The 57355-nt window shown below is 62.8% G+C and carries 50 protein-coding genes, 1 tRNA gene and 2 pseudogenes (1 of these 53 cut by a window edge); 29 read left to right on the forward strand and 24 right to left on the reverse strand.

The window, feature by feature from the left end:
- Nucleotides 1–131 precede the first annotated feature (131 nt).
- The 4 genes from KBX19_RS00005 to KBX19_RS00020 all read right to left on the reverse strand — a co-directional run bounded on the left by KBX19_RS00005 (nt 132) and on the right by KBX19_RS00020 (nt 2914).
- Nucleotides 132–794 carry a DUF4145 domain-containing protein gene (locus KBX19_RS00005; protein ID WP_255996980.1) on the reverse strand — a complete coding sequence of 221 codons (663 nt, stop codon included), beginning with the start codon at nt 792–794 and terminating at the stop codon, nt 132–134.
- Between the two features lie 235 nt (nt 795–1029).
- Nucleotides 1030–1740 (reverse strand): IS6 family transposase, encoded by a 711-nt coding sequence (locus tag KBX19_RS00010; protein ID WP_255996981.1) that lies wholly within the window; start codon nt 1738–1740, stop codon nt 1030–1032.
- Nucleotides 1741–1767: 27 nt separating this feature from the next.
- The gene (locus KBX19_RS00015; RefSeq protein ID WP_255996982.1) at nt 1768–2097 is read right to left on the reverse strand and encodes a hypothetical protein; all 330 of its coding nucleotides are present in this window, start codon (nt 2095–2097) and stop codon (nt 1768–1770) included.
- Nucleotides 2098–2314: 217 nt separating this feature from the next.
- On the reverse strand, nt 2315–2914 hold the full coding sequence (locus tag KBX19_RS00020) for a TetR/AcrR family transcriptional regulator (RefSeq protein ID WP_095659492.1): 600 nt from the start codon (nt 2912–2914) through the stop codon (nt 2315–2317).
- 64 nt (nt 2915–2978) lie between these two features.
- Between KBX19_RS00020 and KBX19_RS00025 the strand changes: the two genes are divergently transcribed.
- The 4 genes and pseudogenes from KBX19_RS00025 to KBX19_RS00040 form a co-directional block, all read left to right on the forward strand.
- Nucleotides 2979–3194, forward strand: coding sequence for an SDR family oxidoreductase (locus KBX19_RS00025; protein ID WP_255996983.1), 216 nt, complete (start codon nt 2979–2981; stop codon nt 3192–3194).
- A gap of 17 nt (nt 3195–3211) precedes the next feature.
- Complete coding sequence (locus KBX19_RS00030; RefSeq protein ID WP_255996984.1) at nt 3212–4435, forward strand: MFS transporter; 1224 nt, start codon at nt 3212–3214, stop codon at nt 4433–4435.
- Entirely contained in the window at nt 4432–5334 is a 903-nt protein-coding gene (locus KBX19_RS00035) for an NADP-dependent oxidoreductase (protein ID WP_255996985.1), read from the forward strand. Before KBX19_RS00030 ends, KBX19_RS00035 begins: the two co-directional genes overlap by 4 nt.
- A gap of 607 nt (nt 5335–5941) precedes the next feature.
- Nucleotides 5942–6082: pseudogene (locus KBX19_RS00040) on the forward strand (IS6 family transposase); the annotation flags it as partial.
- Between the two features lie 71 nt (nt 6083–6153).
- On the opposite strand, the pseudogene KBX19_RS00045 reads toward KBX19_RS00040, so the two are convergent.
- Nucleotides 6154–6795, reverse strand: a pseudogene (locus KBX19_RS00045) (IS6-like element ISCef5 family transposase); the annotation flags it as partial.
- Here KBX19_RS00045 and KBX19_RS00050 point away from each other — a divergent pair.
- On the forward strand, nt 6733–7119 hold the full coding sequence (locus KBX19_RS00050; RefSeq protein ID WP_255997158.1) for a winged helix-turn-helix domain-containing protein: 387 nt from the start codon (nt 6733–6735) through the stop codon (nt 7117–7119). The pseudogene KBX19_RS00045 and the gene KBX19_RS00050 overlap by 63 nt on opposite strands.
- A 405-nt stretch (nt 7120–7524) precedes the next feature.
- Here KBX19_RS00050 and KBX19_RS00055 read toward each other — a convergent pair whose 3' ends face one another.
- A complete protein-coding gene (locus KBX19_RS00055) occupies nt 7525–7866 on the reverse strand; it encodes a helix-turn-helix transcriptional regulator (protein WP_255996986.1) in 342 nt (113 codons plus the stop codon).
- A 146-nt stretch (nt 7867–8012) separates the two neighbouring features.
- Between KBX19_RS00055 and KBX19_RS00060 the strand changes: the two genes are divergently transcribed.
- The 3 genes from KBX19_RS00060 to KBX19_RS00070 all read left to right on the forward strand — a co-directional run bounded on the left by KBX19_RS00060 (nt 8013) and on the right by KBX19_RS00070 (nt 12436).
- Entirely contained in the window at nt 8013–9290 is a 1278-nt protein-coding gene (locus KBX19_RS00060; RefSeq protein WP_255996987.1) for a hypothetical protein, read from the forward strand.
- Between the two features lie 194 nt (nt 9291–9484).
- Nucleotides 9485–10477, forward strand: a complete 993-nt coding sequence (locus tag KBX19_RS00065) for a site-specific integrase (RefSeq protein ID WP_255996988.1) — start codon at nt 9485–9487, stop codon at nt 10475–10477.
- 102 nt (nt 10478–10579) lie between these two features.
- Nucleotides 10580–12436: a hypothetical protein gene (locus tag KBX19_RS00070; protein ID WP_255996989.1), complete on the forward strand. Its 1857-nt coding sequence runs from the start codon at nt 10580–10582 to the stop codon at nt 12434–12436.
- 249 nt (nt 12437–12685) lie between these two features.
- On the opposite strand, the gene KBX19_RS00075 is transcribed toward KBX19_RS00070, so the two are convergent.
- Nucleotides 12686–12762: transfer RNA gene (locus KBX19_RS00075), tRNA-Arg, on the reverse strand.
- A gap of 281 nt (nt 12763–13043) precedes the next feature.
- Between KBX19_RS00075 and KBX19_RS00080 the strand changes: the two genes are divergently transcribed.
- Together KBX19_RS00080 and KBX19_RS00085 are read left to right on the forward strand one after the other, a co-directional pair.
- Nucleotides 13044–13358 carry a hypothetical protein gene (locus KBX19_RS00080; protein ID WP_156774839.1) on the forward strand — a complete coding sequence of 105 codons (315 nt, stop codon included), beginning with the start codon at nt 13044–13046 and terminating at the stop codon, nt 13356–13358.
- Nucleotides 13359–13366: 8 nt separating this feature from the next.
- Nucleotides 13367–14365 (forward strand): endonuclease/exonuclease/phosphatase family protein, encoded by a 999-nt coding sequence (locus KBX19_RS00085; RefSeq protein ID WP_255996990.1) that lies wholly within the window; start codon nt 13367–13369, stop codon nt 14363–14365.
- Here the strand turns inward: KBX19_RS00085 and KBX19_RS00090 are convergent.
- From KBX19_RS00090 to KBX19_RS00115, 6 genes are all read right to left on the reverse strand, one after another.
- Nucleotides 14346–14567 (reverse strand): PspC domain-containing protein, encoded by a 222-nt coding sequence (locus KBX19_RS00090; RefSeq protein ID WP_005290651.1) that lies wholly within the window; start codon nt 14565–14567, stop codon nt 14346–14348. The genes KBX19_RS00085 and KBX19_RS00090 overlap by 20 nt on opposite strands.
- A gap of 126 nt (nt 14568–14693) precedes the next feature.
- Nucleotides 14694–15200 carry a MarR family winged helix-turn-helix transcriptional regulator gene (locus tag KBX19_RS00095; RefSeq protein WP_255996215.1) on the reverse strand — a complete coding sequence of 169 codons (507 nt, stop codon included), beginning with the start codon at nt 15198–15200 and terminating at the stop codon, nt 14694–14696.
- Nucleotides 15201–15239: 39 nt separating this feature from the next.
- Nucleotides 15240–17885 carry an AAA family ATPase gene (locus tag KBX19_RS00100; protein ID WP_255996216.1) on the reverse strand — a complete coding sequence of 882 codons (2646 nt, stop codon included), beginning with the start codon at nt 17883–17885 and terminating at the stop codon, nt 15240–15242.
- Complete coding sequence (locus KBX19_RS00105; RefSeq protein WP_255996991.1) at nt 17885–19066, reverse strand: exonuclease SbcCD subunit D; 1182 nt, start codon at nt 19064–19066, stop codon at nt 17885–17887. The genes KBX19_RS00100 and KBX19_RS00105 overlap by 1 nt, the downstream gene beginning before the upstream one ends.
- Nucleotides 19067–19147: 81 nt before the next feature.
- A complete protein-coding gene (locus KBX19_RS00110; protein ID WP_255996992.1) occupies nt 19148–19996 on the reverse strand; it encodes a hypothetical protein in 849 nt (282 codons plus the stop codon).
- A gap of 3 nt (nt 19997–19999) precedes the next feature.
- A complete protein-coding gene (locus KBX19_RS00115) occupies nt 20000–23020 on the reverse strand; it encodes a DEAD/DEAH box helicase (protein ID WP_255996993.1) in 3021 nt (1006 codons plus the stop codon).
- A gap of 121 nt (nt 23021–23141) precedes the next feature.
- Here KBX19_RS00115 and putP point away from each other — a divergent pair, with 121 nt between their 5' ends.
- The 3 genes from putP to KBX19_RS00130 all read left to right on the forward strand — a co-directional run bounded on the left by putP (nt 23142) and on the right by KBX19_RS00130 (nt 26061).
- Nucleotides 23142–24740, forward strand: coding sequence for a sodium/proline symporter PutP (gene putP, locus KBX19_RS00120; RefSeq protein WP_255996994.1), 1599 nt, complete (start codon nt 23142–23144; stop codon nt 24738–24740).
- Between the two features lie 190 nt (nt 24741–24930).
- Nucleotides 24931–25572: a DUF1524 domain-containing protein gene (locus KBX19_RS00125; RefSeq protein ID WP_255996995.1), complete on the forward strand. Its 642-nt coding sequence runs from the start codon at nt 24931–24933 to the stop codon at nt 25570–25572.
- Between the two features lie 6 nt (nt 25573–25578).
- A complete protein-coding gene (locus KBX19_RS00130; protein WP_255996996.1) occupies nt 25579–26061 on the forward strand; it encodes a DUF2269 domain-containing protein in 483 nt (160 codons plus the stop codon).
- 117 nt (nt 26062–26178) lie between these two features.
- On the opposite strand, the gene KBX19_RS00135 is transcribed toward KBX19_RS00130, so the two are convergent.
- Nucleotides 26179–28224, reverse strand: a complete 2046-nt coding sequence (locus tag KBX19_RS00135) for a DEAD/DEAH box helicase (RefSeq protein WP_255997145.1) — start codon at nt 28222–28224, stop codon at nt 26179–26181.
- Nucleotides 28225–28347: 123 nt separating this feature from the next.
- On the opposite strand from KBX19_RS00135, the gene KBX19_RS00140 reads away from it, so the two are divergent.
- The 6 genes from KBX19_RS00140 to KBX19_RS00165 all read left to right on the forward strand — a co-directional run bounded on the left by KBX19_RS00140 (nt 28348) and on the right by KBX19_RS00165 (nt 34679).
- Nucleotides 28348–28824: a carboxymuconolactone decarboxylase family protein gene (locus tag KBX19_RS00140; RefSeq protein ID WP_255996997.1), complete on the forward strand. Its 477-nt coding sequence runs from the start codon at nt 28348–28350 to the stop codon at nt 28822–28824.
- A gap of 79 nt (nt 28825–28903) precedes the next feature.
- Complete coding sequence (locus KBX19_RS00145) at nt 28904–29389, forward strand: hypothetical protein (RefSeq protein ID WP_255996998.1); 486 nt, start codon at nt 28904–28906, stop codon at nt 29387–29389.
- A 4-nt stretch (nt 29390–29393) separates the two neighbouring features.
- Nucleotides 29394–29963: a hypothetical protein gene (locus KBX19_RS00150; RefSeq protein WP_255996999.1), complete on the forward strand. Its 570-nt coding sequence runs from the start codon at nt 29394–29396 to the stop codon at nt 29961–29963.
- 250 nt (nt 29964–30213) lie between these two features.
- Complete coding sequence (locus tag KBX19_RS00155; protein WP_255997000.1) at nt 30214–30627, forward strand: (deoxy)nucleoside triphosphate pyrophosphohydrolase; 414 nt, start codon at nt 30214–30216, stop codon at nt 30625–30627.
- Nucleotides 30624–33536 carry a DEAD/DEAH box helicase gene (locus tag KBX19_RS00160; RefSeq protein ID WP_255997001.1) on the forward strand — a complete coding sequence of 971 codons (2913 nt, stop codon included), beginning with the start codon at nt 30624–30626 and terminating at the stop codon, nt 33534–33536. Before KBX19_RS00155 ends, KBX19_RS00160 begins: the two co-directional genes overlap by 4 nt.
- 87 nt (nt 33537–33623) lie before the next feature.
- Nucleotides 33624–34679 carry a ParA family protein gene (locus KBX19_RS00165; RefSeq protein ID WP_370686984.1) on the forward strand — a complete coding sequence of 352 codons (1056 nt, stop codon included), beginning with the start codon at nt 33624–33626 and terminating at the stop codon, nt 34677–34679.
- Here KBX19_RS00165 and KBX19_RS00170 read toward each other — a convergent pair.
- Both KBX19_RS00170 and KBX19_RS00175 read right to left on the reverse strand, forming a co-directional pair.
- A complete protein-coding gene (locus KBX19_RS00170) occupies nt 34676–35671 on the reverse strand; it encodes a nucleoside hydrolase (protein ID WP_255997003.1) in 996 nt (331 codons plus the stop codon). The genes KBX19_RS00165 and KBX19_RS00170 overlap by 4 nt on opposite strands.
- Nucleotides 35668–36912, reverse strand: a complete 1245-nt coding sequence (locus tag KBX19_RS00175; RefSeq protein WP_255997004.1) for an MFS transporter — start codon at nt 36910–36912, stop codon at nt 35668–35670. Before KBX19_RS00175 ends, KBX19_RS00170 begins: the two co-directional genes overlap by 4 nt.
- Nucleotides 36913–37067: 155 nt before the next feature.
- Between KBX19_RS00175 and KBX19_RS00180 the strand changes: the two genes are divergently transcribed.
- Nucleotides 37068–37547 (forward strand): hypothetical protein, encoded by a 480-nt coding sequence (locus KBX19_RS00180; protein WP_255997005.1) that lies wholly within the window; start codon nt 37068–37070, stop codon nt 37545–37547.
- Between the two features lie 10 nt (nt 37548–37557).
- On the opposite strand, the gene KBX19_RS00185 is transcribed toward KBX19_RS00180, so the two are convergent.
- Nucleotides 37558–38379 (reverse strand): hypothetical protein, encoded by an 822-nt coding sequence (locus KBX19_RS00185; protein ID WP_255997006.1) that lies wholly within the window; start codon nt 38377–38379, stop codon nt 37558–37560.
- Between the two features lie 93 nt (nt 38380–38472).
- On the reverse strand, nt 38473–40038 hold the full coding sequence (locus KBX19_RS00190; protein WP_255997007.1) for a carboxylesterase/lipase family protein: 1566 nt from the start codon (nt 40036–40038) through the stop codon (nt 38473–38475).
- A gap of 103 nt (nt 40039–40141) precedes the next feature.
- Here KBX19_RS00190 and KBX19_RS00195 point away from each other — a divergent pair, with 103 nt between their 5' ends.
- From KBX19_RS00195 to KBX19_RS00205, 3 genes are all read left to right on the forward strand, one after another.
- Nucleotides 40142–41128 (forward strand): hypothetical protein, encoded by a 987-nt coding sequence (locus KBX19_RS00195; protein ID WP_255997008.1) that lies wholly within the window; start codon nt 40142–40144, stop codon nt 41126–41128.
- Nucleotides 41125–44814 (forward strand): ABC transporter ATP-binding protein, encoded by a 3690-nt coding sequence (locus KBX19_RS00200; protein ID WP_370686985.1) that lies wholly within the window; start codon nt 41125–41127, stop codon nt 44812–44814. Before KBX19_RS00195 ends, KBX19_RS00200 begins: the two co-directional genes overlap by 4 nt.
- 67 nt (nt 44815–44881) lie before the next feature.
- Nucleotides 44882–48649: a multifunctional oxoglutarate decarboxylase/oxoglutarate dehydrogenase thiamine pyrophosphate-binding subunit/dihydrolipoyllysine-residue succinyltransferase subunit gene (locus tag KBX19_RS00205; RefSeq protein WP_255997009.1), complete on the forward strand. Its 3768-nt coding sequence runs from the start codon at nt 44882–44884 to the stop codon at nt 48647–48649.
- A gap of 83 nt (nt 48650–48732) precedes the next feature.
- On the opposite strand, the gene KBX19_RS00210 is transcribed toward KBX19_RS00205, so the two are convergent.
- The gene (locus KBX19_RS00210) at nt 48733–49593 is read right to left on the reverse strand and encodes a hypothetical protein (protein ID WP_255997010.1); all 861 of its coding nucleotides are present in this window, start codon (nt 49591–49593) and stop codon (nt 48733–48735) included.
- Entirely contained in the window at nt 49594–50343 is a 750-nt protein-coding gene (locus KBX19_RS00215; RefSeq protein ID WP_255997011.1) for a general stress protein, read from the reverse strand.
- A 98-nt stretch (nt 50344–50441) separates the two neighbouring features.
- Between KBX19_RS00215 and KBX19_RS00220 the strand changes: the two genes are divergently transcribed.
- The 3 genes from KBX19_RS00220 to KBX19_RS00230 all read left to right on the forward strand — a co-directional run bounded on the left by KBX19_RS00220 (nt 50442) and on the right by KBX19_RS00230 (nt 52375).
- A complete protein-coding gene (locus KBX19_RS00220; RefSeq protein ID WP_005290749.1) occupies nt 50442–51584 on the forward strand; it encodes an Mrp/NBP35 family ATP-binding protein in 1143 nt (380 codons plus the stop codon).
- Between the two features lie 107 nt (nt 51585–51691).
- Complete coding sequence (locus KBX19_RS00225; protein ID WP_040423784.1) at nt 51692–51880, forward strand: hypothetical protein; 189 nt, start codon at nt 51692–51694, stop codon at nt 51878–51880.
- 6 nt (nt 51881–51886) lie between these two features.
- On the forward strand, nt 51887–52375 hold the full coding sequence (locus KBX19_RS00230) for a hypothetical protein (protein ID WP_005290755.1): 489 nt from the start codon (nt 51887–51889) through the stop codon (nt 52373–52375).
- A gap of 177 nt (nt 52376–52552) precedes the next feature.
- On the opposite strand, the gene tatB is transcribed toward KBX19_RS00230, so the two are convergent.
- From tatB to sigE, 3 genes are read right to left on the reverse strand one after another with little or no spacing between them, the layout of a single operon-like run.
- Nucleotides 52553–53035, reverse strand: coding sequence for a Sec-independent protein translocase protein TatB (gene tatB, locus KBX19_RS00235; RefSeq protein WP_005290758.1), 483 nt, complete (start codon nt 53033–53035; stop codon nt 52553–52555).
- 4 nt (nt 53036–53039) lie between these two features.
- Complete coding sequence (locus KBX19_RS00240) at nt 53040–53339, reverse strand: zf-HC2 domain-containing protein (protein ID WP_005290762.1); 300 nt, start codon at nt 53337–53339, stop codon at nt 53040–53042.
- A gap of 10 nt (nt 53340–53349) precedes the next feature.
- Complete coding sequence (gene sigE, locus KBX19_RS00245; protein ID WP_370686971.1) at nt 53350–53949, reverse strand: RNA polymerase sigma factor SigE; 600 nt, start codon at nt 53947–53949, stop codon at nt 53350–53352.
- An 86-nt stretch (nt 53950–54035) separates the two neighbouring features.
- Between sigE and KBX19_RS00250 the strand changes: the two genes are divergently transcribed.
- Entirely contained in the window at nt 54036–54695 is a 660-nt protein-coding gene (locus KBX19_RS00250) for an O-methyltransferase (RefSeq protein WP_255995274.1), read from the forward strand.
- Here the strand turns inward: KBX19_RS00250 and glgC are convergent.
- Nucleotides 54692–55918, reverse strand: a complete 1227-nt coding sequence (gene glgC, locus KBX19_RS00255; protein WP_005290771.1) for a glucose-1-phosphate adenylyltransferase — start codon at nt 55916–55918, stop codon at nt 54692–54694. The genes KBX19_RS00250 and glgC overlap by 4 nt on opposite strands.
- A gap of 65 nt (nt 55919–55983) precedes the next feature.
- On the opposite strand from glgC, the gene glgA reads away from it, so the two are divergent.
- Together glgA and KBX19_RS00265 are read left to right on the forward strand one after the other, a co-directional pair.
- A complete protein-coding gene (gene glgA, locus KBX19_RS00260; RefSeq protein ID WP_255997012.1) occupies nt 55984–57156 on the forward strand; it encodes a glycogen synthase in 1173 nt (390 codons plus the stop codon).
- Between the two features lie 13 nt (nt 57157–57169).
- Nucleotides 57170–57355, forward strand: partial view of a GH32 C-terminal domain-containing protein gene (locus tag KBX19_RS00265; protein ID WP_255997013.1) — the beginning only. 1203 nt of this gene lie beyond the right edge of the window; only the first 186 of its 1389 coding nucleotides appear in the window; the start codon lies at nt 57170–57172; its stop codon lies beyond the right edge, outside the window.

The following is a 57355-nucleotide window of genomic DNA, read 5'->3' on the forward strand; positions in this document are numbered from 1 at the left end:
GGAAGACGCCTACTATCAACAATCACACGCCCACCCGTTGGGCGTTCAATAAGCGGAACGAAAACCAGGACGCTTCAGAACGGGTTGCGCAGCGGTTAGCGGGGCGGGTGTCGTTTCGGGGGGACCACCCCTCAAGACTCGTTTTCGGCGTTTGCGTTTCCCTCAAACTCAAAGGCCATGCGAAGAATCATCTGGGTAAACTCGATGGCTTTCAACGCGGTAGATTGCCTCACCGATTTCAGCTCGTGAGTGGCTGCATTGCCCCAGAGTCGAATGCTGTCAGCCCAACTGTCCTTGATGCGCTTAGTGAGAATTCCCTCATTCACCAAAAAATTCACGCACTCTTCGAACTTTGGTGCCCAGCCCCTGTCGTTTTTCTCTGGTAGACCGCAACGAACAGCAGCAGCGAAGACTATCTTGCGGCACATAAGCACCGCGCTGGTGTAGGCGCCAACAGAGTATGTGAGGTTCGCTTCCTCCCACATCTCTGCAACGTCGCCAGGTAGGTTGTCGATAGGTTGCTGTTGTGTCCGCGGCGGGTAGATCTCCTCGCCACCACCCTCCCGAAAAATGCTGATTGAAGCTCCGCAGCAATCTTGGCAGACCATCCAGCGGTACCCGGTTTCAACGAAGTCGCGCCTGTCGGTGGCCCAGGCGATGTTGACCGTTTTTCCTGCTCCGCACACCGGGCAGGTGATAGCACCCGACTGTGCGCTATCGTCAGCAAACTCAAATCGTTGGTGTCCTTGGTTAACGTCCAGTTCAAGCAGGGCAAAATTTCTGTAGCCGAGCATCATCCTCCTTCGAAACGGGAATCGACACGTTAAGCGTAGCGAGCACCCCGACGCGCCTCGTTTTCTTTCGAACACCCCGTCGACTCTGCCAGGCTAAAAAGCGACACTCGACTCGTTTTCCGAGACGGTTCGATACGCTTATTCCAGCAAAAGAGAGGGTGCTGTTGCAAAGTTGGGCGGAGAGCCGAGACGACCCAGTTTCTCATTTCCTGATGGCCGCTGCGTGTGGGCGTTCTCAGGCCGTCTCGAAGACCCGGTTGACGATCACCGCGTCCGGATTGGGGTGCCCATAAGCAAACATCGTGCCCTGGCCTTTCCGTAATGAATGCATCGCTTCCATCCCTTTCAACGTCCGGTAGGCAGACGTCCGATTTTTGAACGTCCCCTTCGGTCCCAGGATTCGTTTCAACCGGCCATGATCTCCCTCGAGAACGTTGTTCAGGTATTTCACCTGCCGGTGCTCCACCGTCTGAGGGCAGATTCCCTCCGCCTTCAGCTCGAATATTGCCTTGGCCAGAGCTGGTGCCTTGTCGGTGTTGATGACCCGCGGGGACCCGGCTGTCGTATTCGATCGCAGGGTCTTGGCCAGGAAACGCTTGGCCGCCGCGACATTGCGCTTCGGAGAGAGATAAAAGTCCAGGGTCTGCCCACCGACGGTAATAGCCCGGTAGAGATAGCACCACGTGCCGCCGACCCGAATATAGGTCTCATCCACCCGCCAGGACCGGGCCTGCCAGTCGGGTACCTGCCGGTACCACCGAGTGTGCTTATCCAGCTCAGGGGCGTATTTCTGCACCCAGCGGTAGATCGTGGTGTGATCGACTGGCACACCCCGCTCGGTCATCATCTCTTCGAGATCGCGGTAGCTCACGCCGTAGCGGCAGTACCACCGCACCGCCCACAGGATGATGTCACGGGGGAAATGCCGACCGGAGAAGATGCCCATGGCCGTGATTATTTCACGTCAATCTTCCTACTGCCCCAACTTTGCAACAGCACCCTCTTGGGGGGCGTTGATCGTCATCTCCGCGAACAACGGCGACCCGTTCGTCCCCTCAGCGGCCGCACGTGGGGTACCCATCGACTCGCCCGTGATCGGGTTGATCCAGTCCACCCAGCCCTCGTACTCATCCGCTGTCAGGGAACGGGCGGCGGTGACCTCGCCGCTGGCATCGAGCACCGTGTATTCGGCCACGGCGTCGTCCGCGCCGAGGTAGTACTTATCGGCGCGGGAGCGGTCGGCCTCGACATAGCGGCGCGCGGCAGCACCAGAGCCGCGGAACAAGATCACCCCGCCCTTCATTCTGGCCTCCTCATGAGTCGTCTCATGAGGGAGGTGCGCACCACGGCCCCGCCGTGGCATACGTGCATCCAGTAGTTAGGCGTCAGCAGGTGGAAAGGGCGAGACGCAGCAGGTCGGAGACTCGTAAGGCGAGTCTGCGACGCGGGTACTTGCAGTGGGGCGCGCGGCTGTCAGACGGACGGAGTGGAGAAACGCGGCTCGTGGTGGTGCCTGGGCGCTAAGGCTTTGACGTTCCCTTGGATGTGGCGAGCAGCGTCCGTGCAACGGTGACGAGGTGTGCCAGGTCTTCGTATGCGGCCCCGTCTCTGGCCTGGACGGACATGCCCTGAATCAGGGCTCCGATAGTGCGAGCGAGTCCTGTGACATCGGTCGTCTCAGGGAGTTCACCGTCAGCGATGGCGTCGGTCATGCGCTGGCGGAGGCCGGTGAGGGCTTGGTCTCGTTCTGCTCGGCAGATTGCTGCGGCGGCCTCGGCGTCCTGCCCCGTGGCGAGCAGCCCGGTTGACACCAGGCATCCAAGGCCGGGCTCGGTCGTGAACTCGCGGGCGGCTCGGTCGAGGTACTCGATGACAGCGTCGGCGAGGGGGATGTCCGGTCGGATGCCGAAGCCGTACTCCTCCTGGTAGAGCCGCACCGCACGTTTGAAGAGGCGTTCCTTGGAGTCGAACGCCCGGTAGAGCTGCGGTGCTGTCAGCCCGGTCGCCTCCTGTAACGCGGTCATGCTCGCACCCTCGTAGCCCCGTTCCCAGAACACCATGAGGGCACGGTGGAGTGCCTGCTCTGGGTCGAACGTCCGTGGGCGTCCTGCCTTGCGCATGGTTTCCATAGTGACTGCTATGATACCCTAAGCCCGATTACGTAACAATCACTACGGAGGAATCATGACCCGATCCACAGCTCTCATCACCGGCGCATACCGAGGCATCGGCGCTGCCACCGCAGCAGCGCTCGCCCGCGACGGCGCCGCGCAGGTCTCCGCGTTCGGCAGGATCGGCACCCCCAAGGACGTCGCCGACATCATCAGTTTCCTCGCCAGCGATCGCGGGCGCTGGGTCACCGGGCAGACGATCGACGCCACCGGCGGCTCCAGCCTCTGAGCCCGCACGAAATGAACATGACCAGAACCGAAACCTCTGTCCACTCCCATCCTGTACGTCCTGGCCTCGCGCTGGCGGGGTTTGTGCTGCTGGTGTTCTGCACCGCCAGCGCCGAATACCTCGTCGCGGGAGTCCTCCCGCAGCTCGCGGCCGATGTCTCGGTCTCCATCGCAGCAGCGGGCCAGACCGTGACCGCCTACGCGCTCGGTGTTGCCATCGGCGGGCCGATCGTGACCGTGCTGACCGCGAAGCTGCCGCGCAAGGGGCTCGCCATCGGGCTCGGGGTGCTGTTCATCGCGGGCACGGTGCTGACCGTTCTCGCGCCATCGTTAGCGTGGATCATCGTCGGCCGCGTGGTCTCCGCGTGCAGCCAGGCCACGCTATTCGCCATCAGTCTCACGACTGCGACCGCCCTGCTCGGAGCGGAGAAACAGGGCCGGGCGATCGCGATCGTCACCTCCGGGCTCACGGTCGCTACCGTGCTGGGCGTGCCCCTCGGGGCATTCCTGGGTGGCGGCACGAACTGGAGGCTCCCGTTCGCGGTGATCGCCGCCGCCGCGATCCTCGGCACCCTGCTGCTCGTATGGACGATGCCTCGCACTCCCGCGCCGACCACCGGCGTGCGCGATGAGATCCGCGCCCTGCTGCGCGGCCCGGTACTCCTGGCCGTGGCGACCACGGTGATCGGTTTCGCCGGAGTCAGCGTGGTCTTCACCTACCTCGTGCCGCTGCTGACCGACGTGACCGGCATCGCAGCAGGAGTGATCCCCGCACTGCTGCTCGCATACGGCATCGGCGGCTTCATCGGGAACCTCATCGCCGGTCGCCTCGCCGACCTCTCGCTCGGCAAGACACTCGTCGGGGTGTTCCTCGCCCTCGTCGTCACACTGGCCGCGTTCCCACTGCTCGCGGGATACCGGGTGCCGATGATCGGACTCGTGCTGATCCTGGGCTTGCTCTCCACCGCGACAATCGCCCCCTTGCAGTCGCTCGTCCTCCGCCACGCGGGAGCCGCGCCAACCCTGTCGCTGGCGGTCAACGTCGGCGCGTACAACCTCGCCATCGCGATCGGCTCCGCCCTCGGCGGCGTCGGTGTCGCCGCAGGGCTCTTGCAATGGGGCGGCTTCGGCGGGGCCGGTTTCGCCATCCTCGGCCTGATCCTCGCGACCGTTGCACTCCGCGCTAAGCCACGACCTGACACGACCCCCACTGATTCCGCGACCGAGGAGACACACGCATGAAGATCGCACCCATCACCAGCTACGGCGGCCCCGAAGTCCTGACCGTCCAGGACGCGCCGATCCCGGAACCCGGCACGGGCGAAGCTCTGGTCGCAGTGATCGCCTCCACGATCAACCCGGTTGACGTGAAGACCCGCACGCCTGGCACACCGCAACAGGCTGGCCGCTTCCCGGCGGTGCTCGGCTGGGAATTGGCGGGCATCGTCATTACCGCGCCCATCGAGTCGGGCTGGTCGCCGGGCGATCGGGTCATTGCCATGCACCCACCCCGGCCGGACGGGTCGGGAAGCTGGCAGCAGTACGTCACGATCCCCGCCCAGTTCCTCGCGCCTGCGCCGGAGTCCGTCGATCTGCCAACGGCGGCGACCTTACCGCTTGCTGCGTTGACCGCCGACCAAGCGCTGCAACGGCTCGACCTCAAAGACGGTGAGCGGCTGCTTATCACAGGTGCCGCAGGCGGTGTCGGTGGCATGGCGGTGCAGCTCGCCGCACGCGCAGGGTTCACGATTGCGGGGCTGGTCTCACGTCCGGAACACGAGGCGGCAGTCCTCGAACTCGGGGCCGCATCCGCGCACTCGAACCCGACGAGCATGAGTGCGTTCGATGCAATCTTCGATACCGCAGGCATCTTCGACCACCCTCACCTGCTGCGCGAGGGAGGCAGGCTCGTCACCATCAGCGACGACACCATCCCCGAAACTCTTGAACAACGTGCAGTGATCGCGGTGCATAACTACGTCCAGCACGACTCGCAACGGCTCCGACAACTCTCTGACCTTGTGGACTCGGGCAAGCTCACACTGCGCGTCGCCGAACAGTACCCGCTTGCTCTGATCGAGCAGGCACATAGAAGCGCCGAGGTAGGCGGTCTACTCGGCAAAGTCGTCCTCACGACGTAGGGCAATACGCATGTGTCGAGCTATTCCAGCTGGTGCGGGTCGAGGTGCTCACAGAGCGTCTACTCCATCCAGGTTGTGCGCAGTGGAGTCAACGGAGCAGCCAGGACTTCCCTACCGCCAGCAACTCGAAGTGTGACTGAGCGCCGGGTGCCCTCGTCCATTTGACGCCCAAGTGCTCGGCCAGCCGTACCGGGGTGTAATCCCCGGCGCACATCAGTCGCCCGTATCGACGCACAACGCGTATCCGCATCAACAGCTCTATGCGCGGCGCAGGGTGAGCGGCGCGTCTGCTGACGGGTCGCCTTTGTAGGGATGCGATGGTGCGCGTTCTGGCGTGGGTTCCGGTGGCGCACCTCCTTCACGGGAGGTGCCACCGTGACCGAACACACCCCACCCACGACAGGCGACGATGCCCCAGCCCCGGATGGCTCGCCGCGCCACGGGTTCGAGACGCCAGAGGGCTTGCGTGCCCTGCTGATCCGGTTGCACGAGGCCAGGCCTGGGGCCTGGCGTGGTGACCGTGAAGCAGCGGAACTGATGCGGTACACGGCAGGGTGCTGTTGCAAAGTTGGGGCAGTAGGAAGATTGACGTGAAATAATCACGGCCATTGGCATCTTCTCCGGTCGGCATTTCCCCCGTGACATCATCCTGTGGGCGGTGCGGTGGTACTGCCGCTACGGCGTGAGCTACCGCGATCTCGAAGAGATGATGACCGAGCGGGGTGTGCCAGTCGATCACACGGTGCTGTTGCAAACTTCAGGTGGAGAGCCGTGACGTCCCAGTCTTCATCCTCTGATGCTCGCTGCGGGTCGGCGTTCTCAGGCAGCCTCGAACACCCGGCTGACGATCACCGCATCCGGGTTCGGTTGCCCGTAGGCAAACATCGCGCCCTGGCCTTTCCGTAATGAGTGCATCGCTTCCATCCCTTTCAACGTCCGGTAGGCGGAAATTCGGTTTTTGAACGCTCCCTTCGGTCCGAGGATCCGTTTCAGTCGCCCATGATCTCCTTCAATGACGTTATTGAGGTATTTCACCTGCCGGTGTTCCACGGTCTGCGGGCAGATTCCCTCTGACTTCAACTCGGCGATTGCCCTGGCCAGGGAGGGTGCTTTATCGGTGTTGATCACCCGCGGGAACCCGGTTATCGTGTTCGACCTCAGGGTCTTGGCCAGGAAACGCTTCGCTGCGGCGACGTTACGCTTTGGGGACAGGTAAAAATCCAGGGTATGCCCGCCCGCGGTGATGGCCCGATAGAGGTAGCACCACTTTCCCCCGACCCGGATATAGGTCTCGTCCACCCGCCAGGACCGGGCCTGCCAATCCGGGACTTGTCGGTACCACCGGGTCTGCTTGTCCAGCTCAGGAGCATATTTCTGGACCCAGCGGTAGATGGTGCTGTGATCGACCGGTACGCCGCGTTCGGTCATCATTTCTTCCAGATCGCGGTAGCTGAGCCCGTAGCTGGGAGGGCCACAACGTCCGAACGTAAGGCATTGGCCACGATGGGCCGTAGAGGCGGGCAGAAGGCCGCACAGCGATGGGAGACCGACCCCGAGGGCGACTACGCCCAACGACAGCGCGCCACGATGAAGAAAACACACCGGCGCAAGAAGATGCAGGGGCAGACCACGCGCGCACGGGTGCAACTGTTCATCGGCGAGGCCTTCGCCGACACCGGGAAGATACCCAAGCGCCGGGAGATTATGCGCGAGACGGGCCTCTCGGAGGCCACGATGAAGCGCCACGTTCGCTCACTCCGGGAGGACGGCCTCATGCCGGACTAGGGGGTCACGCCGTAAGCAATATACAGTTCCCCTGGAATTGCAAGAAACCCGTGCGGTATCGGCCCAAAACTCACTCTACCAAACGCCTTGCGTACCCCATGTTCGATTGAAGCCGTCTCCGAGACGTTCAGTGCGCCGAAGCCGCTATTTTTGTTGAGTTCCCCGGAGTCGGCCAAAATCGCCAGTTACCCCCGGAATAGGTCAATCAAATACCCCCGGACGGGGTCATCCGAGCGTGCAAACATGCACACACGTCCGCCACTCCTGTCGACGTCGTTCCGGCCACCCGCGTCGACACATCGAATCGGAACGACTTGCGCCTGCCAGGGGGTGTACTTTTGCGAGTGTGCGAGCGTTTTAGCTATGCGAAACAACGAAACTTTCACCAGCACACACCCGCACGGCTTACGGGTAGTCGTACCCGCCCTTGGACTTCAGGCCTCGCCTCGACGGAGCCTTCTGGTACGGCCACATTGGCATGTGGACCGCGGCCTCGACGGCGGCGACAGTGTCGGCAGACGGCCACACGTCACCTGTGACCCAGCGCGAGAGCACCGAGGGGTGCAACCCGCACCTGCGGGCGAAGTCCGACCGGTTTTTCGCCCAGCCTTCGGCAACGTAGTACTCGACCGTTTTCACGAGGTTGTCCCGCAATGCCCAGGCTTTGCGGTAGACCTCTGGCACCGTCTCGACGTCCACGTCGGGCCACGTCTCGTATGCGCGCCTGGGTGGTGGGAACTGGGCCATACCTGCCACGCTACCGCGTGGGTAGTGCGAACCGAAGCGCAAACAAGCAATGGGGGTACTGGCTTCGGTGTCACGCCCATTTCCGCCGCGCACCCCGTCTCGTTCACCCGTTACGAGTTCCGCTTCGTGACCCGAGGCGGTGCAGCATGACGCTCACCAACCAGCAGCGCGAAGAAGTTGTGCGCCGTATTGAAAACTACGCCCCTCAAGGCACCGACGACGGCGCTTGGGAACACATTGCTCATTTCGTCCGTGAGACTGCGAAGAAGGCTACTGTCGAGTCGGCAACCGGGTCAAAGGCATTCGTTGCGGACGCGAAGTCGAGCGTTGACGTGCGTGGTGTACTGCGTGTGCTGACCCGAGCCTCCGCGAGGGCGTTCAACTCCGGGCGTGTGCTCGCCGTTGACACGGTGCTTAGTGAAGCGAACGTGAACGCAGTGCTTGCGGGTTTGGAGTCGAGGAACTCGGTCACTCGCGACGGCTACCTCTACCGGCTCCTGCGCGAGGCAATCAACGGCCAGGAGTTGTCGTTGTACCACCGACGGGACATCGAAAAGCCGCCGGCACAGCCGTACGAGCCGAACGACTGGCAGCGCCTGCACCACTGGGTCGTTTCACAGTCCACCACGCTTCGTCGCGAGCGTGCGGCGGTCATTGTCGGTCTTGGCCTGGGTGCCGGCATTGGCCCAGAAGTCGCTCTCGTGAAAGCTCGTGACGTGACGCTCGACGCGAACGGCGTGGTGTGGGTTGCTGTGCCGCATCGTGTCGCTGAGGGCGCGGCGCCCGCCATTCCTGTGGCGGCGGCACTGGCTCGAAGTGTGTGGGAAGTGGTGCAAGAGCGTGAGCCCGACGAGTTGCTGCTCGGTGGCGCAGAGAGCGACGTTCGAGAAATTACGAAACGGTTGAACCTAAACCGTTCGTTCAGGGTCGAACTCGACAGGTTGCGTGCGACGTGGGTGCGCTCGGTGGTGCGCCACTTACCGCGCGAGACTGCGGCGGCCGCGGTGGGCACTGACCTCATCAACTTTCGTCGCCTTGAGAAAACCGCGCGTCTTGACCCGGCCACACCCGACACGCTTGCCGACAGGCTCGACGTGTTGGCAGACCCGCTTCGTGACTGGCCGGCGCTGCGGTTGTCTGAGGCCGCACCTGTGGCTGACGTGGAGGAAGGCACCGGTTCCGCCCCGGTCTCCGACGCAGTGGTCGTGACGCTTCCCGGCACGGCCAGCAACAACACGGACGAGGCCGAACCGGAGCGTGAAACCGAGACACCAGAGCCACAGACCGCCGTCGCCGACCTCGACGCGCACCGCCCAAAGCAGGCACCCCGCTCAATTTCGAGCAAACTGCCTGCCCCCGAAGAGGGTCGTCTTACTGACTTTGCCCGCGGACCGAACCCCGGTACGGAACGTCGTGGATGGTAGACATGTTGACCTGCGAAATTGCGGTGTTTGTCCAGGCAGAACATTCGGGAACACGCCGTATTCGTGTGCATGTTTGCACGCTGTGGACCTTGACGTCGTGTGCAAATTTGCACACACTGGGGCTAACTCTTTCCACCATAGGAGTAGCCCACGCCACCACCACCTTGTGTGTGGGCGGACAAGGACAAACGAATATGACCACCACAACCACCCGCAAGGACGTCCACCAGGTCATTGCGGCCTACACCCCGAAAGTTGTCGAACCCCACGAATGGGACGTTGTCGCACCGTTTGTGCGCGAGCACGTCGCTGCTGTCGCCAGTGCTGACTGGTCGGCTGACCAGTGCCGAAACGCCCTTCGACTCGTGACCCGTCTCGCAGTGCATGTGTTCAACGCTGGGCGAGACGTCAGCGTTGCAGCCGTGTTCAGCGAGGGTGCTATCAATGCATTTTGCCACCAGGAGCTCGACACCGCGGCAACGCACGTCCGTGGCACGTCACGGGCGACGCTGCGCCGCATTGCCAAGCAGGTCAACCCGAACTTCGACGGACCGCGTCAGCGTCCCGAGTACGGCAACGAGTCGAAGGCCGCACCGTACACCGAAGCAGAAGTGCTTGGCGTAAAGACCTGGGCTGACGCTGAGCACACCGAGTCTCGCCGCCAGCAGGCGAACCTGCTGCTCGCACTCACACTTGGCGCAGGGCTTCGCTCCGGCGAGGTCGCAAACCTCACGGCCGGCGACGTGGAGACCGACGCAGAAGGCACCGTCGTCTACCCGTGGGGCTACCGAGGGGCGGACAAACGGTTCGTGCCTGTCGAGCGCGAGTGGACAGGTGTTGTCGCCCAGGCCGTCGAGAATGCAGCAAGCACGACGGAGTGGCTGTTTCGACCACTTCGGACGACCGCCGACTCGGGCACCGTTGCGACGTTTACGAAACGCTCTCCGCACCGGGGCACGGTGCTCGACATGGCACGGGCACGGACAACCTGGCTTGTCAACCAGATCAAAAAGGGCGTGCCGGAGACCGCCGTCATCGAGGCCGCGGGGCTTTCCGACTTGCAGCACTACCGGCAGTTCTTGGTCGAACCGACACACGTTTCGGCGCGCGAGGCGAGAAGCCTGCTGTCCGGGACGTTGCACGAGACGCCGAAGCGAGGGCTGACGCTTATTCACGGCAGCGCGTAGGCGCTTTCCACACAAACTTTTAACCCCATAAAACACCTGGTCGTGACCCAGGGTGAGTTTTCTATTGCCAAAAACAGACCACTTGAAAAGGAGGTGGCAACAATGTCGAAGGGACTTCGCACACGCAAATACGCACCCGCGAAGAAAGGCCACCGCCACAACATTCGCCTGGTGGAGGAGCGCCGCGTGTCCTACGCCAATTTGCAGTTGGCCCAGCGCATTGTTGACACCTCCGGCGCGGTTGGTCTCGTGGACTCCTGGCGCGTCGCTGACGGGCTGAAAACCGACAAGGGCGGCCGCCCGCCTGAGGTGGACACCCGCGCGGCGCTGACGCTGTGGACCTACCAGGCAGTCACGCAGTCGCCACAGCTCATTGCCCACATGGCAAAGGCCGTCGCCTTCGGCTTAGAGGGCAAGGGCTGGGAACTTCTGGGGCTCACCCCATTCGACTGGGACGAAGCCGACCCGAAGGCGCATTTCGACACCTACATGACCTGGTACAAGCGCATTGCTGCCTGCCTCGACCGCGTTCGCGCGACCATTGAGCCCTTCCCGGAAGTGAGCAAGAAGAAGCGCTACACCGTCGAGGAGTGGGTGCCCTTCATTGCGTACTACGACGAAGAGAAGGGCAAGAAGGAAGTCCTCGCCCGCGTCGAGGAGCGAAAGGCCCGTGGCGTCGAGCTCACCAACCGCCTTGTGTGGGCGACTGTGGAACTCATGGACCCCGAGGCCTTCGCCAAGTGGAACGGCGACATTGCCGTTGACGGCACCATTATTCCGGTGTCGAAAAACGGCAACCCAAGCAAGAAGGATATGCTCGCCGGTAAGGCGAATAAGCACCGTCTTGTCGCTTCGACTCCGACGCTCGGCTGGCACGCCAAGGAAGGCGACCACGACGGCGAGAACACGAAGAAGACCGCGACGCACACTTGGGGTCTTGAGGCCACCGTCGTCGCCATGTGCGGTGAGGGTTTTGCCGAACCGGGTGGCGCGCCTGGACTCATTCTTGGCGTGACTGGCGGGGTGCCGGCTGTAGCGCCCTCGCAGCGCGTCTTCGAGTCGCTGAAGAACTTGACCGACCGCCCGGAACTCCCGCGCCGACACTTCATTGCTGACCGTCTCTACTCTCCGGGCCAGAACCCGGTGAAGTTTCAAATGCCTATGCGCAAACTGGGCTACGGGTTCGTCGCTGACATGCGCCGTGACACCCGTGGTGTGCAGACTATTACGACGTCTGGTGCGCCCATTGTGGACGGTACTGCGTACTGTCCTGCAATTCTCAACATGCCGCGCCTGCTCGACCCGTATACCGCTTGGGAAAAGGGCCAACTGACCGACCAGCAGTTCTCAAACCTGCTTCAGGCTCGCAAGCGTCTCGCGCTCGCCCGTTATGGCGCGAAGCCGAACAAGAAGGGCGACGTGCGCCTGGGCTGTCCTGCCCGCGCAGAGGGCGCGGAAATTACCTGTCCGCTGGTCCCGCCTGCCGAGGAAGGCAAGAAGAAGGCCGGCTTCCAAAAAGACGAGCTGACCGACTCCGAGGTGCCCTCGAAGGCCGCATGCCCCAAGGTGTGTCAACAGCGCACCGTGACGCTGAAGAACACCGCCGAGGACGGTGCGAAGTTCCTTCAACACGGTCCGGCTTTTATGACCGCCGAGTGGCGTAAAGAGTACGGCCGCCGCAACACCATTGAGTCGCGCAACGCCATGCTCAAGAACGGCTCCTACCAGGGCGCCGGCGACGTGACGACCCGTCTTATGCGTGGCTGGGCAGCGCAAATGCTGTGCATGGCCATGGCCGCGGTAGGCGTAAACCTCGCCATGCTCGACGCTGCTGCCTGGTCGCGTCCACACACGGGCCAGAAGCCGACTCCGCCACCGCCGCGGGGCGGCCGCCAGCCTGACGCTAACGACATTGAGCAGTGGAAGTTGGGCGACAACGCGCCACCGAAGGCGGCATAAGCCAAAAGGCCACCGGCTAAGACCTTGAATTTCAAGGCCTTCACGCTGAGTGGCCTACAGGTCGTGGAACGACACCGACTTTCTAAGCAAAAACCGGCCGGCAAAGCCCTTTGAGGCTGAAAAACCGGCCGGTTTTCGCGTTGTCGGAGATAGTTTCTTCAAAAGTTACCCAATTTCGAAAACTGGGTTTAACCTGGAAGGAGTTTCCTGAATTGAACGGAAAAGTTAACCGAAACCCCCGATGACAAATGGTGTCCCCGACAGGATTCGAACCTGCGACCTTCGGTACCGGAAACCGATGCTCTAATCCGCTGAGCTACGGAGACTTACTGCTTGAAGCAGCGCACCTGACTTTAGCACCGGAGTTGACTGGGGACTTAATCGGGCACGTGCCCCAAGGGCACTAGCTAGATTGAAGAAGACAGGAGCAAGTCCCACTTTCTAAGGAGAACAAATGAAGCGGTTGTTACCTGCAATATTCGCTAGTGTTCTATGCGTGAGCGGCTGCAGCTCAGAGCAGATAGAACCAGTCCAGGTCACCGCGACGGTCACCGCAACGCACACGACCACCACAAGTGAGACGGTTAGCTCTACAAGCTCTGCATCGGTGGCCGCAGAACCCGATACCGTCACCAGCGAAACCGAACCCTACGTAGTCGAGTGCCTCGTAGGAACGCCAGGCCCCGCATTATGGTCGGACGGAACGATCGAACACTCCGAGTACTGCTTCTACGCCAACGACGGGCCCGCTTACCTTGAGCAAGAAAGCCAGTCCGGTTTGCTTCCTGGAGGTGCAGCGGTCAACGGTTACGGGTACGACGAATACGGCAACCCCAACCCATCCAGCGGCGAATTGCAGGCTGAATGGGGCTGCCAACAGGGATACATCACCGACCCTGAGATCTGCTCGTACTTCGAATAGGACTGACCATGCAGGAATCCCCTACCCGTCCCAGCACCGGCAAGCTCGTCTTTTCCGCGCTCTTCACCGCCGCCGGGTTACTCCTGTGCGTACTCGCGTTCCTTCCGGCTGCGGGCATTTCGCAATGGCTCAGCACCCGAGTCGTGGTGGCTCAGGCCGTCTCCTTCCCCATTGCTTTCGGCATCGGGCTCGCCGTCGTCGCGGCGGGGCTTGGCGCATTCAGATTTCTCGTTGCTCCGATCGTTCCGACCGCAGCGGCTGCTTGCTTTATCGCCGCGCCAGTTCCCCCGATCCTGCCGGGGCCCATCAGTGCGCGGGAAGGGACCTCCAACGGTGGGCCGCTGCAAAGCACGGCGCTGCGAATTGTCACCTACAACAGCCAAAACACCTTGACCGCCGCGGATGCCCACGACATCATCGAACGCTTCGACCCGCACGTGGTTGTTCTTCCGGAGGCGAACAAGGACAAGGCGGTAGCGGCGTTCGCGGGGACGCCCTTCGCGGAGCGTGTCTTCACCTCGGAGCAGGGTGGCGGGATCGCACCAACGAGCGTGGCAGTGCACCCCGACCTCGGAGAGCTAGAGCCCGTCGATGCCCCGCCGACGACGTGGGGTTCGCTCGCGTTCCAGACTGGAGCCGGGCCAACAATCGTGGCCGTGCACACGACTGCCCCACTGCCCAGCATCATGGATCAATGGCGCGGGGACCTGCACAGTATCGCGGGCTGGGTCGATGCCAACGTCGATGAAAAGGCGATCATCGCCGGCGACTTCAACGCCACCATGCGCCACGGCCCCATGGCAGATTTGGGTCCAATGGAGGACTCGGCACGAATGTGCTCCCGCTACCCGGAGGGCACATGGCCCACGGACGGCATCGTGGGTCTGCGCTCGCACATCGACCACGTGTTAGTCCCCGCAGCCGGGGTGGACGGTTGTGCAACCGTCCACGTCGGCAACGGGGACCACTTGGCGTATTTCGCTGAGATTAGTACAGCTCAGCGTTAGGGATGACGATCCAGCAGATGATGTAGATGAGCAGACCAGACATGCCCGCGAGGAACAGAGCGACGAACACGAGGCGCACGAGCGTCGGGTCAATGTTGTAGGTCTCGGCGATGCCGCCGCACACGCCAGCGATGTAACGGTCGTTCATGGAGCGCACGAGCTTTTTGTTGTTACGCGGCTGGGGGCTGGGCTGGTAGGTCATGATGGCGGTTCCTTTCTCGGGTGGGGGTGGATGTTGTTGTTAACTGCTGTTCACGCTGACAACACCCATTCAACCCATTCGCGGCACCTGCGACAACGGGGATTGCCCTGATATTCACCCTGGGTTTTACCCTGAGGTCAGCTCCGGCCCGTCCGGGACCTGGCGCTTACCGCCGGGCACGTTTTCGACGTCCATGACTCCCTGGAGGAACCGCTCGAGTGCGGGAATGTCTTCGGTGTTGAGGTGGTCGAATACCACGCGCCGGACGCTTTCCACGTGGTCCGGCACTGCCCGGTAGAGCGCGTCCCGGCCGGTCTCCGTCAGGCGCACTAAGACACCACGCGCGTCACCCGGGCTCTTTTCCTTCGACACCAATTCGCGGCGCTCCATGCGCGTGATCTGGTGGGACGTGCGCGAGCGGTCCCAATCCAACTCGGTGCACAAGTCGCGCAGGCGCAGGCTCTCCCCCTCAGCTTCGCTGAGAGCGACGAGGACTGCGTACTCGGACGTCGACAGCTGCGCACTGCAGAGCAGCGTGTCCTCCATGACACGGGAGACCTTGCGGGCGGCCTGCAGCATGAGACGCCACAGAACCTGTTCCTCGTCGGTAAGCCAGCGCTGTTCTGCCTTCATGGCGTTCTACATTAATACGAACTATAAACTGTGATCCGGTTAAGAATTTCCCTTTGCGAACCTTTTCAATTCCTGGATGGACGCGGTCTTCGCCGCCGATACGCGGTCGAAGCGGTGCGGGAAGGAGGTGAGCACGAAGACCTGGGCTGTTTCGCCCGCCTTGGTGAACACAGCGTTCATGGACTCCAGGCGTTTCGGGTCGGTCGCGCCGAGGGCATCGTCGATGACCACTGGCACGGGCGTTGTCCCCTGCTCCCCTGCGGCCACCAGGTCAGCGATGGCAAAGCGGGTGAGCAGTGCCATCTGCTCTTTGGCGCCGCCGGACAGTTCCGATAAGTCCACTGTCGTACCGTCAACGGTGCGGGCCTGCACCCGGAGCTGATCGTCGAGGGTGAACTCGGTGCCGGGGCCGAACACGCGGCTCGCATGACGCTGCAGCGCCTGAGCGAACGGAGCGGCGTACTTCGCGCGCGCAGAGTCACGGTGAAAGACCATCGTGTCACGCAGCAGCTTCGCCGCGTTCGCTTTGCGGTGCAGCGCATCACGGCGCACGGTCGCGGTCTCCAGTTCAGCGCGGGCGCGGTCGAGGTTCTCTGCTTCACCGTCGGCGCTGTTGACAGTGCTCAGCAGCTGCAGGCGGCTTTCGTGGGCATGGCGGTGGCGCCGGTTCAGATTGTCCAAACGGTTGCGTTCACCCTGGAGGCGCTCCTCAGCGTGTTCTGGGTCGACCAGTTCGACTTGCTTCTTCAACTCGTTAGCTTCTGCCGCCGCGGCGGTCTGCGCAGCTGTCGCGGTATCGCGGTTGGTGGCCAACTGCTCGTCGGAAAGCTTCTCGCGTGCGGCGGCGAGCTGGGCGCGTGCGGCTTCGACATTGCCGTGCTGCACTTCAATGCGGGTCTCCAGTTCCGTCAGAGTAAGCGTGTGCGGCTTCGTGCGCAGCGGGGTCATCTTCGCGTCAAGGTCCGCCACGGTGTCGCGGGCTTCGGCATCGGCACGGCGGGCCGCGTCGAGTGCTTCTTGCGCTTCTTCGACAGGGGGGATGTCGCCGTCGTGGGTCGCGACGGTTTCGCGCAGCCGGGTCAGCTCCTCGCGCAGCTCGTCAGCCTCGGCGCCGCCCAGGATGTCGGCGCGACGGGAACGGGCGGCCTCTAGAGCTGCCGCCAACTCGCGGTGCTCATCCCGTAGGCGGCGGGCGCCATCTAGGTCCTCGCAGCCGATCGTGGCGAGCAGGCGGTTGACGTCCGCTACCGCGTTGTCCAGATCCGTGGTGGCGGTCTCTGTCCCGGTGGCGGCGCGGAAGGTCAGGGTGATGTCGGAGATGCGGATCTCAGTGCCGTCGAAAAGCGCGATGGAGTCTGTGCCTCCGCACGAGACCTCCTCACCGTTGACCGTGAATGCGGCGCCGGCCGGCCCGGCAATATCAAGCCGTGCTGCTGTCGACTCCACGATTCTGCGCTGCACGGTCAGGGTACTCGTGGCATCCTCAAGCGCGCGGACGTCAGCATCTGTGACTCGGCGCTCCGGCTGCGCCTTGACCAAGCGGGCGATCTCTTTCTCGACAGCGTCCAGACGGGTGACAACTCCGTCGAGTTCCTCCACCCGTGCCCGTGCATTGGCCGCGGCAAGCGCCTGCTCAGCGGACCCGAGGTTTTCTCGCGTGGCAACTGCGTGCGCGCGGGCCTGCTCGTGCGCTTTCTCTGCCTCGGCAAGTGCCTTCCTTTCGGCGGCAGCCTTTTCACGGGTCGGCTCGTGCTGCTCCTTGAGGGTGTTGAGGGCGGCTTCGGCGTGTTCGACACCGGCGATGACAGCCTGGCGGGATTCGACGTCGTCGTTGGCGCGTGTGAGATCCTTTTCGGCACGGTCAGCTTTTTCCTGTGCAGCGGCGAGTGTGGCGGCGAGTTCGCGCGCAGCTTCGGCTTCGGCGGTGCGGCGCGACAGCGCCTGCTCTGCCTCGGGAAGTTCGGCCTCGATGGCGGCCATGTCCACACCGTGCTGGGCATACGCGTCGACCGCGGTCTCGTAGGCCCGCATGGACTGCTCAGCGGCAGTGACCTTCTGCTCGGCGGCTTCAACCGCCGTCTCGGATTCCTTGAGGTCTTTGGTCGGCTTGCCGGATTTGGTGAAGTACCGCAGGTACTCCTCCTCCACGCGGCGCATGAGCCCGGAATCTTCCGCTTCTTGCGCAGACTGGCCATCGGCGCCCTGCGACGTTCCCAGCGCACGCGTGAAGGTGGGGATCCCGGCGGCCTCGATCGCATCCGGCAGTGACCCTTGGCGCAGGAACAGGGTGTCCATCAGCTGCTGGTCGACATGGTTCGCCAAGATTTCGTTCAGGCGGTTGTGCGCCTGCTCGCCGGTAAGGTTCTCGGGCCGCGGGGAGAAGATCTTCAGCTCAGCTTTTCCCTTGGTCCCTTTGGCGAAGCGCTTGTAGATCTCGAACGTGTAGGGGCCGACTGTCGCGTTGAGACGCACCTCCGGCAGCTCATCACGCCCGACCGGGTTGAGTTTCCGGATCTTGGTGGAGGTGTGCTTGATGTTCAGCACCGCGTCGAGCGCGTCCAGGATGGTCGACTTACCGGTCTCGTTGTCGCCGTGGATGAGAATGACGCCGGTATCTGGAATATCAGTCAGCTCGAGGTGCTCCACGGCGCGCACATTGTCAATGATCAGGGAGTGAATGCGCATTATTTCGGCTCCTTGCTCAGACGGAACAGCAGGTTGACGGCATCACGAGCGGTCTGGGGATCGCTCGTCTCGGAAGCGCCGAGCAATGCAGACATGGCATCCCGGGCGTACCCGGACAGCGGCAGGTTGGCCAGTTCCTCATCATTCGGTTCGAGGTGGAGGTCCATGAGCCGTTCGCGCTCATACAGTGCCCCGAACACACTGCGCTGCGCGGCCAGGCCTTCCTCGAGTTCCCGCGTCGCCTCCAAGCCGAGCGTGCCCGCCAAGGAATACTTCACCGCGGTGCGACTCTTGTGCGGGTACGCCTCCAGCTCCGCAATGACGCGGCGCACGTCCTCACCGTCGCTGACCTCCCAGTGCAACGCATCAAAGGTCCATTCGCCGACGGCATGCTCGTTGACATCGACGTCGACATCGGTCGCCGATCGCTTATCGACGCTCACCACCAACGCCTTCCCCGAGTTCACCTCGTTCCCGGCCACATTGCCGCGCCGGTCGTGAAAGTCCGTGGTCTCCGGCGCTCCGGAGAACCAGATCCGGCCACTGGTGCCCACCTGCTGGGCCGAGTGGGTGTCGCCCAGCGCGACGTAGTCAATGACTCCGCGAGTCAAAGCTGTCTCCAGACCGGCCAGTGACATCAGAGCCGGGTCCTGTTCTCCCCTGCCTTCGGCCTGGCCGTGAGCAACAAGGATGCGGACGCTGTCAGTCGGTTCGAGCTGGGCAAGAGCTCGGGCGGCCAAGTCCTCGTTGGCGTAGCGGGCCAGCAGCGGCGCGCCGACGATCTCCACGCCCGGGCGGACCTCGACAGGCGTGCTATCTGCCAGAACGGTGACATTGCTGAGCTGAGCGGCGTGTTCCAGCGCAGCGCCAGGCAGCAGCGGGTCATGGTTGCCCGGGAGCAGGAACACCGGCACGGGCAGCGAGCCGAGTACTTCGAGGGCGCGGCCCATCGTGCGTTCACTCAACGCGTTCGCGTCGAAGACGTCACCCGCAACGACGATGAACTCCGCACCGTGCTCCCGGGCCAGGTTTCCGAGTTTCTCCACCGCGCGCAGGCGGGAATCCTCAAAACGCGATTGAGCGTCGCTGTCTTCGCCGTCGAGGAACCAGCGCGTCATTCCCCATTGAAAGTCCGAGGTGTGGATGAAGGTCACGTGTGTGGAGTCCTGTGCCGAGCCCATGCTTTAACAACTACCAAACGACCCGGACACCGCCACCACAACCCCCGAACATCCGTTCGGACGCACTGGCGAGCGGGGCGTTCACCTGCGCGTCAGCTCGTCGTACAGATCCTCCAGATCAGACACCGCCCGCAACTGGTCGATGTTGGTGAAGGAGATCGTCTGCATCGCCTTGTGCAGCAGATCCAAGTCCGAATCCTCGATCATCGGGGCAGTCTTCGGCTGCGGCAGATCCGGCAACTCGTGGCCCGTCCAGAATTGCTCCGAGCCTTCAGCCGCAGATTGCTTTGCCCGCTCGCCAGCTGTGGTGCGCAGTTGCTGCTCCAAGGTGTTCAAGTCGAGGTTGCGCAGGCGGAAGATCAGGGTGGGGTCGGCGTCGATAAGCTCCGCGGCTTTGATGGCCACCGCAACCCCGTGCTTGCACACGTCGTAATTATCCGGGCAGTCGCAGCGGAAGCGGATCTTCTCCCCGTCTCCAGCAACAAGGGCGTTAAGCAGCTCTTTATGGAAGCGTCCCGTGCGGGCGGCCTTGAGCGCGTTGGCATTGTGCGCCATGAGTTCCAGGGCTTGTTGGATCGCGTCCGCATCGCGGTACGGCAGCAAGATCATCGTCGTGAACGGCTCGTTTTGGCTGCCGGCGACAGAGCCGGTGAAGCGGCCGATCTCAGTCCGGACTTCGATGACATTGCCCTCATCGGCGTACTTGCGGCCGCGGCCGTAGCGCCCCTGGTCGGCACCGCGCTGAGCGGCCTGCAGAATGATCTCCGCGGCAGGGTTGAGCCGCAGCGAACGCGCGGTGCGCTTGAACGGCACCTCGACGGTCTCAGCACCGGCTTCAGCCTGTTCGCTGCGCGCTTCTTCCGCACTGGTCACCTTTTTGCGCTGCGCGAAGTTGACCCAGGTGACGTTTCCTTCTTGCGGGTGCGCCATGGTTTAGTCCTCCCCTGCTGTGCGGTAACTCATCAACGTGGCCAGCTCTTCGGTACCCAGCTCGGTGATCCAGCCTTCGCCTTCGCCCACGACAGCGCCGGCGAGTTTCAGCTTGCCGTCCAAGATGTCCTGGATCGATTCCTCCATGGTTCCCCGGGTGATCATCTTGTACACCTGCACGTTCCGGTTCTGCCCGATGCGGTAGGCGCGGTCGGTCGCCTGGTTCTCCACGGCCGGGTTCCACCATCGGTCCATGTGGATCACCATCGACGCCGCGGTGAGGTTCAGGCCGGTGCCGCCGGCACGCAAAGACAGGATCATCGCGCGCGGCCCGTTCGGGTCCTGGAAGCGCTCCACCATCGTGTCGCGCTGCGTCTTGCTCAAGCCCCCGTGGAGGAAGGGGATCTCGTGGCCCAGCCGGTCGCTCAAGTACGGCTGGAGAATGTCGCCGAACGCCTTGTATTGGGTGAACACCAGCACACGCTGATCTGTCTCAATCGCCTGGTCGAGCAACTCCATGAGCATGGCCACTTTGCCGGAGCGGTGCTTGCCCTTGTCCGTCACCGGCGAGCCGTCTGCCTGGTAGTGCGCCGGGTGGTTGCAGATCTGCTTGATCCGCATGATCGTGGACAGCACCAACCCCTTGCGCGCCATGCCGGTGCGGCTTTCCAGCTCCTTCTGCATTGCGTTGACCAGCGCGGTATACAGCGCCGCTTGCTCCGGCGTCATGTCGACGGTGACCACTTGCTCGGTCTTTTCCGGCAAATCCTCGATGATCGCCGGATCCGTCTTCAGTCTGCGCAGCACGAACGGCCCAGTGAGCCGCTGCAGGCGCTCCTGCATACTGTCAGCCAGCGCTTCATCCCGGCGCGACTCGATGACTTTGGAGAAGTGGTTCCGGAAGAACGCCTGCGAACCCAGAATCCCGGGATTGACAAAGTCGAGGATGCTGCGCAGTTCCGCCAGCCGGTTCTCTACCGGCGTACCGGTCAGCGCAATGCGGTGGCGCGCTCCAATCGCCCGCACGCTTTTCGACGCCTGCGTCCCCGTATTCTTAATCGCCTGCGCCTCATCGAGCACAACGTGGTCCCATTCGACTGAGCCGAGCGTCTTGTAGTCTCGCCCGGCAATGCCGTAGGAGGTGATCAGCACGTCGAGCTCACCGATCGCGTCCACGAGCTCCTGTCCTTTGAGGCGGCCAGAGCCGTGGTGAACGCCGACGCGCATGCCTGGCACGAAGCGCTCTGCCTCCCTGGCCCAGTTGCCCACCACAGAGGTCGGAGCCACCACCAGAGTCGGGCCAGTCCTGCGGCCTTGGTCCGCCTCGACGGCGAGCAGGCTGAGCAGTTGGAGGGTTTTGCCGAGGCCCATGTCGTCGGCAAGCACGGCCCCCAGCTTGTTGCGCGACATGAAGTACAGCCAGTCCACGCCACGGCGCTGGTAATCGCGCAGCTCCGCGTGCACGGTGTCCGGAATGGGCTGGCGTTCCGGTGCGGGGCGGTCAGCGCCGCCGACGAGCGCGTGAAGCCAGCCCGGGGCATCAACGTCGCCGGCGATCTCCAGCCCGCCGGCCTCCTGCTCTGCAGCAGACTCGAGGGCGAGCTGGCGCAGTTCGTCGGCAGTAATGAGGCCGTCTTCGACCTCCTTTTCCGTCAAGGACTCAATGTATTTGCGCGACTTGCGCAGGCTCGCCTGGTCCGCCAGCACCCACTGGCCCCGCAGACGGATCAATCCGGATTTGGAGGACACCAGCTGGGACATCTCCTCCGGGGTGAGCTCTGTGTCGCCGAGCGAGAGCTTCCAGTCGTAAGCGACTAGCTGGTCGAAACTGAACCGGCTGACTTCACCCGGCTCTGATTCCGCAGGCTCTGTCACCGAGAGCTTCGCGGTGGTCTCCATCCGCTGCCACGCCCGCGGCAGCATGACCTTGATCCCGCGCCCGCCGAGAATGTAGGCAGTCTGGCCGACCAAGTTCATGATCTCGTCGGTGCTGAGGTAGCTGTCCCAGTCACCGTCTTGAGGCGTGCGCGGGGTCTCCGGGTGGCGCGGGTGCAGCTCTGGGTCGAGCAAAGGCGTCACGTCGACCGCCTTGCGCAGCTGGGTGCGCAGGCTGGCCATGGTGGACATGTCCAACTCATCCAGCCGAATCGGCCGGGGCGCATCTGTGCCGGACCGGACTTGAGCACGCACGGGCCACTGCACGGGGGCAGGCGCGCCGTCTAGTTCCCCGCCCAATCCGTCAACCATCATGGCGGCGTCAAAACACTCCGGGTCCGCCGGTTCCTCAACGATGAACACCAGCTGCACGTTCACCGCAGTGATCGAGCCGTTCCAGTGCGCAATCTGCTTGGACACGCTCGCCCCACCCCGGCGCAGCGGGGAGGACTTCAACAGAGCGTCGGAAAAGTCGTGCCACGGGTAGGCGCGTTGTTCGCCGCGCACATGCTCCAACAAGCCGGAGGCGATCCAGTGCACCAGGTTCGTGGAAACGTCCTCCGCGACGTTCAAGTTGTTCACCGTGATCACGCCTGGGGCGGCGGCGATCATGTTCGCCAGCCAGCCGCGCTCCTCTAACCCGGTGCCCAACTTCCACTCGGGGAACCACATGCCGTCGTCAGGACGCACGCGGATGCTCACCCGCCCGGCGCGGACGAACCGGGTCAGACCGGTGTAGAGACGGATGATCCAGTACAGATCCGGGGCAATCGAGGCGCGCTGGGCCGCCGTCGCGGCCGGCGTCGGCTCATCCAGCATGGCCACCTGGCTCAAAAACCGCACCGTCTCCTCGGGCGAGAACGCAGCCGTGGGCACCTTCAATTGCACCTGCCGGCCCTTCGGTGTTTGCAAAGTGATCGGGTCGCGGCGGCGGAACCGTGAGTCGTCGATAAGCGACTCCACAACCTGGGGGAACGTGCCTTCCGGAACCTGCGAAGGCAAGAGAATCTTGTGCCCCTCCACACGCTCAACCCAGAGGTTGAGCCCTGAGGCGGGAAGCCACAGGCCGTGGAGGAGGAATTTAGGCATAACCTCTTTTCTACCACCCTGGGCGACCAACAGAGCAGGCGCGAAAAGTTCAGGCACTCAGCTGTGTGTTATCCTATTCCAAGCTTTTTATCCGCTGCGAAACTTCATTCAAGGAGCGCACATGACTGAAAGTACGTGGATGATCATCGCTTTGGTGATCTACCTCGGCCTGATGCTCGCCATCGGTTACTACGGTTGGCGCCGCACCACCCAGTATGGCGACTACGTCATCGGCGGCCGCGACCTGCCGCCGTTCGTCGCCGGTATTTCTGCAGGCGCATCCGACATGTCCGGCTGGCTGCTCATGGGTCTGCCCGGTGCCTTGTTCGTCTCCGGCATGAGCGAGCTGTGGATCGTCATCGGCCTCTTTCTCGGTTCGTGGGCCAACTGGCAGTGGGTCGCTCCGCGCCTGCGCGCCTACTCGGAAGTGGCCAACAACTCGATCACCCTGCCGAGCTTCTTTGAAAACCGCACACACGATCAAACTCGCGCCCTGCGCGTCATCGCCGCGGTGATCATCATCTTCTTCTTCACGTTCTACGTCTCCTCCGGCATGGTCGCCGGCGGGCGTTACTTCGAGTCCACCTTCGACGGCGACTACATGACCGGCATGCTCATCGTCGGCGCCATCACGGTGATCTACACCTTCGTCGGCGGATTCTTCGCCGTGTCCTACACCGACGTCGCCCAGGGCCTGGTCATGTTCGCAGCACTGATCATCGTGCCGGTCATGGCCCTATTCGCCATCGACAACCCCGGCGGCATCTTCTCCTACCCGCTGGACAACCCCTACGGCCCGTGGGAAACCGGCAACCCGGACTACTTCAACTTTTTCACCGGTGTCTCCGCGGCCGCCATCATCGGCAACCTAGCGTGGAGTCTGGGTTACATGGGCCAGCCGCACATCATCACCCGCTTCATGGCGCTGCGCAGCCCGCACGAGGCACGATCAGGCCGCAACTCTGGCCTGATCTGGGTGGGCATCTGCTACATCGGCGCCGTTTTCACCGCGATCATCGGCGCATCCTTCTTCGGCCAAACGCAGCACTCCGTCACCGACCGCGAAGGCTTCGAGACGATCTTCCTGGACATGACCCGCGTGCTGTTCCACCCGCTGTTCGCCGGCCTGGTGCTCACCGCTGTCCTCGCCGCGATCATGTCCACCATGTCGTCCCAGCTACTGGTCACCTCCTCCGCCCTTGTCGAAGACCTGTTCCGCGGCTTCACCAAACGCGAACTGCCCCAGCGCACCTTGCTCATCGCCTCCCGCGTCATGGTGGTCATCGTCGCTTTGGTGGCCATTCTCATGGCCGCCAACCCGTCCGAGACCATCCTCGGACTGGTCGGCTTCGCGTGGGCCGGTTTCGGTTCCGCATTCGGCCCGGTCATCATTGCGTCCCTGTTCTGGCGCCGTCTCACCGCGCCGGGTGCCATGGCCGGCATGATCGTCGGTGCGCTGACCGTGTTCATCTGGGGTTCCATTCCGGCCACATCTGGCCTGATCTACGAAATGGTTCCGGGCTTCATCCTGGCCACTCTGGCCATGGTCATTGTCTCCCTGGCCACCAAGCCGGACCCCGCCGCCGAGGCCGAGTTCGACCGCGCAGGCGCCCTCACCGAATACGCCATGGCGCACCCGGAAGTCCCCTTCGACCAGGCGTTGAAGGACACTCAGGTGCGTGGGACTGACAACGCGATGTCCGGCCACGAGCCGCGGTGATGTAGCGGGCCCTGGGTTACAAGGTCGCGCCCCGGCATCCAGGCCCCCAGCCCCCCTGGTCCATGAACCTCTGCCTATGAACTGAGTGGCCTCCCCCGGCCGCTGCCTTTTACTCGGTTCATAGGCAGAGGTTCATGGCGTCTGCGCCTCCCACGGAACCGATCGCCCCCGCCGCGCAGTCCAACAAGGTATGCCTTGGTTCCGCTTCTATCTCACCGTGCTCATCGCCGCCACAGTCGCCGTCGTTCCGTTCCCCACGCCGCGTTCGCTTATCGACGCCCCATCGACCCCCTCCCCTCGCCCCACCATCCTGGGCTACGACCGCGCCGCAGACTTCGGCGACTGGGGTATGCAGCCCACCGGGTGCACCACCCGTGAAGCCGTCATGGCCGATGCGTGGGACGTCGATTCATGCCGCACCCCTTACCGCCAGTGGGCTCCGTCCGATACGGTGCCTTTCACAGACCCCTACACCGGCGCCCCGCTGGACCCGGCCGACGTAGAAGTCGACCACATTTTCCCGCTGCGCGCCGCCTGGGACATGGGTGCGCACGCGTGGCCGGCGGAGAAGCGCGTCGCCTTCGCCAACGACCCGATCAACCTCGTGGTCACATCCTCCAAGGCCAACCAGGCGAAGTCCGACATGCTGCCCAGTGAGTGGGTTCCTGACAACCGCCGCGTGCGTTGCGCCTACGGGGAACGCGTCGCCGCAATTGCCCGCGGCTACGAGCTTCCCCTCCCCCGCGCCGATCTACGTGCTATCCGCCGGCACTGTTCTGGCCTGCAGGGACTCGTGTCAAATGTAGAAATGCCTGTGCATTCCGTAGAGTGAGGTGCCATGACCACATTCCTCATTTTCCTGCACGTTGCCGCCGCGATCATTCTCATCGGTCCGGTCATGGTAGCCACCTCCGCGTTCCCCGGCGCCGCCGCCAAGGCCCAGGCTGGTGGCGAGGAGACCCTTGGACGCGCCTCCATCTACCACCGCATCTCTTCTACCTACGGCATGATCTCCCTGCTGGTTCCGCTGCTCGGCGCTGCCGTGCTGGCCTTCGACTGGGATTCCTACCGCTCTAACTACTGGTTCCACACCGCGATCGTGCTGTCCGTCCTGGCGTGGGGTTTCCTGTTCGGCATGGTGATCCCGCAGCAGCGCAAGATCATGGGTTCCCTCGGCGCCCTCAACCCGGCCGAGGCTGACTCCCGCGACGTCACCCCGGACTTTGAGTCCTCCCGCGTCAAGGCAGCTGCCGGCGCAGGCATCTTCAACCTGCTGTGGTTCATCACCCTGGTCCTGATGTTCCTGCCGACCCCGGCTTAAGGCCCCCAGCCCTCAACAGACCCAACGCAAAACCCAGCTACCAAGAACAAGAGATTCGCTTTTCGACGAATCCTCGCCTCTCAGTAGCTGGGTTTTCTCATGCCCAGGCGCGCAACCTTAGTCGCGCCAGTCGCGCTTGCCCCGGCCACCGCCACGGCCACCGTGGCCGCGGCGCCCCCGGCCGCGGTCGCGGTCGTCGTCACGCTTGCGGTAGCCGCCGCGTCCACCACGGCCGCCCCTGTCACCGCGGCCGCCCCTGTCACCACGGTCGCGCGGCGGGGCGCCGGTGTCGCGCTGAATGTTGATCAGCTGGCCGGAGATGCGGGTGTCGGACAGGCGATCGAGCACGCTCTTATCCATGTTCTTCGGCAGCTCGACGAGGGTGAAGTCGCCGCCGATGGTGATGCGGCCGAAGTCGCGGTTGGTCAGACCGCCCTCATTCGCCAGCGCGCCGACGATGGCACCCGGGCGAACATTCTGACGCTTGCCCACGTCTAGGCGGTAGGTGTCAAAGTTGACGTCGTCGTTGTGGAACCGGCCCTTGCCCCCGCGGTTGCCACGGTCCCGGCCGCGGCCACGATCCCCGCGGTCACGGTCGCGACGATCCTCACGGTCGAAGCGCTCGCGCTCGCGGCGGTCGCGCTTGTCCTTCGGGGGCTCCTTCATCAGGAACTCATCACCCTGCTGCTGTGCGGCAAGCGCGGCGGCGATGTCCTCCATTGGCACGTCGTGGTCGACCGAGTAGCTGCGCACGAGTCCGCGGAAGAGTTCCATTTGGTCGTTTTCGAGGGACTCGGTAATGGAGTCGGCGAACTTGTTCATGCGGGAGACATTGACCTCATCCACAGTGGGCAGGTCCATCTCCTCGATCTTCGCGCCGGTGACCTTCTCAATGGAACGCAGCATGCGGCGCTCACGCGGGGTAACGAACAGCAGCGCTTCACCGGTGCGTCCAGCACGGCCGGTGCGGCCGATGCGGTGGACGTAGCTCTCCGTGTCGTTCGGGATGTCGTAGTTGAGCACGTGGGAGATTCGCTCCACATCCAGGCCGCGCGCGGCGACGTCGGTGGCCACGAGGATGTCCAAGCGCCCGTCGCGAAGCATGTCGACGGTACGCTCGCGCTGTTGCTGAGCGATGTCGCCGTTGATCGCAGCCGCGGAGAACCCGCGTGCTCGCAGCTTCTCGGCGATCTCCTCGGTCTCCTGCTTGGTGCGCACGAAGACGATCATCGCGTCGAACTCAGTCACCTCAAGCACGCGCGTGATCGCGTCGAGCTTGTTGCGGTGCGCGGTGAACAGGTAGCGCTGGGTGATGTTGGTGTTCGTGCGGGTCTTCGCCTTGACTGTGACCTCTTCAGGGTCGTTCAAGTAGTCATGCGAGATGCGGCGGATCGCGTTCGGCATCGTCGCGGAGAACAGCGCGACCTGCTTGTCTTCGGGGGTGTCCTCCAGAATGCGCTCCACGTCTTCCTGGAAGCCCATGTTGAGCATCTCGTCTGCCTCATCTAGCACGAGGAAGCGCAGGTTGGAAATGTCCAGCGACCCCTTCTCCAGGTGGTCGATCACGCGGCCCGGCGTGCCGACGATGATCTGCGCGCCCCTGCGCAGCCCCGACAGCTGAATGCCGTAGGCCTGGCCACCGTAAATCGGCAGCACGGAGATGCCACCGAGGTGGTCCGCGAAGGACTGGAACGAGTCCGACACCTGCAGCGCCAGCTCACGCGTCGGCGCGAGGATGAGGGCCTGCGGATAGCGTGCCGACGTGTCGACCCGCGCCAGAATCGGCAGCGCAAACGCCGCCGTCTTACCGGTACCGGTTTGGGCTAGGCCGACGACGTCGCGGCCGTCCATCAACAGCGGGATCGTTTCAGCCTGGATCTGCGACGGCGATTCGAAGCCGACGCGCTTGATCGCGTCGAGCACAGGTGCGGGGAGCCCAAGGCCGTCGAAGCCGTCGGGCTTGGCCTCGGAAGTCTCGGCGTTCTCGCCGTCCTGGTTCGGCTCGGAGTTTTCAGCAGAGGTCTCGGCCGGAGCCTCAGCCGGAGTTTCGGTGTTCTCTTCAGTCTGGGTGTTGTGGGTGTCAGGCTGCGTATCAGCCTCTGTGCCGGCAACCTCGCCGGCGGTGTCGGCCTGGTCCTCGGCCGCGAAGTCATCTGTATTCATCACTGCCAAAGCCTACGTGAACACGCGATCTATAGCTATTTGCTGCGCTTTTGGCTTGCTTACCGTGTTCGAGCGCACCGGGCGCACAGTCCCCGCCGACTACTTCGCGCGTAGCGTGGTGTCATGACCGACAGGAATAGAAAGCCCATCCCCAAAGTCGCCTACGCCCCCATGCTGGGCCTTGAAACTTATGTCCGGGCACGGGTTGAGAAAGATTTCTCCCACCTTGTCCAACTCCGCGCGTCTGCGCTCAATCAGTGCGTCTACTGCCTGGCCATGCACCGTCGTGACGCACGCAAAGACGGGTGGTCTAAGGCTAAGGTCTCCCAGACTGAAGACTGGACGAACCACCGCGACGTTTTCACTGAGCCGGAACAGGCCGCCCTGGAATTGACCGATGCTGTGACGCAGATCCACGGCGAAGAGTCGGTGCCGGACGAGCTGTGGGACCGCGTTGAGGCGCACCACGGCGAGAAGGGCGCGCGCAATCTCCTCATGGCGATTGTCACTATCAACGCGTGGAACCGGATCGGCATCACCACTCGGTTGGATCCCCGTAGCCTCGCGAACGTGGATGCATTCGATCTCGGCGAGGAATAGGCGAGCAATAGAGGCCTAACTGAAAACCATCCTTGCCCTTCGGCCACTTCAGCTGTCTGCGTTCACTATCTTTAAAGCCATGAGATCACGCATGTGGCGCATAGGCGCCCTCATCACTATCTCCGCCGTGGCACTCACAGGGTGCTCCTCCGATGACACGGACTCAGCACAGGACACTGATCAGGCCACTGTGACTAATACGGCCACGGAGACCGTCGGTGAGGCCACTGCCTCGGATGCTGCCGCCGCTGAGCGCCCTATCCCCGACGTGGTCCGCGAGGCTGTCGGCCCGATGTGCGGTGAGGCCACCCACAACGGAGAGGCATACAACGTGATCGCCATCCAGGGTGGCGAGCGGTGCGAAGAAGCAATGCAGGCAGTCACTGAGTTCACCTCCGAAGACTCCGAGGCTGTTGAGGAGTCCAAGGACATCTGGCAGGTCTCCAACGACTGGCGCTGCGGCCGCGGCACCCGTCTCGAGGGCGAACCCGAGGATGCCAAGGAGTACACCGTGAACTGCTGGGACGCCGAGACCCGCGTGCTGTTGTTGCCCCAGCCGGAGTAATCCCATGACAGCTTCACGACGCATCACCGCACTCCTCATCGCCTCCACCCTCACCCTCGCAGCGTGCAGCCGCGAGGAGCCCATCAAGGAACCACCAATCGTTCAAAGCTCCGAGGGCACGTCGCTTGACGACGCCCCCACCTCACCCTCCGACACCGTCCCAAGCGAGGAAGAACCCTCCACGTCTGACGAGCCTTCCGAGAACGAGACTTCCGCCGACGAGACTTCCGGGAAGGAGACGCAAACCGCTGTTGCCGGCACAGTCTGCGGCCAAGTGATCAATGTGATGGGTCTTAAGAGGAGCGTGGTCGCCATGCAGGACGATCTGAGCTGCGAGGAAGCAATGGAAGTCTTCACCGACTACTTCTCTGACTCGCCGTCCGGTATGCCGCCGCAGGGTTCCGGCGCGTTCTGGACCGCCCCCAACGGATGGGGTTGCAGCGGAAGCGCTTACCTCATCCCGGGTGATGAGGACATTAAGTCCAACCACTACCCCGCCTGCGGCACGGAAGATACGAGGGGCGTCGCGTTCGTCGCCGTCGATCCGGAGCGGGTCAGCGAACTTCCTGTTTAACTAGACGACCAGCTAGCTGCTAGTTCGGCAGCCCTGGTGCAGTGGGCGTCGGTATACGTGCGTTTCACTCCCACGCAAATGAAGATGCCCGCACCGACTGCGGAGCCGATCATCGTCAGCAGTCCGGGAACAAGAAGCGCTATCCCAGCTCTTTGCATGCTGCCCGCCTTTCGTCTGCTTCCAATGTATCTGGCACTGATAGCTATCTGCTTTCCCAGACGTGTGCTATGTCAACCATTACGATGAATCCATGGCCGAATCCAAGCCCGCAATTGAAGTCACCGGTGCCGTGATCATTCGTAACGGCACCGTCTTCGCCGCCCAGCGCGGCCCAGGCAAAGCACTCGCTGGCAAGTGGGAGTTCCCCGGCGGCAAAGTCGAGCCCGGTGAGACCCCCGAAGAATCCCTCGCGCGCGAGCTCAAAGAAGAATTGCTTATCGACGCCACCGTCGGCCCCCACATCACCACCACCAACCACAAGTACGACTTCGGCACCGTCCGCTTATCGACGTTTCATTGCACCCTCACCGGCGACGCCGAACCCACCCTCACAGAGCACACCGACTCCCGTTGGGTCCCCATCGATGAGCTGGCCGACCTGGACTGGGCGCCGGCGGATGTTCCGGCGGTGGATCTGATCATCAAGACCTACGGTTCCGCATGAGCGATTTGGAACGGTTAACCGCAGACACCGAATTCGGATACCTTAACCACCGCAGAGAATCCGATCGTGTTGAAAACCCAGTTCTGGTGGCCAACGAGCCAGACAACTCGATGCTTGCCGCTTTGCGTTCTGAACTGTTGACCGCTTCGAGCTTCATCTTCTCCGTTGCTTTCGTCAGCAGCGGCGGACTCGGCGCTATCAAGCAATCACTCGTTGACTTCGCTGGTCGAGGTACGATCATCGTGTCCGACTACTTGGACTTCAATGATCCCGATGCACTTCGAGAGCTGCTTGCACTCCCCAACATCGAAGCACGGATCATTTCTGGAGTTCCGCACCATGCCAAGGGATACGTTTTCCGCCACGGAGACCACGCAACTGCCATCGTCGGGAGCTCGAACCTAACCCGCAACGCGCTCATGAGCACCCGTGAGTGGAATTTGAAATTTTCTACTCACCGCGACGGCGACATTGCTGATCAATTGGAACGAGCGCTCGACCACCACGTGAGGATTTCGGGCCTTCTCACAGAGGAATGGATCCAGTCCTACGAACAGAGGCGGCAACAGCGCGTCATCGTTACGGATGCGACGGATCAGCCCCATTCGGTAAGCGCTGGCGGCGTCGAGATTCTGCCGAGCAAGATGCAGACCGAAGCCTTGGAGCGTCTCCAAACGGTTATCGATTCGGGTGAAACTCGTGCCTTAATCATCTCTGCAACAGGAACCGGCAAGACAATTCTTGCCGCGCTTGCTGCTCAGCGGTTTGACCCGAAGCGTGTTCTCTTCGTCGCTCATACCGAGCAGATTCTTCGTAATGCCGCCCGTGAGTTTAAGAAAGTGTTCCGCTGCTCAGAAGAAGATATCGGCTTCTTCGTTGGACGACAGCGGCAGCTAGACAAGCGGTTCGTTTTTGCCACCGTGCAATCACTCTCACGGCTTGAGCACCTGACTGACATTTCCCCCAAACTCTTCGAATACATGATCATCGATGAGGTGCACCGCTCCGGCGCCGAATCCTACAAGCGAATCATCGAGCATTTCCGTCCAGATTTTCTGCTCGGACTAACAGCTACACCGGAACGAACTGACGGTTTCAACGTTTTCGAGCTCTTTCATCACAATGTCCCCTTCGAGATCAGGCTCGGAGACGCTCTCGAATCGCGAATGCTGGTCCCCTTCGACTACTACGGAGTCTCGGACTACGAATCAATGTCCGGGTACACGATCACGGATGACTCAACAGCGGATGAGCGTGTTTCTAAAGAACGCGTTGACCACGTAGTTGAGACTTTGCAGAATTACTGCTTCCCGAGCGGAACAAAAGGCTTGATCTTCTGTAGCTCGAATAAAGAAGCTCGTTTGCTTTCGCAAGCGCTAAATGAACACGAACTGTATGGCCGTCCGCTCCGAACGGTTGCTCTTAGCGGAGCGAACACAATCGATGAGCGAGAACAAGCCGTATTCGATCTTCAGAACGACCAGATCGACTTCATCATCACTGTGGACATCTTCAACGAAGGTATCGACATTCCCGATGTTAACGTTGTGGTTCTTCTCCGCAGCACGCAATCGTCCATCATCTTCACACAGCAGCTAGGCCGGGGTTTGCGAAAAGCTGAAAACAAAGAGACCCTGCGCGTCATCGATGTCATCGGAAACTATGCGAACAATTATCTGATCCCGATTGCACTGTCAGGCGACCGTTCAAGCAGCAAAGATCCCGTGCGAGAAGTCATCCGCAGAACCCGACGGCACCCCATCTCAGGTTCTTCAACTATTAGCTTCGATGAAGTCAGTACTCAGCGAGTACTCGAGTCTCTCCAGAAGGTGACCCTCCTAGACAAACGCAAGTGCAAGGAAGCGATCCAAAACCTCAAGCACCGCCTGGGAAAAGTACCCAGGCTCGTAGATTTCGAAACGCACGAGTCTATTGCCCCTTATGTTCTGGCGAGCAAATACCGCAACTACTGGTCTTTACTGCACTCCCTTCGGTTCGTCGATGAGGGTCCCTCGACCACCGAGGATGCCTTCTTGACCTTTCTCTCGAACGAACTACTCAACGGGAAGCGGCCTCAAGAACTGCTTCTCTTGCGCGCACTATGTCGGGAGGGATCCGTCGATGTTGCGGAGTTCGCGCTGCAACTCCGCAGTCGCGGTCTCAATCACAGTGATGCCTGCTTGGAAGCTATCGAGAAAATCCTCAACCTTGAGTGGTTCGCCGATCGGCAACGAGCAACCTACGGTGGCCTTCCCGTCGCACTTCGACTCGGTGATCAATTTGTACTCGGGGAAGATTTCTCGCAACTCTACTCCTCGTACGCGTCAACACCGGAACCGTCGCCCATCAGTTTCCGTGATCACGTAGACGACATAGTCGAAACGGGATTGTTTCTGAATCGGAAGCACTACCGAAGCGGAGATGATTTCATTCATGCCAAACGATACTCACGCAAAGACGCATGTCGCCTCTTGAATTGGTCCAAGAATCAGGAATCCACCGTCTACGGGTACAAAACCGATGCCGAGACCATGACCTGCCCGATATTTGTCACCTATCACAAAGACGCGAACATTTCGGCCAGCGTCAGGTACGAGGACACATTGATCGATAGATCTACTCTTCACTGGTTTACACGGCATAAGCGCACGTTGAAGAGCAGAGAACTACAGCCCATCCTGAATGGCGACGCTGATCTCCACCTCTTTGCTAAGCGAGAAGATGCGGATGGCACCGATTTCTATTACTTGGGTCAAGTAGATGCGATGAATCCCGCGCAAACCACAATGATTGGCAACGATAAACAGAAGTTGGATGTGGTCACCTCGGACTTAAAGCTCCGTGTGCCCATTCCCGCGGACCTGTTCGACAGCCTTATCGCTCGTAAGACCGTGGCAGCACCCAACTAATCCGGTATTTCATGGAAATCTCTTCTGCCACGACATACTTTTAAATCTGGTCATATTTATTTCCGGTGGGAGGTTTTCATGTCGGCGATCAAAACGCTCAGCTTCTTCAATAACAAAGGCGGAGTCGGGAAAACGACGTTGTCCACCAATGTCGCCTACAACTTTGCCATGCGTGGGAAGCGTGTTTTGTACGTCGACTGCGACCCCCAGTGCAATGCCACCCAGTTGATGCTTTCAGAGCAGCAGACTCAAGAGATCTACGATGGCCACGATGATCCGGAAACGGCGCGCCGGGAGTCCCTTCTGAAAACGGTGTACGGGCTTTTCATTCCTTTGCGTGAAGGCGAACCGGAGATTGAGACCGATGTTCCTGTGTACCGCTCGGAACGATTCAAGGTCGATGTCATGGCTGGACACCCGCAGCTCTCGCAAATCGAGGACGTTATGTCTGCCGCCTGGCAAACGGCTCTAGGCAAAGAGACAGCCGCTTTCCGACGTGTCCACTGGGCCGGTCAGCTCGTCACGCACATGGAGGACGAAGACCGATACGACTACATATTCTTCGACGTCGGACCAAGTCTCGGCCCATTTAACAGAACCGTTCTACTCGGTTGCGATGCCTTCGTGACCCCGACGGCGACCGATCTGTTTAGCTACCACGCATTCGGCAATCTAGCGCGCTGGTTCGACGAATGGGTTGCCGAATACTCCGAGATGTCCGAAGCCAACATTGCGACATGGAAGTCCTTCTCAGTGAGCTTCGAAAAGAAGTCCCGCAATCTGCGGCTTGGTGGGCAGCACAACCACAACCTGAAGTATCTCGGGTACACGACCCTCGAATACGTCAAGAAGAAGGCAAATGGGAAAGAGCAACTCGTCGGTGCTTTCGAGCGCTTCCGCGATAAGTTCGCCGATGAAGCTAAACTCATCGCGTCGACTTTGGGCCAAAACGGAAACAACTACCTGATCGGCCACGTACCCCACATGCACTCCATGCCTGCCACGGCTCAGGACGGGCACGCCCCCATCGCTGAACTCGCATACCTAGACGGCATCAAGGGTACTCAGGGCAATCAACGGGACAGTTACTCGGAAAAGATTGAGAGCATCTCGGACACCGTCTACGAACGTCTCAACCCTTAGTCCTCCGCCCGGAGGTGCCTCAGCCGATCCAGTTCCGCGTCGCCGTTGGCGATGCGTGAGTGGATGCGGCAGGAAGCGTCGAAAAGCGCCCATGCTGCGTCGATGTCCGCGTTGCTGATGATGCGGGCGTTGGGCTCGCGCTCCCAGATGCGTTTCACGTCGGCTACGGCGGTGCCGCGGAAGAGCTCGGAGTCGGGGTCGAGGTCGATTGTGGCGAGTTCGCCCGAGCTGGAGACCTGGCCGAGCGCGACCATGACGGTGAGCAGGTCGTGGATTTGGGCTTGGTAGCCCTCCCCTACGTCCTCGTGGAATTCGAAGTAGAACCGCGTGATCGGCTCGAGATGCTCCGCGAGTGGTGAGCCGCTGAGCGCAGACACCAGGTCGTCCAAGCGAGAGGGCGTAAGCAGCATCTGCTCGGTGACGTTGAGCGGGCAGACGGTGATGGGCACGGGCGCGGAATCGAAAACCTCCTTGGCCGCGTGCGGGTCCACCCAGAAGTTCCATTCGGCGGTGAGCGTGGTGTTGCCCGGGTAGTTGAATGCGCCGCCCATGACGGTGATGTGCTTGAGCTTTTTGTAGTGCTCCGGGTGGAGGCGTGCGAAGGCGGCGAGATTCGTCATCGGCCCGCTGACGATGAGATGGAGGTCGTCGGTGCCGCGCTCGATCGCATCTATCCAGAGCATGTCCCAGTCGCTCTCGATGTGACGCTCAGGGGCAGTCGCATAACCCAGGCCAGTGTCGCCGTGGGTGTCAGGCGTGGTGGTCAACTCCCAACCAAGCGGCTCCGGGATGCCCGCGGCCAGTGGAGTCCACGGGACATTGCACAGGGAGAGGATCCAAGCGGCGTTGCGGGCGCACTGGTCGGCCTCGACATTGCCGGCCGTAGTGGTCACGCACTCCAACTCCAGCTCACTAGTGTGCGCGGCGGCGGTGAGGTGAATCAGCGCGTAGGTGTCATCAATACCCGGGTCGCAGTCGAGAATGATTCTCATTGGTCAGCCTTCTCCGGATGCGTTTCCTTGCCGACGACCGCCCAGACGACCTGTGCCAGTACTGCGATGGCACCGCAGATTCCGAACGCTGCCGGGAATCCGAACTCGCCGGCCGCCGCGCCGATCAGAATCGGCCCGATCACCTGGCCGGCATCCATGCACATCTGGAAGACAGACATAGTCTTGCCGCCGGAGCGGTCGTTACCGATGATGTCCGCCAGGCTCGCCTGCTGGCTGGGCACGAGCAGTCCCCCGCCCACACCAGCGATGACAGAGATCGCGATGAGCGGCCAGAAGCTCGTCGCAAAACCCATGACGGCTGTCGACAAGGCGGTGACAGCAAGGCCGGTAAGGATGAGGGGTTTGCGGCCGATGTCGTCGGCAAGCTTGCCCGAGAACTGCAACGTGACGGCGTTGCCCAGCGCGAACGCCGCAAGCGCGAGACCGGCCTCCGCCGCACCATGCGGGAAAACCGAGGCAGCGAACAGCGGCAGGACCGCCACGCGCACGCCCATGTTCACCCAGCCGTTGGCAAAGGCGGAGGCGAGCAACGCGCGGTAACTGGGGTGGACGAATGCCTCATCCAGGCGCATCGGCGGACGCGCGGCGAGGTCCACGTCCCGATCATGCTTGGGCAAACGCACCCAGACGACAACCGCCGCGGCTGCAACGGCAGCACCGTAAATGACGAATGGCCAGCGCATACCCAGAAACGACAAGCCTGCACCAACAACCGGGCCGATGATGTTGCCCAGCAGGAACGCCGTGGCATAGGTCGAGCTCGCCCGCCCACGAATTCGCGGCGGCGCCACTTTCACGATGAGCGCCTGCGCCGAGATTGTAAACATCGTCGAGCCCAGCCCCGCAAGGAACCGCAGCACCAACATGTGCCAATACTCCTGAGCCACTGCCACAAGTGCGGTGGTCACGGCCACAATCAGGAGACCTGTGATGTACACCTTGCGCGAGCCAAGCTTATCGACGAGCCATCCCGCCCCCGGCGCCCCCACCAACCGGGCGCCAGAGAATACCGAAACGACCGCAGCCGCAGCCGCCATCGAGACGCCGAAGCTCACCGCGAACTGCGGGATGATCGGCGCAATGAGCCCATACCCGAGCGCGATGAGGAAAGCTGCGGCGACAAGAACCCAAATCTCCTGGGGGATCTTGGGGAGCGCGGCATCGCGGGAGGCATCGGCTCCTGGGCGCACAGAATGTTCAGAATCGTTCGGGGTGCTCATGGCGTGTTTGAGCCTACTGCGCCGGGACAGATTTAGGGATTCGGCCGAATATTGCGCCACATGAACCCGTGAAAGTGCAGGACTCCGGCTTACTACAGAACGCGTGTTCGAACCTCGATGAGGGAGTGTCTGGGCCACTTCGTAGATTCTGAGCCATGACGTACATCAGCCACAGCTCCTACAGCCAAGAACTCGCCCGCCAGATCCGTTCCAGCCACGCACCGACCCTCGACCGCATTGAGGCGGTCATTCATCACCCACGTTCCCTGGCGCGCCCCAACCCAGACTGGCGGCCGCCGACCCGTACTCTCCCCCGCATGGACGGAGGGCCTCAACTGAACGTGGCCATTACCCGGCGCCGCGTCGGCCCACGGGCACGCGCCCGCATCAAGGGCTTCGGCGAGCGCCATGTCCCCGCCTACCTCATTGAGGTCCGCTTCACTGACGCCAGCGGCATCACCGTCGACCGCGACATCGCCGAGGCATGGGTGCGCGCGCTGGTTCCGTCCAGCATGGCCGGCGCCGTGCACGAGGTCTACTCCCCCACAGGCGCGACCTTCGTCTGGCTTGTCGACGGCACCTTCGCCCCCGTCTACTCCCCGCCCTCCATGTTCGAGGGCCTAGCGGCGGCCTAAGCGAGGGGCGTTAGATCTCGTCCTCTGTGTCGACGTCGTCAATGGGATCGAGGTCTTCCGCGTCGTCATCCTCGTCTTCGTCGTCTTCGCCGTCGTCGGCTCCGAAGATGTCGTAGACCTCGGGCTCGTCGAAGTCATCGTCGTCAAAGGGAAGCAGTTGGGATTCCCAATCCTCGGCTTGGTCGGCGGCGAGGCACAGGACGTCAAAAAGCCGGTCGAAGTCGGAGAAGGTGCCCAGGTCAAGGGACTCGGCATCGGCAGAGGCCTCGGCGTGGAGGGAGGCGAAGAGGCGCTCGCGGTCCTCATCCGTCAGCTCGGCATCGCCATCAGAATCCCAGAGTTCACCGATAGCGTCATCGAGCAGGTCGTCGTAGGTGTCCGGCAGAGCGACGAACGTGACCGCAGCGCACGGGGTGCCGTCCGTGACCTCGACCTGGACATGGAGCTCAGCGTTCTCGCCGACCTCAGCGCGAACTAGGTGCGGGTCAATCGGATCCTGGAAGAACTCCAGGTCGCCGATGCGCTCGTCGGTGCCTTCGAGCAGGTCACGCAGCACCGTGATGATCTGATCGGTGGCCATGTGGCGTGCCACGGTCACCACTGCGTCATCGACAGAGAAAACAACGGAGACGAGCACAGCCTCGAAGTCTTCGTCATCCTCATCGACATCGGCGGCGGCGATGTACACGTTCGCGGCCGGCAGGTGCGGGTCGATCTCCACGAAGTGGATCTCCACCTCGGAGGTAATGGGCACGAACATGGTGTCGTCGTGCACGCGCGATTCAATGCCCTCACGGTCAAGACCTGCGGCGATGTCCTCGAAGAAGCTCATTGATCCGGTTCCCTTCCTTGGTTCCCGGGGTTAGACGCGCCCGGACGCCACTAGCCTAGCTGCGCTGGTCGCAGCCTGCATGAGGATTCGCTGCTAGACACCGATGAAGTCCGCGATGGACTCCAGCAACTCAGGCCGGCCAGTACCCCACTGGGTCATCTCGAAGCCTTCCCAAGCGCGGCGCTTGGCAGGCTTCGGGTCCCACACGATCGTGGGTTGAGTGCGGATGACGGCTGTGGCGCGGCCGGGTCGCTGGTCAGAGCGAAAACCATACTCCGGCCAGTCATCGCCGGGGCGGCCCGTGTGGAAGAACAGGCCCCAATGGTGCTGCATGCGCTCGCTCACGGCGGCGAAGTCATCGCGTTTGCCCAAACGGGTGAGCAAACCAGCGGGTGTGGCGAACTGGTCGCCGAAGATGGCCTCGAGGTCAGCGGTGTGGATCGCGCCCACTCCGAGTCGCTCTAGGGCGGGGACAACATAGTCGAAGTGGTACATCCACACTGGTGCCACCCGGCGGTGCTCCGTCGCGATGCGCACCGACGGCGCCCAGAACACGGCGTCGGCAACAAGCTCGGCGAAGTCGGCGCGCTCAGTGGCACAGTCGTAGGCCTCCAGGATCGCATCTGCGTGGTCGGGGTCATAGACCTCCAGCAGCCGACGCGCTGCCCGGCCGCGGGCCTTGCCGGAGACGAACATGGCTTTGGTGAAGCTGGCTTCGCCGGAGTTAGAGCCGATGAGCAGCGGCACCGGCGCTTCCTCATTGTCGGTGAAGGCATCGATGGGGTGCTTAGGCAAGACGTTCTCATCCACCGTGGGCATGAACGCGAGGTTGAGGTACTTCATCTCACCAGAGCGCACAAGCAACGAATTGCCTACGCGGACTAGTTCTTCTCCATCGACCTCGCGGAGGTCGGAGAGGGTGGACAGGCGGGACATGCCCATGCCGTCGAGAAGCGAGCGCACCCACATGGCCGCCTGGACGCGCGAATGCACCGCGCTGGCGGGATTCGACTGCGCGACTGCACCGTGGAACAGGCCGCGCGCTTGCGGGGAGCTCATCAAGGTGGTCACAGCGTTGGCTCCTGCGGATTCACCCATGATGGTCACCCGGTCCGGGTCCCCACCGAAGAAGGCGATGTTGTCGCGCACCCAGTGCAGAGCGAGGATCTGGTCCAACGTGGCGGGGTTGGCCACGCAGTCCGGCCCGAGCGAGCGCATGTCCAAGTAGCCGAGCACACCGAGCCGGAAGTTCAACGAGACGTAGACGATGTCCGCCGCCGCGGCCAGACCGTGGCCTTGCAGCACCTTCTCGTGGGAGGCACCGGTGAGGAAGGTCCCGCCGTGCATGTAGACGACGACGGGTAGAACATCGTCGGTGTCGGGGCGGACAATGTCGAGGGTGAGGCAGTCCTCGGTGCCAATGACTTTGTCGTTCCACCCGTAGGTGCCTTGCATGGCGGGCTGGCTGAACTCGGAGGCGTCGAATTCCCCGCGCCACGCCTCTCGGGGGCGCGGCGCGTGGAAGCGGTGCTTCCCGCCGGTCGGTGCCCCGTACGGGATGCCGCGCCACGTGCGCATGCCCGAGCCAGGATCGACAACGCCGCGCACTGTCCCAGCATGGGTGTGCACGACGGGGTCAGTGGCGGAAACAGCTGCCATGCGGACAACTGTAGCCGTGTCATGTAATCCCGGCCTATGATGACGTGGCCGGGAACACGACACTAATGTTCCCCCAACCAACCCCCAAGGAGACGAGATCACCATGTTCGGCCGCAAGAAGAAGAACGATCAAGCCGTGGCCGAAAGCGGCCCCCAGGGCGGTTACACGGACTCCGCGCAGATCGAGGAGAACGCCTCTGCCATCGGCAAGGGCTTCATCAAAGCCCTCGATCGCGCAGTCCGGCTGCAGAGCGGGCTGATCGAGGCCTACGTGGACCGCCTGCGCCGCGCGAACCCGGAGGCCACTCCGCAGCAGATCCAGGAGATGATGGACAAGCACTTCCTCACTATCGCGGCCGGTTCTGGTGCCGGTGCGGGCGGTGCTGCCGCCATCCCTGGTATCGGATTCGTCACCGGCACGGCGGCGATTGCCGGGGAGTCCCTCCTGTTTGTGGATTTGGCGGCTGTCTACACGGTCGGTTCCGCGTACCTGCGCGGTGCAGACATCTCCGACGAAGAACACCGCAAGGCGATCGTTCTCATGGTCTTGCTGGGCACGCAGGGCACGGCGATCGTCGATACGCTCATCGGGCCCGAGGCCGCGCGAATGCCAGGACCGAAGATGCTGAAGAACTTCACCGGCCCCACCCTCAACCAGGCGAACTCGATGATGACGCGGGCGTTGAGGAAGTCGATCTCGAAGCGTCTGCGCCGGATGTGGATCGGCAAGCTGATGCCGTTCGGCATCGGTGCGGTGGCCGGCCTGTACGCCAACCGCAAGCTGGCGAAGGCTGTCGTGGACAACGTGTCGAACAACCTCGGCCAGCCGCCGGCCCAGTTCCTTCAGGAGCTACCACCGAAGACGGAAGTCGAGGAAGAGTTGGACAAGGCAGAGTCTGACAAGAATTCCCGCCTCGCGGCGATGATTTCCGTCTTCCGCAAAAACCGCGACAACGGCCCGGAGATCGAGGGCGACCCAGACGCGAAGGGCATCCTGGAAAAGCTCGGCATCACCGGTAGCGCTGACGAGCTGGAGGAAAACGCTCTGCGCAGCCGCTTCTCACGCGGCACGAAGGGTGAATCCGTATAAGTCCCCTGCTGACCCGCGCGCTGAAAGCGAATGCGGGATTCGCTGCACTTACCCTCATTACCGCTGTGGTCGCGGCGGTCCTGCAAGTCGCTGTTCCCGGGTTGACTGGTGCAGCTGTTGACGTTGCTACCGGCACCCGCGAGGGATCCATCACCACGATCGCGTGGGCGATGGTGGGCATTGCGGCAGCCCAGTTCGCGTTCCAGGTGCTGCGCCGCTGGACAGCCGGTTCACTGGCCACCCGCTCGCAGCATTGGGTGCGGGTGGAGCTGCTGAGAACTCTGCACCGCCTTGACGGTCCCGGTCAGGACGACATTGTCACCGGGCAGATCGTTTCGCGCTCGATTACTGACTTAGGGCAGCTGTTCTCAGTTTTCGCCATGGCGCCTCTTGCGGTCACCCGCCTCATGCAATTGCTGCTCACGCTGGCGGTCATGCTCTCCCTTGACGTTCCGCTGACGCTGATGTCGCTGGGTTTCCTCCCGCTCATCGTGTGGGTCGGCGGCCGGTCGCGCAGATCCATGTACGCCGCCACGTGGGCGAACCAGCAGTCCGCAGCAGAGCTAGCCAGCCACGTCGAGCAAACCGTCTCCGGCGTCCGCGTGGTCAAAGCCTTTGGCCGAGCTGAACATGAGGTGTCTGTGCTCGACCGGCTCGCCCGCGACCTCTACGCCGTGAAGATGCGGGCGGCCAAACTCACCGCCCGGTTCCAACCGACGTTGACCCAGCTCCCCAACATCGCGCTGGTGGTCACCATCGTCGCAGGCGGTCTCATCGCGCTCGGCGGCGGGATGACAGTCGGCGGATTCGTCGCGTTCACCGTTTATCTGACGTCACTGACGCAGTCGATGTCGATGCTGGCCAACACTTACGTCACGCTGCAGATGGGCATGAGCGGCATCGACCGGCTCGACGAAGTTCTCGCCCTCTCCCCGGAGCAACCCGCGCCCACTGCACCAGCGCTGCCCGACGGCCCCGCCGGCATCGACTTCGACCACGTCGCCTTCACCACCGACGGACGCTGCGTGCTCGACGATGTCAGCTTCACCGTCTCCCCCGGCGAGCACGTCAGCGTCATCGGCCCCGCTGGCGCCGGCAAGTCCATGGCGGTCCAGCTCGCAGGCGCGTTCTACACCCCAGATTCCGGGAGCATGTCGCTTATCGACGCCTCCGGGCAACGGTTCCGCTACTCAGACTTTCCCGCCAGGGAAATCCGCAAAGCAGTCACCTGCGTCTTCGACGAGGCGTTCCTCTTCTCCGTCTCCATCCGGGACAACATCGCCATGGGTGCTGGCGTCACCGACGCCGAGGTCGCCCACGCGGCACGGATGGCCTGCGCCGACGAGTTCATCGAGAACCTCCCCGACGGTTACGACACTGTCGTCGGCGAGCGCGGCCTGACGTTGTCTGGCGGGCAGCGTCAACGCATCGCGCTTGCCCGCGCGCTTCTGTCTCAGCCGGCGGTGCTCGTGCTCGACGACGCGACCTCAGCTATCGACGCCTCCACCGAGTCGACTATCCTGCGCAATCTGCGCGACAACCTCGAAGGCGTGACTCTCATTGCCGTGGCGCACCGGCAGTCGACGGTGGACCACGCCGACCGGGTGATCATCCTCTCCCCTGCGGACGGTGAGGGCAGCGGCGGCAGCCGCGTGGTCGCCGACGGTCCGCGCGAGGAGATTGTGGAGACTGACCTCTACCGCGCGCTCATGGACCCGGATGTCGGCCGCGCCCAGCGTCCCGAACCTTCCCACGACCAACTCTGGCCCGAGGTCGCTGAAGAAAGCCACGAGCACGTGCTCACCCGAGCAGCGGGCGCCGGAGCCGGGGCCGGTTTCGGCGGTGGCGGTGGTCGCGGCGGCGGAGGCGGGGGTGCCGCCCGCGTGGTCACCGCGACGCCGGAGTTGTTGGAGCGCCTCGAACACCTCCCTCCTGCCATGGAACAACCCACTGGCACCATCCCGGAGGGTGTGCGCGCGATGCTGCGCTCCGTGCGCTGGCTCATCCTCGCCGTCACGCTCTTACTCGTTGTCGGGGTGCTCACGGACTTGGCCTTCCCCACCCTGGTGCGCACTGCGATCGACCGCGGCATCCAGGCGGGCGACTCGAACGCGCTGTGGATCGTCGGCGCGGCCGCCCTCGTCGTTGTGGTCATCGCCTGGGCTGCGAACGCCGCGATGACGGTACTGTCCTCGCGCTCCGGCGAGCGGCTCCTCTACGGCTTGCGGGTCCGTAGTTATGACCACTTGCAGAAACTGGGTCTGAGCTACTTCGAGTCGAATCTGTCGGGGCGGATCATGACGCGGATGACCACCGACATCGACACGCTATCCAGTTTCCTGCAGACGGGATTGGCCCAGGCGGTGGTCTCCGTCGGCACGCTCATTGGTGTCACTGTCATGCTCGTAGCCACCGACGGTTCACTGGCGCTCATCGCTCTCGCCGCAGTGCCCATCATCGCGGTGATCACGGTGGTGTTCCGCCATTACTCAAAGCGTTTCCACGCCCAAGCCCGTGCACAGATCTCGGCGGTCAACGGGGAGTTCGCTGAGCTCATCGGCGGCATCCGCAGCAGCCAGATGCACCTGATGGAGCCGGTTGCAGAAGCAGGCTTCCGCGACGAAAGCGAGAAGTATCGGCGCTTGCGCATGCGCTCCCAGCTGCTCGTCGCCTTCTACTTCAACGGCATGCAAGCGATCACCCAGATCATGACAGCAGTAGTGGTCGGTGTGGGCGCGACCCGCGTCGCCGAAGGCACCCTGTCGGTCGGTGTGCTGGTCGCTTTCACCATGTACTTGAGCTTGCTGTACGGGCCGATCCAGCAGCTGGGCCAGATTTTCGACTCCTGGCAGCAAGCCACCGTCAGCTTCGACCGCATCCGCGAACTGCTCGACACTGAGACCACGGTTCCCGACACCGGTACCCGCACGGGCGCTGCCACCGCCGCACAGGGCGAGCTCGCCCTGGAGAACGTCACTTTCTCCTACACCGCCGACGGCCCCGATGTGCTTAGTGATGTCGCCGTCACCGTCCAGCCAGGTCAGACTGTTGCCCTGGTGGGGCCGACGGGGGCGGGCAAATCAAGCGTCGTCAAGCTGTTGGCGCGTTTCTATGATCCCGTGACGGGCGCTGTGACCGCGAGCGGCGCGGACGTGCGCGCATTCCCGCTCTTGGACTGGCGACGCGCACTCGCCCAGGTGCCGCAGGAGTCCTACCTGTTTCCCGGGACCGTGGCCGACAACATCTCTTACGGAGTCTCGGACGCCACCGCGGCCGAGGTCGAGGATGCCGTCCGACGCATCGGGGCGCTCGGCGTCATCGCCTCCATCCCCGGCGGATTCAACCACCCCGTTGGCGAACGCGGTCGCGGCTTGAGTTCCGGGCAGCGCCAAATCATCGCGCTCGCCCGCGCGGAAATCCTCCACCCGCGCGTCGTGCTTCTCGACGAAGCCACCGCCACCCTCGACCCCGTGACCGAACGCGACGTGCTCGACGCGGCTGCCAAAACCACCCGCGGACGCACCTCCGTTATCGTCGCGCACCGCCTCGCCACGGCGCGGAGGGCCGACCGAATCCTCGTCATTGACCAAGGACGTATCATTGAGGACGGTACCCACGAGGAGCTGCTCCGCCAGGGCGGAAAGTATGCAGTATTGTGGGCTGTCGATGGCCAGCACCGCACGTGACGGAGCTGACCCGATAAAACAAACCGATTACACGGAAAACAACAAAGAAGCGAGGCGAGCAACTGCCGTGAGCAGCGAGAACACTTTCGGCCAAAATGACTGGCTGGTTGATGAGATGTTCCAGCAGTACCAGGAGGATCCCAACTCCGTCGACGAAGAGTGGCGCGAGTTGTTCGACAAGAAGGGCACCCCGGACTCCGGAGCGCCGCTTGCCTCCCCGGCTGCTAAGAAGGCCGCAGCAGACAGCGGCTCCAACGACCGCCCGCACCGGGCCCGCACCGAAACCAAGGTCGCTGAGACCACCGGTGCCCCGTCCCAGGACGGCCGCGAAACCAAGGTGGACAAGGCGATTGAGACTACGGCCAAGTCCCAGCCTTCCGAGAAGAACGCAGCTAAGAAGACCCCGAAGCCGTCCCCGATGGAAAAAGTCAAGCCGCTGCCTGAGGCTGGCGAGACCCAGCTGAAGGGCACCTTCAAGGCCATCGCTAAAAACATGGACGAGTCCCTGACCGTTCCGACGGCGACGACCGTGCGCGACATGCCGGTCAAGCTCATGTTCGAAAACCGTGCGCAGATCAACGACCACCTCAAGCGCACCCGCGGCGGCAAGATCTCGTTCACGCACATCATCGGCTGGGCCATTGTGAAGTCCGCCATGATCCACCCGGGCATGAACGTCAACTACACCGTCAAGGACGGCAAGCCGTTCGTGGTCACGCCGGAGCACATTAACCTCGGTCTGGCTATTGACCTCCCGCAGAAGGACGGCACCCGCGCGCTCGTGGTCGCCGCCATCAAGGAGTGCGAGACCCTCACCTTCGAGCAGTTTGTCCGGGCGTACGAGGACATTGTCGCCCGCGCCCGCGACAACAAGCTGAAGATCGACGACTTCCAGGGTGTCACCATTCAGCTGACCAACCCGGGCGGGATTGGCACCCGCCACTCCATCCCGCGCCTGACCAAGGGCCAGGGCACCATCGTCGGTGTCGGCGCGATGGACTACCCCGCTGAGTTCGCAGGCGCCTCCGAGGACCGTCTCGCTGAGCTCGGCGTAGGCAAGCTGACCACGCTGACCTCCACCTACGACCACCGCGTCATCCAGGGCGCGGAGTCCGGCGAGTTCCTGCGCGACATCTCCCAGTTGCTTATCGACGATAAATTCTGGGACGAAATCTTCGACGCCATGTCCATCCCGTACGCCCCGATGCGTTGGGCGCAGGACATCCCCAACACCGGTGTGGACAAGTCCACCCGTGTGATGAACCTGATTGAGGCCTACCGCTCCCGCGGCCACCTCCTCGCTGACACCAACCCGCTCAACTGGGAGCAGCCGGGCCTGCCCAAGCCGGACGTGTCCGACCTGCTGCTGGAGACCCACGGCCTGACCCTGTGGGACCTGGACCGCACGTTCAACGTCGGCGGCTTCGGCGGCAAGGAGACCATGACGCTGCGCGAGGTGATTACCCGCCTGCGCGCCGCCTACACCCTCCACGTCGGTGCCGAGTACACCCACGTCCTCGACCGCGACGAGCGCGACTGGCTGCGTGACCGCCTCGAGGTGGGCATGCCCAAGCCGACCAGCGCCGAGCAGAAGTACATCCTGCAGAAGCTCAACGCCGCTGAGGCCTTCGAGAACTTCCTGCAGACCAAGTACCTGGGCCAGAAGCGTTTCTCCCTCGAGGGTGCGGAAACACTGATCCCGCTCATGGACGCCGTTATTGACACCGCTGCCGGCCAGGGCCTGGACGAGGTTGTCATTGGCATGCCGCACCGCGGCCGCCTCAACGTGCTGTTCAACATCGTGGGCAAGCCCGTCAAGACCATCTTCGGCGAGTTCGAGGGCAACCTGCAGCCTGCCCAGCAGGGCGGCTCCGGCGACGTGAAGTACCACCTCGGCTTCGAAGGCGAGCACATCCAGATGTTCGGCGACGGCGACATCAAGGTCTCCCTGGCTGCTAACCCGTCCCACCTGGAAGCCGTCGACCCGGTTCTGGTCGGTATCGCCCGCGCGAAGCAGGACATCATCAACCACGGCCAGTCCGCCGACGACCACCCCATCGTCCCGATGATGCTCCACGGCGACGCCTCCTTCACCGGCCTGGGCGTGGTTCAGGAGACCCTGAACATGTCCAAGCTGACCGGCTACGACGTCGGCGGCACCGTCCACATCGTGGTGAACAACCAGGTCGGCTTCACCACCACCCCGGACCAGGGCCGTTCCACTTACTACGCCACCGACCTGGCCAAGGGCTTCGACTGCCCGGTCTTCCACGTCAACGGCGACGACCCTGAAGCAGCCGCATGGGTCGGCCAGCTGGCCACCGAGTACCGCCGCGAATTCGGCAAGGACGTCTTCATTGACCTCATCTGCTACCGCCTACGCGGCCACAACGAGGCTGATGATCCATCGGTGACCCAGCCGGTCATGTACGAGCGCATCGACTCCCACCCGTCCGTGCGTACCCGCTACACCAAGGACCTCATCGGCCGTGGCGATATCACCGAGGAAGAGGCCGAGATCGCCGCACAGGACTTCCACGACCAGCTGGACTCCGTGTTCAACGACGTCAAGGAAGGCGGTGGCTCCCCCGCCGAGCAGACCGGCATCACCGAGTCCCAGGAGCTCACCCGCGGTCTGGACACCTCCATCGACGAGGACCTGTTCAAGAAGCTGGCTGATGCTTACGCCAACCTGCCGGACGACTTCACGCCGAACAAGCGCCTGAAGACCGTTCTGAAGGCCCGCGGCGGCTCCTTCGACGGTGGCGACATCGACTGGGCATGGGGCGAGCTGCTCGCCTTCGGCTCCCTGGCGCACGACGGCAAGCTCGTCCGCCTCGCCGGCGAGGATTCCAAGCGCGGTACCTTCACCCAGCGCCACGGTGTCCTGTTCGACCCGAGCACCGCGGAACAGTACAACCCGCTCGACGCCATTGCCATCGAGGCTGGCAACGGCGGCCGCTTCCAGATCTACAACTCCGCTCTGACGGAGTTCGGCGGTCTGGGCTTCGAGTACGGCTACACCGTCGGCAACCCGGACGCCCTGGTTGCTTGGGAGGCCCAGTTCGGCGACTTCGCCAACGGCGGCCAGACCATCATCGACGAGTACATCTCCTCCGGTGAGACCAAGTGGGGCCAGCTTTCCAGCCTGATCATGCTGCTGCCGCACGGTTACGAGGGCCAGGGCCCGGACCACTCGTCGGCACGCATCGAGCGCTTCCTGCAGCTCGTTGCTGAGGGGTCCATGACCATCGCTCAGCCGTCCACCCCGGCTAACCACTTCCACCTGCTGCGCCGCCAGGCGCTCGGTGAAATGCGCCGCCCGCTGGTCATCTTCACCCCGAAGTCCATGCTGCGCAACAAGGCAGCTGTCTCGCAGCCGGCAGAATTCATCGAGACCACCGGGTTCCGTTCCGTCATCGACGACCCGCACCTCGTTGACGCGAACAACAAGGTCATCGGCGACACCGAGAAGGTCAAGACGATCATGCTGTGCTCCGGCAAGATCTACTACGAGCTGGAGAAGCGCCGCCAGAAGGACGGGCGTGACGACGTCGCGATCATCCGCATCGAGATGCTCCACCCGATCCCCTTCAACCGCCTCTCCGACGCCTTCGCCAACTACCCGAACGCCGAAGAGATCCGCTTCGTCCAGGACGAGCCCGCAAACCAGGGTCCGTGGCCGTTCTACAACGAACACCTGGCCAACTACGTGGAGAACATGCCGCCGATGCGCCGCATCTCCCGCCGCTCCCAGTCCACCACTGCGACCGGCGTGTCCAAGGTGCACCAGCAAGAGGAGAAGGCACTTCTCGACGAAGCTTTCGCCGACTAACCCTTCCCCTTAGACAACCTAAAGCCCGCCACCTGGAGTTCAACCTCCGGGTGGCGGGCTTTCCGTCGTGCGTTGGGCTCTGCTTAGGAGTCCCGGGCTTCGCCCTCTTCGACGATGCGCTGGAGTTCAGCGCCCATACCGGTCTTCTCCATCATCCAATCATTCACAGCACGCGAGGGATCTCCCTCCGTCTTCGTCCGCTCGACCAGCTTTTGGAGATCCTCCGTGCTCAGCGCGCGGGTGGCCTTATGCATCGCTTGCCGGATACCACGATCGAACAATCCCACCTTGAAGACGGGCATGATGTTGCGTGGCAGAGTCTCCTGCTCGTTCGCCTCGGCGGGCGGTGCGTTCGTGGGTAGTGCGTCCGTTGGCGGTGCGTCCGTGGGTTGCCCTTCTGGGGGCTGTCCCTCCGGGATATCGTCCTCCGGTTTCGCGTTGTCCCCGCGTATCGGCTCAACCCCGCGTGTGCTTTCCGGATTCTGCAAAGCACCGCCGTCGTCCTCGGGTTCGCACCCTTGAGCTGGCGAAGGATCCAACGTCATGAAATCACCGGGAAGCGTGCCAGCAGCAGCGTCGTACGTTGCGTGCTGGACATCCAGGTCCTCTTCATTTGCGGTGGCGATCTGCGCGCGGAGCTTCGCTTCCTCACCGGGGTTCTCGCCTTCCACAAGGGTGCCGGAGCAGAAGACTCCCAGATTCGCTTCACCCGACTGGAGCATTTCCAGCTTGTCTGAGGCAGTCGCGAGTTCAACGCCGACGATGCCGACCGGGCGGCCGTCGAGTTCAATGACCTGCCGGTAGATCTCGGCAAGCACCCACTGCTCCGGATCGGAAGGATCGGCGGCAATGACCACCGGTTCAGAACCGTCCTGCGCGCAGGACGAAAGCGTCAGCGCAGTCGCCACTGCGAGGACGTTGACAGCGAGTTTTCTCCCCAGCACTTAACGCTCCGGGTGAGCCGGGTTGTCGGGGTCAATGTTGGTTTCAGCGTGGTCGCGCGGTTCAACGCGGTAGCTTTCCGACGCCTCCACCCCCACCGGCCGCCAGCGGAGCTCCTCCGGCTGAACCGGACGCTCGTGCGGTGCCGGTTCCGGCTGGGCGGTCTGAGGACGCGCTTGCGGCTCGTGCGGCTCGTGCGGCTGGGCACCAACATGCGGCTCCCGCGGCTGCCCCTGCTGGATCTGCTCCCGCTGCGGCGCGGGCTGTCCCGGCTTGCCCATTTGGTTGATCATGTCCCTGGCGCGGGGGGCTTGGGAGGCTTCGCAGAGGACGTCGTAACGCCCGGCGGCGATGGTGGTCATGGAGGAAAAGTCGCGCTTACCCTGCGTGAATGCGTAACCGGCGGCCGCGAAGATGAGGCCGAAGATGACACCGATAACGAGCGCGGTGAACAGCGAACCCCAGACGTTGGGGCTGAACATTGCGAACAGCAGACCGACGAACAGACCCAGCCACAGGCCCGACAGCGCACCGCCGCCCAGGACGCGCCCCCAAGTCAGCCGCCCGGTGACCTTCTCCACCTGCATCAGGTCCACACCGACGATGGTGAGGTTCTCGACGGGGAACTCTCGGTCGGACAGGCCGTCGACAGCAGCTTGCGCCTCGGCGTAGGTATTGAAGCTACCGACCGGCCACCCGGACGGGCGCTGCAACGCTTGCGGGCGGGCTTGCTGGCTATACGGCTGGGTCATGGCTGCTAATCCTCAATTCGGTAATAGATATCGCGTACTCCCATGATTGTAATGCCAGGCTAGGAGCAGGTTGAGCACTGACATATACTGTTCCCACGATGAGTGACACCGCACCAATTACTGAAGCAGCTGTCCGCAACGCCCTCGCGCGTGTCGACGACCCCGAGATCGGCAAACCGATCACCGACCTCGACATGGTCGAATCTGTCCGGATCGAAGGCCGCGATGTCGCCGTGGGCATCTATCTGACCATCGCGGCATGCCCGATGCGCGACACTATCCACGGCAACGTGCGCGCGGTGCTTGAGGAACTCGACGGCGTCGGCGAAGTCAGCGTGACCATGCACACCATGAGCGAGGAGCAGCGCCGCGCGTTGGCGCAGCGTCTCAAGGGTGACAAGTCCGATCCGGTCATTCCGTTCGCTCAGCCCGGTTCGACGACGCGCGTGTTCGCGGTCGCGTCGGGCAAGGGTGGTGTCGGCAAGTCCTCGATGACAGTCAACTTGGCGACGTCGCTCGCGGCCCAGGGGTTGACCGTGGGCATTCTCGACGCCGATATCTACGGCCACTCTGTGCCCGGCCTCATGGGCTCGGCCGGCCAAGGCCCCACGGTTGTCGACGAGATGCTCCTCCCCCCGATCGCCCACGACGTCCGCCACATCTCCATCGGCCAGTTCGTGGAAGGCAACGCTCCCGTTGTCTGGCGCGGCCCCATGCTCACCCGGGCTATTCAGCAGTTCCTCACCGATGTGTACTGGTCCGAGCTCGACGTCTTATTCATGGATTTACCGCCGGGAACCGGTGACATCGCCATCTCTGTGGCTCAGCTCGTGCCCAACGCAGAGCTGATCATTGTGACCACCCCGCAGGCCGCCGCCTCGGAGGTCGCCGAGCGAGCCGGCTCCATCTCCCAGCAGACCGGCCAGAAGATCGCCGGCGTCATCGAGAACATGTCCGCGATGGCCATGCCCGACGGCACCATGTTGGACATTTTCGGCACCGGCGGCGGCGAGCACGTGGCTGAGCGCCTCTCCGTCATCACCGGCGAGGACGTTCCCCTGCTCGGCTCCGTCCCGCTCGATCCCTCGCTGCGCGAGCATGGCGATGACGGCACACCCGTTGCCATCTCCGCCCCTGACTCCCCCTCGGCGCAGGCGATCAACGCTATCGCTGAGAAGCTCAAGGTGCGCCGAGAGTCCCTGGCGGGCAAGAACCTCAATCTCGGCGTAACGGGTAACTAGCGCGGTCCCACCCTACCTGGCGAGCCATTCGCGGGCTGCTGACTTGTTCAGTATTCTTGTGGCATTCATCCCGAATACGTCACGTTTCTCAGTGCGAAGGAGGAATCATGTCAGCACCAGTGTTCAAGGAGCTCAGTGAAGCTCAGCTCCGGGAGCAGCTCACCAGCGTCAAGAACGAAATGGCCCCCTACACCGTTGATGTGCTCCGCCGATTGAAAGACGCGGGTGCGATCAACTTCGAAGAAGAGCGTCTGCTCAACCGCTACGAATCTCTGAACTGGCTCATCGAGGGTTAGAATCCCTTGGACTCGCAGACTTTTAGTGCGAAAGTTCACCACTTCTCCTCGCAAAGCGAGGACCTACTTAACGACACTCTCGTCGGCAGAACCGAGTTGAGCGACTTTCTCATCTCCAAAGATAAAAACCGTGCAACCTTTAACCTGACAAAATCACTGGAAATTGAGCAGTCAGGGAGCGACCGTTTGAGCCTCCGCTGCGAATATCGTCTCTGCACGAGTTCCGATGGAACCCAGATAGCCATCGAAACGAGTAGTTACAAGGTGCAGTTCAAGGCTCTCCAGAAGTTCGTTCCGATCGTGCGGTTGAGTATGAACGCGATGCTCGAAACAAACCGTCTAGTCATTTTCAGTTTCATTCTGATTCGGTGCCGTTGGGCCTACTCCTCGCGCGAGCCGGAAAATACGATGCCGCAGCGCACCAGCAAGACGTTCACTTCCCGATGGGTCATCGACGATTCAGAGTTAGTCTTGAAGATGTCATCGAACTACTAGTCAAGGAGTTCGGAGCTAGGCCGCGGGACGGTTGGCAGCGCCACCTTGACGAAAGCCGCGATAAATTCTACGAACTACAAGCCAGCTCGGTTATCCGGGACAACATTCCAACTGCAATTTCGGTGCTAGAGGATCTGGGATACACAGTTAGCTCACCGTGATAAGCGGGTCGCGGCTCTAGGTCACGTCAGCCCAGGAGAATCCCCCGCCCGAAGCCTGCGGGGGCTGGGGCGGCTCCTGCTTCTTCACCCCCGGCTGACGGCGCCGCGGCCGCTGCGGCTGGCCCTGCCGCGCAGCAGTACCAGCAGCTGTGGACCCGGTCGCGTTGCTGGAGGATGCTAGCCGCGGATCCTCGTTCATCATTGTGCGCGGGTCGAATTGGTCGAGGTAGTCGCCTTCTTCGTCGAAAAGCACTTTGGCGATGGCGCGCTTGGGGCCCATCGCGGCGTACTCGGTGACGGTGTTGATCGGCTGGCGGAATTCCTCGAACTGGTCGAATTCGCCGTTCAGCTCGGCCTTGGCGTTGTTGATGGCGCGGCGGGCAGCGAAAATCGCGGCGCGGACATCCTCGATGACTCCAGGCAGGCGCTCAGGCCCGATGACGATGAGGCCCACGAGAATGACAACAAAGATCTCGAGCCAGCCAATGGAATCAAACACGCCTTTACTTTAACCCGCCGCGCAACTTCGACCACAGCGAGTGCGTTTCTTCGGCGGGGATCTCACCGTCCGTCATCAACGCGAGCTTTTCGACGAGCGAACGCGGCGCCCGCAAACACCCATCCCCATTGTGCAACCGCACTGCCGCAGCAGCCGCTTGCTGGCGCTGCGTTTCCTCCCGGCAGTCAGAGCATTCGGCGAGGTGCGAGTGGGCGCGTTGGGTGGCGGAGGGGGACAGTTCGCCGTCGATAAGCGCGGCGACAGCCTCGTAACTCAAGTGGTCGATGGAATCGAACTGGCGCATGCCGAGCCCCTTAGCGCGCGCGGATGAGCTCGCGGGCCCCCTCGTTGGTGCGGGCTTTCGCCTCGAGGGAGTCGCGCAGCTGGCTGCGGCCGCGGTGGATGCGGGAGCGGACGGTGCCCATCTTCACGCCGAGCGTCTTGGCGATCTCTTCGTAGCTCATGCCCACCACATCGCACAGCACGACGGAGGCACGGAATTCGGGGCTGAGCTCGTCGAGCGCCTCCTGCAGCGCTGGGTCCAGGTTGGAGACGGTGTATGCCTGCTCGGGCGTCATCGCGGTGCCCGGAACACGCTCATAATCCTCCGGCAGAGCCTCCATGCGGATCTTGCTGCGGTGGCGCACCATGTCCAAGAAGAGGTTGGTGGTGATGCGGTGCAGCCAGCCCTCGAAGGTGCCCGCCTTGTAGGACTTCACGCTGCGGAAAACGCGCATGAACGTTTCCTGCGTCAGGTCTTCCGCGTCCTGCTGGTTACCGGAAAGACGAAACGCGAGACGGTAGACGCTGTCGGCGTGTTCCTCCACGAGCTCCGCCCAGGTCGGCATCGCAGAGTGCCCTGCGTCGAATGCGGCCGTGCCGCTTAGCTCTTGATCGGAGGACACCAAACTCATGGTGTTATTGTCCCCCATCCCCTTTCCGCACGCCATAACAGGTCCTGCCAAGTTGCTGACAGTCCCTGCCCCCGCGGCCCAGTAGGATGAGGCGCGTGAGCGATTCTGCATTTACTTCCCTGACTAGTTACATCGAATCCGCGCCGATGGACGCCAACCATGCCATCGCGCATGCCGACGCCGCCGAGTACGGCCTCACCGCCCCCTCCCCCGCCCTCGGCAACCTGCTGGGCACCCTGGCTGCAGGCGCAGGTGCGGCGGGTTCTGGCGCGACGGGCGCGGTGGCGATCACCCCGGCCGCCGGTGTCGTCGGGCTGCACATCCTCCACGGCCTGCCCGAAAAATCCACATTGACCTGTATCGATCCAGAGGCGGACCACCAAAACCGCGCGAAAGCGCTGTTCCGCGAAGCGGGCTACCCCACCTCGCGCACCCGGTTCCTCCCCTCGCGCCCGCTCGACGTTCTTGGCCGCCTGGCCACGCAGGCGTACCACGTGGTTTACATGGACGTTGAGCCCGTCGACCTGCCGGCCGCGATCGAGGCCGCATGGCCACTGCTCAGCCCCGGCGGCACCCTCGTGGTCGTGGGATCGCTTCTCGACGGCACCATCGCCGACCCCTCCCGGAAAGACCGCGACACCCTCGCCGCCCGTGAAGCGGATGAGGTTGTGGAGGGGTTTGAGGGGGCCGTCGTCACGCGTCTTCCGCTAGATGCTGGCGTGACGCTGGTGACGCGAAAAGGCTAGTACACTACCTCGCCCTTGCCCACGACGGTGACCCCGCCGTCAGAGATCTTGAACTCGCGCTCCTCGTCGTGGGCACGGTTGATGCCCACCGTGCCGCCGTCGGACACGTAGACGTTCTTGTCCAGGATCGCGTGGCGGACAATGGCGCCCTTCCCCACGCGCACACCCGGCATGAGCACTGAAGATTCGACCGTTGCGCCGTCCTCGACGTGCACGTCAGTAGACAGCACCGAGTTGCGCACCGTCGCACCTGAAATGATCGAACCCGGTGCGATAATGGACTCCTGCGCAATACCTCCGGAGACGAACTTTGCCGGCGGCAAGTTCTCGTCCTCAGTCGAGTGAATCGGCCACGACTTGTTGTACAGGTTGAACACCGGGTGGATCGAAATGAGATCCATGTGCGCGTCATAGAAGTTGTCGATCGTACCGACATCACGCCAGTAGCCCTTATCTCGCTCGGTCGCGCCCGGGACCTCGTTGGAGGAGAAGTCGTAAACATTAGCTTGGCCTTTACGCACGAAGAACGGGATGATGTCGCCGCCCATGTCGTGCTCAGACGCCTCGTTGACATTGTCCTCGCGCAGAGCGGAGATGAGCGCCTCCGTGGAGAAGCAGTAGTTGCCCATCGACGCGTAGGTAACATCCGGGTCGTCCGGGGTGCCCGGAGGGTCAGCCGGCTTCTCCAGGAACTCGGTGATGGAGCCGTTCTCGTCAGCCTGGATGCACCCGAACGCCGTGGCCTCAGAACGCGGGACGCGGATGCCAGCAACCGTGCATTCCTTGCCGGACGCAATGTGGTCCTCCACCATCTGCGCCGGGTCCATGCGGTAGACGTGGTCGGCGCCGAAGACCAAAACGTAATCCGGAGACTCGTCGAAGATCAGGTTGAGCGACTGCAGCAGCGCGTCCGCCGACCCTTGGTACCAGCGCTTGCCCAGGCGCTGCTGCGCCGGCACGGACGCGATGTACTGGTGCGTCGGGCCGGAGAAGTTCCACGCGGTAGCCACGTGACGGTCCAACGAATGCGACTTGTACTGCGTCAACACAGCGATGCGCATATATCCGGCGTTGACCAGGTTGGACAGTACGAAATCGATGAGGCGGTAGTTACCGCCAAAGGGCACGGCAGGCTTGGCACGGTCGAGAGTCAGCGGGAAAAGGCGCTTGCCTTCACCGCCGGCGAGGACGATGGCGAGGACATTCGGCTGGCGACTGTTCATACTGCCCAGACTAGGGAAAATCCCATCCGTGCGCACGGTTTGAAATGTCACTAGTCTCGGAAAGCATGAGAGTCGGAATGATGACCCGCGAGTACCCGCCGGAAGTGTACGGCGGGGCAGGTGTCCACGTGACTGAACTGACCCGTTTTATGCGTGACATCGTCGACGTGGACGTCCACTGCATGGGCGAACCGCGCGAGGGCGAGAACATCTACGTCCACGGCGTCGACCCGGAACTGACCGAGGCCAACGGCGCGATCAAGACGCTGTCCACTGGTCTCCGGATGGCGCATGCCGCCGACAACGTCGACGTGGTCCACTCGCACACCTGGTACACCGGCCTAGGCGGCCACCTTGCTGGCCTCCTGCACGGTGTCCCCCACGTGGTCACCGCCCACTCGCTGGAACCGGACCGCCCGTGGAAGCGCGAGCAACTCGGCGGCGGCTACGACATCTCCTCCTGGTCCGAGAAGAACGCGATGGAAAACGCCGACGCGGTCATCGGCGTGTCCACCGGCATGAAGAAGGCAATCCTCGAGGCCTACCCGAACATCGACGAAGACAAAGTCCACGTCGTGCTCAACGGCATCGACACGGAAGACTGGCACCGCGTCGGACCCGGTGACGCGGAGAGCAACGGTGTCATCGAGCGTCTCGGCGTGGACACATCCAAGCCCATCGTCGCGTTCGTTGGCCGCATCACCCGCCAGAAGGGTGTCCCCCACTTGGTCAAGGCGGCCCAGGATTTCGACGAGGACATTCAGATCATTCTCTGTGCGGGTGCTCCGGATACGCCGGAGATTGCGGACGAGACGCAGGCGCTCGTCGATAAGCTGCGTGAAGGCCGCGGAGGCGTGTACTGGGTCACCGACATGCTGCCGAAGGAAGAAATCCGCGAGATTTACTCCGCCGCAGACATCTTCGTCTGCCCGTCGGTGTATGAGCCGCTGGGCATCGTCAACCTGGAGGCTATGGCGTGCGAAACCGCTGTTGTCGCCTCCGACGTGGGCGGCATTCCGGAGGTTGTCGTCGACGGTGAGACAGGTACCCTGGTCCACTACGACAAAGACGACACAGAAACCTTCGAGAAGGATCTGGCCGAGGCCGTCAACACGCTCGCCGCGGACGCCGACCTGACCAAACGCTACGCGCAGGCAGGCCTGGCGCGCGTGAAGAAAGAATTCACCTGGGACAAGATCGCCCAGGAGACCGTCGACATCTACAAGTCGCTGATCTAACAAAGGAGCACAGTTGAGCACCTTGAGACCGGAACTGCACGTCACTGCGGACAACGGCATCCTCGACGCCGCTGCCGGCATGCTTCGCGACGGCGACAACTGGCACCTGTTCTACCAGTACGAAACCGAACCGGGCGCACCCGCGCGCTGGGCGCACAAGTTCTCCGAGGGCAACCCGTTCGACTTCTACGAGTGCAAC

The sequence above is a fragment of the Corynebacterium sp. CCUG 71335 genome (genome assembly GCF_024454075.1).
GTDB classification, from domain to species: Bacteria; Actinomycetota; Actinomycetes; order Mycobacteriales; family Mycobacteriaceae; genus Corynebacterium; species Corynebacterium genitalium.

Excerpts from the sequence above, each read along its gene's own strand:
- KBX19_RS00015 (WP_255996982.1), bottom strand. The coding sequence starts at position 2,097 with ATGAAGGGCGGGGTGATCTTGTTCCGCGGCTCTGGTGCTGCCGCGCGC.
- KBX19_RS00240 (WP_005290762.1), bottom strand. The coding sequence starts at position 53,339 with ATGCGCCAGTTCGATTCCATCGACCACTTGAGTTACGAGGCTGTCGCC.
- KBX19_RS00095 (WP_255996215.1), bottom strand. The coding sequence starts at position 15,200 with ATGAAGGCAGAACAGCGCTGGCTTACCGACGAGGAACAGGTTCTGTGG.
- KBX19_RS00150 (WP_255996999.1), top strand. The coding sequence starts at position 29,394 with ATGACAGCTTCACGACGCATCACCGCACTCCTCATCGCCTCCACCCTC.
- KBX19_RS00140 (WP_255996997.1), top strand. The coding sequence starts at position 28,348 with ATGACCGACAGGAATAGAAAGCCCATCCCCAAAGTCGCCTACGCCCCC.
- KBX19_RS00190 (WP_255997007.1), bottom strand. The coding sequence starts at position 40,038 with ATGGCAGCTGTTTCCGCCACTGACCCCGTCGTGCACACCCATGCTGGG.
- KBX19_RS00065 (WP_255996988.1), top strand. The coding sequence starts at position 9,485 with ATGACCACCACAACCACCCGCAAGGACGTCCACCAGGTCATTGCGGCC.
- glgA (WP_255997012.1), top strand. The coding sequence starts at position 55,984 with ATGAGAGTCGGAATGATGACCCGCGAGTACCCGCCGGAAGTGTACGGC.
- KBX19_RS00085 (WP_255996990.1), top strand. The coding sequence starts at position 13,367 with ATGCAGGAATCCCCTACCCGTCCCAGCACCGGCAAGCTCGTCTTTTCC.
- KBX19_RS00180 (WP_255997005.1), top strand. The coding sequence starts at position 37,068 with ATGACGTACATCAGCCACAGCTCCTACAGCCAAGAACTCGCCCGCCAG.
- KBX19_RS00020 (WP_095659492.1), bottom strand. The coding sequence starts at position 2,914 with ATGCGCAAGGCAGGACGCCCACGGACGTTCGACCCAGAGCAGGCACTC.
- KBX19_RS00035 (WP_255996985.1), top strand. The coding sequence starts at position 4,432 with ATGAAGATCGCACCCATCACCAGCTACGGCGGCCCCGAAGTCCTGACC.
- KBX19_RS00215 (WP_255997011.1), bottom strand. The coding sequence starts at position 50,343 with ATGACCCAGCCGTATAGCCAGCAAGCCCGCCCGCAAGCGTTGCAGCGC.
- KBX19_RS00170 (WP_255997003.1), bottom strand. The coding sequence starts at position 35,671 with ATGAGAATCATTCTCGACTGCGACCCGGGTATTGATGACACCTACGCG.
- KBX19_RS00195 (WP_255997008.1), top strand. The coding sequence starts at position 40,142 with ATGTTCGGCCGCAAGAAGAAGAACGATCAAGCCGTGGCCGAAAGCGGC.
- KBX19_RS00030 (WP_255996984.1), top strand. The coding sequence starts at position 3,212 with ATGACCAGAACCGAAACCTCTGTCCACTCCCATCCTGTACGTCCTGGC.
- KBX19_RS00100 (WP_255996216.1), bottom strand. The coding sequence starts at position 17,885 with ATGCGCATTCACTCCCTGATCATTGACAATGTGCGCGCCGTGGAGCAC.
- KBX19_RS00110 (WP_255996992.1), bottom strand. The coding sequence starts at position 19,996 with ATGGCGCACCCGCAAGAAGGAAACGTCACCTGGGTCAACTTCGCGCAG.
- KBX19_RS00155 (WP_255997000.1), top strand. The coding sequence starts at position 30,214 with ATGGCCGAATCCAAGCCCGCAATTGAAGTCACCGGTGCCGTGATCATT.
- sigE (WP_370686971.1), bottom strand. The coding sequence starts at position 53,949 with ATGAGTTTGGTGTCCTCCGATCAAGAGCTAAGCGGCACGGCCGCATTC.
- KBX19_RS00135 (WP_255997145.1), bottom strand. The coding sequence starts at position 28,224 with ATGAATACAGATGACTTCGCGGCCGAGGACCAGGCCGACACCGCCGGC.
- putP (WP_255996994.1), top strand. The coding sequence starts at position 23,142 with ATGACTGAAAGTACGTGGATGATCATCGCTTTGGTGATCTACCTCGGC.
- KBX19_RS00130 (WP_255996996.1), top strand. The coding sequence starts at position 25,579 with ATGACCACATTCCTCATTTTCCTGCACGTTGCCGCCGCGATCATTCTC.
- KBX19_RS00125 (WP_255996995.1), top strand. The coding sequence starts at position 24,931 with ATGCCTTGGTTCCGCTTCTATCTCACCGTGCTCATCGCCGCCACAGTC.
- KBX19_RS00025 (WP_255996983.1), top strand. The coding sequence starts at position 2,979 with ATGACCCGATCCACAGCTCTCATCACCGGCGCATACCGAGGCATCGGC.
- KBX19_RS00090 (WP_005290651.1), bottom strand. The coding sequence starts at position 14,567 with ATGACCTACCAGCCCAGCCCCCAGCCGCGTAACAACAAAAAGCTCGTG.
- KBX19_RS00225 (WP_040423784.1), top strand. The coding sequence starts at position 51,692 with ATGTCAGCACCAGTGTTCAAGGAGCTCAGTGAAGCTCAGCTCCGGGAG.
- KBX19_RS00060 (WP_255996987.1), top strand. The coding sequence starts at position 8,013 with ATGACGCTCACCAACCAGCAGCGCGAAGAAGTTGTGCGCCGTATTGAA.
- KBX19_RS00005 (WP_255996980.1), bottom strand. The coding sequence starts at position 794 with ATGCTCGGCTACAGAAATTTTGCCCTGCTTGAACTGGACGTTAACCAA.
- KBX19_RS00070 (WP_255996989.1), top strand. The coding sequence starts at position 10,580 with ATGTCGAAGGGACTTCGCACACGCAAATACGCACCCGCGAAGAAAGGC.
- KBX19_RS00250 (WP_255995274.1), top strand. The coding sequence starts at position 54,036 with ATGAGGCGCGTGAGCGATTCTGCATTTACTTCCCTGACTAGTTACATC.
- KBX19_RS00105 (WP_255996991.1), bottom strand. The coding sequence starts at position 19,066 with ATGGGCTCGGCACAGGACTCCACACACGTGACCTTCATCCACACCTCG.
- KBX19_RS00160 (WP_255997001.1), top strand. The coding sequence starts at position 30,624 with ATGAGCGATTTGGAACGGTTAACCGCAGACACCGAATTCGGATACCTT.
- KBX19_RS00055 (WP_255996986.1), bottom strand. The coding sequence starts at position 7,866 with ATGGCCCAGTTCCCACCACCCAGGCGCGCATACGAGACGTGGCCCGAC.
- KBX19_RS00010 (WP_255996981.1), bottom strand. The coding sequence starts at position 1,740 with ATGGGCATCTTCTCCGGTCGGCATTTCCCCCGTGACATCATCCTGTGG.
- KBX19_RS00175 (WP_255997004.1), bottom strand. The coding sequence starts at position 36,912 with ATGAGCACCCCGAACGATTCTGAACATTCTGTGCGCCCAGGAGCCGAT.
- KBX19_RS00145 (WP_255996998.1), top strand. The coding sequence starts at position 28,904 with ATGAGATCACGCATGTGGCGCATAGGCGCCCTCATCACTATCTCCGCC.
- glgC (WP_005290771.1), bottom strand. The coding sequence starts at position 55,918 with ATGAACAGTCGCCAGCCGAATGTCCTCGCCATCGTCCTCGCCGGCGGT.
- KBX19_RS00185 (WP_255997006.1), bottom strand. The coding sequence starts at position 38,379 with ATGAGCTTCTTCGAGGACATCGCCGCAGGTCTTGACCGTGAGGGCATT.
- KBX19_RS00115 (WP_255996993.1), bottom strand. The coding sequence starts at position 23,020 with ATGCCTAAATTCCTCCTCCACGGCCTGTGGCTTCCCGCCTCAGGGCTC.
- KBX19_RS00220 (WP_005290749.1), top strand. The coding sequence starts at position 50,442 with ATGAGTGACACCGCACCAATTACTGAAGCAGCTGTCCGCAACGCCCTC.